Here is a 57,245-nt window from a genome sequence, read left to right as displayed (position 1 = left end):
GGTGCTGCTGATGACCGGCGGCACCTGGGATCCGCATTCGGAGTCCTTCCAGGGCCAGGTGGCCGAGCAGGTACTACGCTCTTACGACTTCGACCAGTTGTTTATCGGCGCCGATGGCATCGATCTGGTGCGCGGTACCACGACGTTCAACGAGTTGCTTGGCCTGAGCCGGGTGATGGCCGACGTGGCGCGTGAAGTCATCGTGATGGTCGAGGCCGACAAGATCGGCCGCAAGATTCCCAACCTGGAGCTGCCGTGGAGCAGCGTCCATACCCTCATTACCGATGATCGCCTGCCACAAGAGGCCCGCGATCAGATACAGGCCCGCGGTATCAGCGTGATTTGCGCGGCTGTCAGTCAGGAGAAATAAGCATGTGTGGAATTGTCGGCGCAGTTGCTGAACGTAATATCACCGCCATCCTGCTCGAAGGCCTCAAGCGCCTTGAATACCGCGGCTATGACAGCGCCGGTGTGGCAGTTTTCACCAACGATGAAAAGCTCGAGCGCATGCGCCGTCCGGGCAAGGTCAGCGAGCTGGAAGCGGCGCTGGCCGCACAGCCGCTGGTCGGCCGTCTCGGTATCGCCCACACCCGTTGGGCGACCCACGGTGCACCGTGCGAGCGTAACGCGCACCCGCATTTCTCCGGTGATATCGCGGTGGTGCACAACGGCATCATCGAGAATCACGAAGCCCTGCGTGAGCAACTGAAAGCGCTGGGTTACGTGTTCACTTCGGACACCGACACCGAAGTCATCGCGCACCTGCTGAGCCATAAACTCAAGGATCAGCCTGACCTGACCGTCGCGCTGAAAGCCACCGTCAAAGAACTGCACGGCGCCTACGGTCTGGCCGTGATCAACGCACAACAGCCGGATCGTCTGGTTGCCGCACGCAGTGGCAGCCCGTTGGTGATCGGTCTGGGCCTGGGCGAGAATTTCCTCGCGTCCGACCAATTGGCCCTGCGCCAGGTCACTGACCGCTTCATGTACCTGGAAGAGGGCGATATCGCCGAAATTCGCCGCGATAGCGTGCAGATCTGGGACGTAGATGGCAAAACCGTCGAGCGTCAGACCGTGCAGTACAGTGATGGTGCCGAAGCTGCCGACAAGGGCGAGTTCCGCCACTACATGCTCAAGGAAATCCATGAGCAACCATCCGTTGTCCAACGCACCCTCGAAGGCCGTCTGAGTCCGAATCAGGTGCTGGTGCAGGCCTTCGGTCCACAGGCTGCCGAACTGTTCGCCAAAGTGCGCAACGTGCAGATCGTCGCCTGCGGTACCAGCTACCACGCCGGTATGGTCGCGCGTTACTGGCTCGAAGAACTGGCCGGTATCCCGTGCCAGGTCGAAGTCGCCAGCGAATTCCGTTACCGCAAGGTGGTGGTGCAGCCGGACACCCTGTTCGTCACCATCTCCCAGTCCGGTGAAACCGCCGACACCCTGGCCGCGCTGCGCAACGCCAAAGAGCTGGGCTTCCTCGCCAGCCTGGCGATCTGCAACGTCGGCATCAGCTCGCTGGTGCGTGAATCCGACCTGACGCTGCTGACCCAGGCCGGTCGCGAAATCGGCGTAGCCTCGACCAAGGCGTTCACCACGCAACTGGTCGGCCTGCTGTTGCTGACCCTGTCTCTGGGTCAGGTACGCGGCACGCTCGGCAAAGGCGTTGAAGCCACGCTGGTGGAAGAGTTGCGTCGCCTGCCGACCCGTCTGGGCGAAGCGCTGGCGATGGACAGCACCGTGGAAAAAATCGCCGAACTGTTCGCCGAGAAGAATCACACCCTGTTCCTCGGCCGTGGCGCGCAGTTCCCGGTCGCAATGGAGGGCGCCTTGAAACTCAAGGAAATCTCCTACATCCACGCCGAAGCCTATCCGGCTGGGGAACTGAAGCACGGCCCTCTGGCGCTTGTGGATAACGACATGCCGGTGGTTACCGTGGCGCCAAACAACGAACTGCTGGAGAAGCTCAAGTCCAACCTGCAGGAAGTCCGTGCCCGTGGTGGTGAACTGATCGTATTCGCTGACGAGAAAGCCGGGATGACCAACGGCGAAGGCACCCATGTGGTGCAGATGCCGCACATCCACGACATTCTTTCGCCGATCCTCTACACCATCCCTCTGCAGTTGCTGTCTTACTACGTCGCCGTGCTCAAGGGCACCGACGTCGACCAGCCGCGCAACCTGGCGAAGTCGGTGACGGTGGAATAAGTTATCCACAGCTGACATTGACCCGCAAAAATCGCAGCCTCGGCTGCGATTTTTGTATCTGAATCGAGGACCTCCATGGACCGCTTCCAGGAAATGCAGATCTTCGCCACCGTGGCCCAGGAGCAGGGCTTCTCGGCGGCGGCGCGGCGTCTTGGCTTGTCCGCGGCCAGTGTCACCCGCGCCGTGGCGGCGCTGGAGCAGCGCATTGGTACACAGTTGCTGATTCGCACGACACGCACTGTGCACCTCAGCGAGGCCGGTCAGCGTTATCTGGAAGATTGTCGGAGAATTCTCGCCGAGGTGCAGGAAGCCGAGGATTCGGCGGCCGGCAGTCACGCCCAGCCCCGTGGGCAATTGACGGTGACCGCGCCGGTTCTGTTCGGTGAGTTGTTTGTCACGCCCCTGATGACCAGTTATCTGACGCAATACCCGGATGTTTCGATCAATGCGCTGTTGGTCGATCGGGTGGTGAGCATGGTTGAGGAGGGCATCGATGTCGCGGTACGCATTGGTGAGTTGCCGGACAGCAATCAGCACGCGATCCGGGTCGGCGAGGTGCGGCGGGTGATCTGTGGTTCGCCGGACTATCTGGCTCGACACGGCCGTCCCGCGCATCCGCAGGCACTGGCTGGTGCGCCGGTGGTGGCGACCTCGGCCATCGGTCAGTTGCGCAACTGGCCGTTTGTGGATCAGGGCGAAGCGCTTAGCGTGCGACCCGAGCCTCGGCTGGTGGTCACCGCCAACCAGGCGGCGATTGCTGCGGCCTGCCTGGGGTTGGGGCTGACCCGGGTGTTGTCCTATCAGGTCGCTGGCAAGGTGGCCTGCGGTGAACTGGAAATTGTCCTCGCCGATTTCGAACTGCCGCCGCTGCCGATTCATGTGGTGTATCAGGGCGGACGCAAGGCACCGGCGCGGGTGCGCAGTTTCGTCGACCATGCGGTGAAGGCCTTGCGTGAGCATCCGGCGCTGCAGAATGCGGCGTTATTTCATCCAGTGAAATAATCGATTGCGATTGCTGGTGATTCTGTTGATTTGAAGATGGGTGGAAGATGGCCTCCATCGGCGCTGCCATCCCGAACGGCGCCATCTCCAGCGGAGTCGACCATGCAAGCGATCAAACTCTACAACTTCCCGCGTTCCGGCCACGCCCATCGGGTGGAACTGATGTTGTCCCTGCTGCAATTGCCGACCGAATTGATCCTGGTCGATCTGGCCAAGGGTGAGCACAAGCAGGCGCCGTATCTGGCGATCAACAGTTTCGGCCAGGTGCCGGCGATCGACGATGACGGTGTGGTGCTGGCCGACTCCAACGCGATTCTGGTGTATCTGGCGCTCAAATACGGCAACGGCCGTTGGCTGCCAACTGATCCGGTCGGTGCGGCGCGAGTGCACCGCTGGTTGTCAGCCGCTGCCGGGCCGATTGCTTTCGGACCTGCTGCTGCACGATTGGTGACGGTGTTTGGCGCACAGTTGAATGCTGAAGAAGCGATTACCCGTGCGCACAACCTGCTCAAAGTGATGGAGGTTGAACTGGGCAAGACCCCGTATCTGGCCGGCAGCGAGCCGACCATCGCCGACGTGTCCGCCTACAGCTACATCGCCCATGCGCCGGAAGGCAACGTGTCGCTGGACGACTACGCCAATGTGCGCGCCTGGCTGGCGCGGGTTGAAGCCTTGCCCGGTTTTGTCGGCATGCCGCGCACGGTCGCCGGTTTGCAAAAGACTGCCTGAGGTTCAAGCCCGATCTGATCGAGTTATCCACAATGCGCCGGCGGCGCGGGGAGATGCGTGATGGAACGTTCACCGTGGCACGCTGGCGAGCAACAACTGCAGGCCCATGTCGGCGTTGCCGAGCGCATGGAGGCCTTCGGCCGAAAAGTGATTCGTGACTGGATGCCGGATCAGCACCGCGCCTTTTATGAGCAGTTACCGTTCATGCTGTACGGCGCGGTCGATACCGACGGGCGTCCTTGGGCCAGTGTGCTCGAAGGCGCGCCGGGATTTGCGCATTCGCCTGATCCCGAGCATCTGCATTTCGCCAGCCAACCCGCTGCCGATGATCCGGCGCAATTGCGCAATGGCGAGCCGATCGGGTTGCTCGGCATTGAATTGCATACTCGCCGCCGCAATCGCCTCAACGGTCATGTCGACAATCTGACCGTGCAGGGTTTCGAGGTGAGCGTGGATCAGGCTTTCGGCAACTGTCCGCAATACATTCAACTGCGCCAGTTCCAGCGCGTGCCGCTGAGCGATCCGCAGACGCGGCCAGCGCAGCACGACGACGGTCTTGATGACGCAGCCAGAGCCATGATCGAAGGCGCCGATACCTTCTTTGTCGCCAGTTACGTCGATGCGGACGGACAACGTGCGGTGGATGTTTCCCATCGTGGCGGGCAGACCGGGTTTGTCCGGGTTGAAGGTAATCGCCTGACCATCCCGGATTTTGCCGGCAACCTGCACTTCAACACGCTCGGCAACCTGCTGCTCAATCCCAAGGCCGGCCTGCTGTTCATCGACTTTTCCACAGGCGATGTGCTGCAACTGAGCGGGCGGACCGAAATCATCCTCGACGGGCCGCAGATCGAAGCGTTCCAGGGCGCCGAGCGCCTGTGGACATTCGAGGTAGAGAAACTGGTGCGGCGCCCGGCGGCACTGGCCCTGCGCTGGCGCTTCGACGGCATGTCACCCACCAGCCTGCTGACCGGCACCTGGGCCCAGGCCGATGCACGCTTGCAGGCCAAAGCGCTGGGTGACCGCTGGCGGCCGCTGCGGGTGACCCGCATCGAAAGGGAGAGCCAGCACATCCGCTCGATCTATCTGCAACCGGACGATGGCGCAGGGATGCCGGTGTTTCAGGCCGGCCAGCATCTGCCGCTGCGTTTCACTCTGGACGGTGAAACGCATATTCGCACTTACAGCCTGTCGAGTGCGCCATCGGATGATTTCCTGCGCATCAGTGTGAAACGCGAGGGCCTGGTTTCAGGCCATTTGCACCAGCAGATCCGGGTCGGCGATGTTCTTGAGGCACGGGCGCCACAGGGGCACTTCACGGTGGCGCCGCTGGAACACCGGCCGCTGGTGCTGCTGGCGGCGGGGGTTGGTATCACGCCGTTGCTGTCGATGCTGCGCGAGGTGGTGTATCAAGGCCTGCGCACCCGCAGGATCCGGCCGACGTGGTTGCTGCAGAGTTCTCGTAGCCTGGCCGATCAGCCATTTCGCGAGGAACTCGATCGCGTGCTGGAAAGTGCTGGCGATGCGGTACGGGTGATTCGCCTGCTCAGTCAGCCGGAAGCCGATGCGCACGAGGGCGAGGATTTTGACCGCCATGGGCGCATTGATCGGGCACTGCTGCGTGATCTGCTGGAGGTCGAGGATTACGACCAGATCGATTTTGCTGTCTGTGGGCCCGGCGCTTTTACCCAAAGTGTCTACGACAGTCTGCGCGAGCTGGACATTCGCGACGCGCGGATCCATGCCGAGACCTTCGGCCCGTCGACGCTCAAGCGCCAGCCGGACCCGGATGCGGTGGTCGTCGAGCAGCCACCGGCCGCCATCACGTCCGTACCGGTGATGTTCGAACGTTCTGCCAAAGAGGCGCGCTGGCAGCCGGACGGCGGCAGTCTGCTGGAGCTCGCGGAAAGCCGCGGCCTGCGCCCCGAGTTCAGTTGCCGGGGAGGTTCGTGCGGCACCTGCAAGACACGTCTGGTCAGTGGCGCGGTGAATTATCCACAGCCCCCGGCAGACCTGCCGGAAGCGGGGCAGGTGCTGATTTGTTGCGCGGTGCCGGCGCAGAGCGAGCAATTGCTGGTGCTGGATCTCTAACGGCTCATTTGAAATCACTACACCCCCCCTGTGGGAGCGGGCTTGCTCGCGAAGGCGTCAGATCAGTCGACATCATTGTTTACTGAAAGACCGCTTTCGCGAGCAAGCCCGCTCCCACAGGGTGATGTGTTTCAGCAAAGGGTCAGGCGTAAGACAGGTCTTTCTCCTCCAGCAGCTCCTGATACAGCTCGGTCCACTTGCGGCCCATCTCGTCGGCGGTAAACAACTGCCGGTAACGCGCCTCGGCCTTTATGCCCATGGCTGCTGCGCGCTCGGGGTTTTCCCAGAGGCTGCGCATTGCCTCGCGAAACGCCTGAGGGTTGCTCGGTGGCACCACCAGCCCGGTTTCGTTGTGGATGTTGATGTAGCTGGTGCCGGTACCGATTTCGCTGGAGATCATTGGTTTGCCGTACATCGCGCCTTCGAGCAGCGAAATGCCGAACGCTTCGGAACGCAGATGCGACGGGAACACGATGGCGTAGCTCAGTTGCAGCAGGGCGACCTTGTCTTCATCGCCCAGGCGCCCGAGGAAGTGGATGTTACGCAGCCCCAGCGCAGCAGCCTGGGCGTGCAACTCCAGTTCCAGCGGCCCGGCACCACCGACGATCACCACCGGGTAGTCCACGTCCTTCAAGGCGTCGAGCAGGATGTGCAGACCTTTGTAATAACGCATGACCCCGACGAACAGGAAAAACTTATCCCCAAGCTGCTGGCGCCAGCGATTCATCCGTTCGCTGTCGGCCTGTGGATAACCGGCCTTGTTCAAACCGTATGGAATCACCCGGGTCTTGTTCTGAAACTGCTGCAGCACGTCGCTGGTGTGCAGGTAGTTCGGCGAGGCCGCGACAATCCGGTCGGCGCTGGCGAGGAAGCGGTTCATCAGCGGTCGGTAGAGTTTGAGCAGATGCTTCTGACGAATAATGTCCGAGTGGTAGGTCACCACGCTCGGTTTGTTCATGCCGCTGGCAAAGTGCACCAGGTCCATGAACGGCCACGGAAAGTGATAGTTGACCACATCGGCTTCGGCGGCCAGCTCGCGAAACTGTTTGAACACGCTCCAGGAAAACCCGGTGGAGGCGAACTGGATGTCGAGTCTGGCGCGATGCACTTCGTGTTGACCCAGTTGCACCACCGGCGGGGTCGGGTCGGCGCTGAGTGTCAGCACCTGGCCGTCGATACCGTGATGCGCACCGCTTTCGCACAGTTGAAATATCACCTGCTCGATACCGCCGACCGAGTCAGGCAAGTAGGTTTTGAAAAAATGAAGAACTCGCATTCAACCTCCCATGGCCTGGCGGTAGGCACCGGCCGTGGCCTGTGCGCAGCGCTGCCAGGAAAAAAGCCGCGCCCGCTGCAATCCGGCTTCTCGGCATGCTTGCCAATGCACCTGATCGTCGAGCAGACGGATCAGCGCGTCGCGCAAGCCGTCTGCATTGTCAGGTTCAATATAGTTGCCCGCGTCGCCCGCGACTTCCGGCATGGCCGAAGCGCGGGTGAGTACCACCGGCGTGCCGCTGGCCATCGCCTCCAACACCGGCAGGCCAAAGCCTTCGTATAACGAAGGAAAAATCAGCGCCCGGGCACCGGCCAACAGCTGGGCCAGGTGTTCATCGGGCAAGTAGCCGAGCAGGCACACATGCCCGCTTGCCAATGCCTGACGCAGTTCGGCGCTGAACTGTTCGCGCTGCCAGCCAGCCATGCCGACGATCAGCAGCGGAAAGCGTTGGCGCACGGCCTCCGGCAGCAAGGCATGGGCGCGCAGGGCCAGCCGCAGATTCTTGCGTGGCTCCAGCGTCCCGACACAGAGGAAATACTCCCGGGCCGTAACGGCATGGGCCTTGAGTACCGGGTCGATGGTGTGTGCGTCACGCGGATGAAAGCGCTCGGCCACGCCCAAGGGAGCGACCACGAAACGTTCAGCGGGCAGGCCGAAATAGCTTTGAGCTTCGTCGGCGATCGCTTGTGAATCGGTGAGGATCACTTGTGCCTGCCGCACGCCGGCAGCCAGTCGGCGCTCGATCTCTTGCAAACGTGCCGGCGGCTGAGTTTCGGGGTAATGCAGGTGCGTCAGGTCGTGCAGGGTGATCACGGTCGGGCCGTCGAAGGCCAGTGGCCACAGACTCGGTTCGTGATACAGATCGATGCCATGCGCGCGCGCCTGATCGAAACGCTTTTGTTCCAGCCAGCGCCGCGCCTGATAAGCCCCGGGGATCTGCCGCAGCAGTGGCGTCAGGCGCGAATAACCGGGCATCGCCGCCTCCGGCAAGGCCGAACTCCAGCCCCAGCCGTGGAACAACTCAATTTCGATATCGGTATCGCTGCGCAACGCATTCACCAACTCGGCGACGTAATGGCCGATGCCGGTGCGCGGTGCCTGCAGGATCCGGGCATTAAGGGCAATGCGCATGCGGCCTCGCTGGCGCCAATGGCGCTTGCACTGCATTGCGTACGGTGCGCTCGGCCAGTTGTGCACTCGCCTCGTGCCAGTCGATCCAGCGCCAGTCCGCCACATCGCGAGCAGCGGGGAATTGGCCACTCTGCAGGAACCGCATGATCAAGTCAGCGAGGCTTTGCGGATCCTGCAAATCGAAATAGGCCATGAATTCGCCGCCGATTTCGCGGAACACCGCAATGTCGCTGCCCATCGCCGGCAAGCCACGCTGCATGGCTTCCACCAGCGGCAGGCCAAAGCCTTCGACAAACGAAGGGAATACCAGCGCACTGGCGTGGGCGTAGGCATGTTCGAGGCTGGTGTCGCTCAAGTCGTTGAACATGAACAGGCGGCGATTCAGTTCGGGATGACTGCGCACCCGGGCGAGCAGGGCGTCGCACTTCCAGCCGATGCGCCCGGCGATGCACAGACGCGCCGGGGAGCCGGCGGTCCAGGCCCGTTCGAAGGCATCGAGCAGGTATGCGTGGTTCTTGCGCGGCTCAATGGTACTGACCATCAGGAACATCGGCTCCGGTGTATTGAACAGCTGTTGCAGGCGCGGTTCGACGGTTTCCCCGGCGCTGTGCAGATCCAGTTCGGAACCGAGGTGAAAATAATCGAACCAGCGTTTTTCGGCCTGTACCGTGCCGATCCGTTGCTGCAGTTCGGCGCGCACCTGATCGCGTACCGTGGCGGAAATGGCCAGGTAGCCGTCGGCCGTGCGGGTGATCCAGTCGAACCATTCACTGAAGACCTGCACCAGCCGCGTGTCGTAGAACTGCGGGTGGGTCAGCGGTATCAAGTCGTAGATGACCGCGACAATACCGACACCCTCGCGCTTGAGCTGTTCGGCGTGGGAGAAAAAGTCCGAGTGCCAGGACGAGTCCAGCAGCACCAGTTGGTCTCCGGGCTGATGCTGCAAGGGGGCACAGCGTTTTGGCAGTTGCTGGCGGTTGATCCGCTCGATCAGCCGCAGGGGTACGCCAAATGCCGCGAAAGCGCTCAGCCGATAGCCGACGTACAACAGGCGTCGTGGGGTTTTTGCCTGCAGGCGGCTGTCGAGGCGCTGATGCCATTGCCAGAAACGGTGCGCAAGGCGTTCCAGTCGTTCGCCGAATGTCGCAATGGCGTTGAACAGCGGCGCGTCCAGCGGGGCCAGGCGCGTGACCCGATAGAGCCGGCCCCTCAGCGAAATGACCGGCAGGCACTCGACATCACCCACCCGCTCCGGCAATTGCTTGATGACGTTGCGCACCACGCGTTGAATACCGGAGTTGATCTTCGGGTGTTTGAAGACGTGGGTGCACTCGACCAACAGGCGGGTCATGGCGCACGCTCGGTCAGCGCTGCCTCGGTGTGAGGGGTGATCGTCGTCTTGGCATTGAGCCAGGAACAGCCGACGAAATCTTCCTGGCGGTTGTTGATCACGTGAAACACCAGACCGTAATCGCGCCATTCGAAGTTGCGGTCCAGATGCGAGTCCAGGCGCGACAGGCTCAACGATACCGAATAGTTGCCCTTGCCCAGCCCCATGACGAAGGCGAAGCGGTAAGTGAAGCGTTCGCCGGCGCGCAGATCGGTCAGGGCCTTGTTCAGGCGATGGGTGTTGATGCCATACATCATCTGGCCCAAACGATCCTTGAGGATGAAGCCGAGCACCAGCCGTTCAATGTCGCGGCGAACTTCGACCTGCACTTCCAGTACCACTGGCTGGCCGACCTCGGCAGCGTCGATGGCGCGATCGTGTTCGTCCAGCAGGCGCACACTCAGAATGCCTGCCTCGCCGGTGCCGGACACGGTTTGTACTTCGCCGCCGGCGAGCATTTCCTGACGCACGATCTGCCCTTCGCGTTCGGCCATCAGGGCGTTGTAATAGTCGAGCACCACTTCCGGCTTGTCGTACATGGCCATGTGGCCGTCCTTGAGCAGGATCGCCGAATCGCAGATCGACTGGATGGCCGAGCGGTCGTGGGAGACGATCAGCAGGGTCGTGCCGGCCTTGCGGAAGCTGCGAATGCGTTCAAAGCTTTTGTGCTGAAAGTAGGCGTCGCCCACCGACAGGGCCTCGTCGACGATCAGAATGTCCGGACGCCGCGCGGTGGCGACGCTGAAGGCCAGGCGCATCTGCATGCCGCTGGAGTAGGTGCGCACTGGGTGGTCGATGGCTTCGCCGATTTCTGCGAAGTGTTCGATGTCAGGCATCAGCGCTTCGATTTCGCCAACCTGCAGGCCCAGCAACTGTCCGGCCATGATCGCGTTCTGGCGCCCGGTAAAGTCCGGGTGAAAACCCATGCCCAGCTCCAGCAATGCCGCTACGCGCCCTTCAATCTCGATTTTGCCGCAGGTGGGTTGAGTGGTACCGGTGATCATCTTCAGCAAAGTGCTTTTGCCCGCACCGTTGGCGCCGACGATACCCACGGCCTCGCCGGGGGCAATCTCGAAAGCGACATCCTGCAGCACCCAATGCTCGCGGTGGCGCACCGGGGAAAACGGGATCAGCCATTCCGCCAGACGGCTCCAGCGTGTCGGATACTGTTTATAAGCCTTGCCCAGGCCCGTTACGCGTATCAGTCCCATCAGAGTTCATCCACCATTTCACCGACGCGCTGGCGGAACAACCGCAGGGCGATCAGACACATCACCACCGCGACGATGAACACCGGTAAAAGCGAGTTCCAGACCGGCCATTGCCCATACAGGAACAGGTTCTGATAGCTGCCGATCAGGCTGGTCATCGGGTTGAGTTGCAGCAGCCGCTGGACCCACTCCGGGAGGATGGTGATCGGATACACGATCGGCGTCAGCCAGAACCAGAACTGCAGGCAGATGGCGAAGAGCTGGCCGACATCGCGAAAGAATACATTCAACACGCCGAGGATCATGCCCAGACCAGCGCAGAACAGCATCTGCAGCGCAATCAGGGGAATCAGCGCCAGGAGCGCCATACCGGGCCAACGCCCGCTGATCAATAGAAATCCAAGGAACAGGCCGATGATGATGGCGAAATTGATCGCCGCATTGCACAGCACGATCACCGGCAGGCAGATGCGGGGGAAGCTGATTTTCTTCAGCAGGTTGGCGTTATCCAGAAACATGGTCTGGCTGCGCAGGGTGATTTCCGAAAACATTCCCCAGGCGAGCAGCCCGGCGCAGAGATAGACACTGTAGGCCATGCTGTCATCCACGCCCGGCAGGCGGGCGCGCATGATGTGAGAAAAGATCACGGTGTAGACGATGATCATCGACAGTGGATTGAACACGGGCCACAAGGCGCCGAGCAGCGAATTGCGATAACGCGCTTGAAACTCTCGCTGTACGCTGCCGAGGATGAATCCTCGATAGCTGTAAAGCGAGCGGTACAGGGAAAGCAGCATCAAACCGTCCTGCCGTATTGGTCTTCGAAGCGCACGATATCGTCTTCACCCAGGTATTCGCCGCTTTGCACTTCGATGATCACCAGGTCGATCACGCCGGGGTTTTCCAGGCGATGGCGATGGCCGGCGGCAATGAACGTCGATTCGTTCTTGGCCACCAGATGCGTGCCGCTGCCGTTGTTGGTGACCTTGGCCATGCCTTCGACCACCACCCAGTGTTCGTTGCGGTGATGATGCATTTGCAGCGACAGCTTGCCGCCGGGCTTGACCACGATGCGCTTGATCTTGAAGCGCGGGCCTTCCTCGAGCACGGTGTAGGTGCCCCACGGACGGCTGACCGTGCGATGCAGGCGATAGGCTTCGTGGGATTTTTCCTTGAGCTGCTTGGCGACGCGCCGCACATCCTGGGCGCGATCGGCGTGGGCCACCAGCACGGCGTCGGCGGTGTCGACGATGATCAGGTTATCCACACCCACGGCGGCCACCAGTCGGCCTTCGCTCTGCACGAAGTTGTTGTGGCTGTCGATGAACACCGCTTCGCCGCTGGCGCGATTGTTGTCGGCATCGGCCGGCACCAGCGCCGCCACAGCGCCCCATGAACCGATGTCGCTCCAGTCGAAACCGGCGGGCACCACCACGACTTTGTCGGAGCGTTCCATCAGCGCGTAATCGATGGAGATGTCGGTGATTTCAGCAAACAGTGCCGGTGACAGTTCCTGTTGCAGGCAGCCGATGGTTTCCACCGGGGCGCTGGCCTGCATGCAGGCGCGGGTCTGTTCCAGCAGCTCTGGCGCGTGCAGTTGCAGCTCGTTGATCAGTGTCGCGGTGGTGAAGCAGAACATGCCCGAGTTCCACAGGAAGTTGCCGCTTTCCAGGTAATGGGTGGCGGTTTGCAGGTCGGGCTTTTCCACGAAACGCTGTACTTTCGCCGCGCCTTTGGCATCCAGCGGTGCGCCGGTTTCGATGTAGCCGAAGCCGGTTTCCGGGGCAGTCGGCAGCACACCGAAGGTCACCAGATAACCGTCCTTCGCCAGATTGACCGCGTGTTCGACGGCGCTCTTGAGCGCTTCCTGATTAACGATCAGATGGTCGGCGGGCATCACCACCATGATTGCATCGTCGCCGTGCAGCGCCTGCAGCGACAGGGCGGCGGCGGCAATTGCCGGGGCGGTGTTGCGCCCGGTCGGCTCCAGCAGGAAGTGCCCGCGATGGCGCGACACGTGGGCGGCGCAATAGTGATCCTTGCTCTGGAAGTAGTACTCGCGGTTGGTCACCGTGACGATGTCGCCCCAGCCGTCGAGCAATGCTGCCGCCCGCTGGTATGTCTTGCCGAGCAGCGACTGCCCGTCGGGCAGGGTCATGAACGGTTTGGGATGGCCCTCGCGGGACACCGGCCACAGACGCGTACCGGCACCGCCGGACAGAATCACGGGAATGAGCATGACCTACTCCTTGGCGACGCGTTTCATGTCCGCATCCATCATCATGCGGATCAGGGTGTCGAGGTCGGTTTTCGGTTTCCAGCCCAGCACACGCTGCGCCTTGGCCGGGTTGCCGAGCAGCACTTCGACTTCGGCCGGGCGGAAGAACGCCGGGTCGATCTTCACGTAGTCGCGGTAGTTGAGGCCAACGTGATCGAAGGCGATGCGGCACATCTCGCGCACGGTGGTGGTGACACCGGTGGCGACCACGAAATCGTCAGGCTTGTCCTGTTGCAGCATCAGCCACATGGCTTCGACGTAGTCGCCGGCAAAGCCCCAGTCGCGCTTGGCGTCGATGTTGCCCAGGGCCAGTTCCTGCTGCTTGCCCTGTTTGATGCGGGCGGCGGCGTCGGTGACCTTGCGGGTAACGAATTCGATGCCGCGCAGCGGCGATTCATGGTTGAACAGGATGCCGCTGCTGGCGTGCAGGTCGAAGCTTTCACGGTAGTTGACGGTGATCCAGTGACCGTAGAGTTTGGCCACGCCGTAGGGGCTGCGCGGGTAGAACGGGGTGTTCTCGTCCTGTTGTTCGGCCTGGATCAGACCGAACATTTCGCTGGTGGAGGCCTGATAGAAACGCGTGTGCGGGCTGAACTGGCGGATCGCTTCGAGCAAGTGGGTGACGCCCAGGCCATCGACGATGCCGGTGGTCACCGGCTGATTCCAGGAAGCGGCAACGAAGCTTTGTGCAGCGAGGTTGTAGACCTCGTCAGGCGCCGACTGAATGACTGCACGTTGTACCGAGCAGGCATCGGCCATGTCACCGTCCAGGTAGACGATGTCACCTTCGACGCCCATCTCGCGCAAGCGCCAGCGCGAATCGCTGCTACGGCGTGCTACCAGGCCGTGAACCTTGTAACCCTTGTCGAGCAGCAACCTGGCCAGATATGCGCCGTCCTGGCCGGTGATCCCCGTGATCAGTGCACTTTTCATTGTTGTTTTACTCGCTGCTCCCAGTCGGACAGGATCGCCCGCAGGGATTGTTGTGTGGTGATTGCCGGTGCCCAGCCCGTGGTCTGGACCAGCTTTGCGTGACTGCCGCAAACGCGACGCTGATCGGCGCGCCGCATGCGTGCCGGATCCTGCACCAGTTGCACTTCGACCTGCGCCAGATCGCCCAACTGCTCGATCAGACTGCGGATGCTTTGTTCGCGGCCCGAGCAGATGTTGTAGACCTGCCCGGGTGTGCCTTTTTCCAGAAGGGCGAAATAAGCCGCGATCACATCGCCGACATCGAGGAAGTCGCGCGTGACGTCAATGTCGCCGACTTCCAGTCGTGCTGCCTGCAAGCCTTGCTTGATGCGGTTGATCTGGCGTGCGGCGCTGGCGATGACGAAGCTGTCTTTCTGTCCGGCGCCGATATGGTTGAACGGCCGCGCCACCAGCACCGGCCAGCCCTCACTCAGGCCCCATTGCAGGCTGAGAAACTCGGCCGAGAGCTTGCTCACCGCATAGGGGTTGCGCGGGCAGGGCGGTTGCAGTTCGGTGATGGGCAGGGCGCTCTCGTCGACTTGCCCATAGACGTCGCCGGAGCTGACATACAGGAAGGTCCCCCGAAATCCGCGGGCCTTGAGGGCCTGCAACAGATTGAGGGTACCCAGCAGATTGATCTCGAGCGTGCGGGCCGGATCACGGAAGGCTTCAGGAACGAAGGTCTGACCAGCGAGGTGAATCACCGCGTCGGGCAATTGTGGCCACAGGTCGACGAGGCTCGCCGCTGACGTGAGATCGTAGGGTGCGGTGGCAGGCAGCAGTTCCCACGTCGAGTCAGGCTGGGCCAGACGCGACTGGATATGTTGTCCCACGAACCCACTGAGGCCCGTGACGAACAGACGCTTTTTCAAACAGCGACCCCTTGGTCTTTAACATTCGCCACTTTCCCACAGGCTTTGAGGGGAAGTCTGTCAGGCCGCATGAAAAAGGCCGACAGGATGACAGGCGAAGTCGTTGTTGTAGTTGTTTGTTACCAATCTGTGCCAAATGCTTGGCAATTTCAACAGTGCAAACCGTGACTGGTCAGTTCTCGTCAGAGTAGACGGATTTATTCTCGCCGGGCGGTTCACGAATCCGCGACGGATGTGTTTAGAATGCCCCTCGTCGTGTTCAACAGGGGTTGTTCAGCCCCAGTCAAACCGACCACTAAAAACAAGAACAAAGACGGGCTGGAAGATGCAGGACGAGTGTCGGCATGCCGACCACGATTCAGCGCTTCGCCGTCATGGATTGAAGCAGCCGGGATGGCGGCTTCATCGTGGGATGCCATGAACTTCATTCTTTACTCGGACGTCAACGACCGTTCCATCAGCCAGAGTCTCGGGCGTCCCGAATACAGTTACTACTTCGTGCTCAAGGCTTATCGCCCAGTGCTGGAAAGCCTTGGGCGGGTGCATGTGGTGTCCGCCATCACCGAGGTTGGTCCGCTCTTTCGCCAATTGCGCGAGGCGGGCGAAGACAGCCTGTTTCTCTCTTTCACCCCGCCGCAAAATACGCCGACCGACCTTGAGTGTCCGACCCTGTGTGTGGTTGCCTGGGAGTTCGATTCGATCCCGGACGAGATCTGGGACAACGATCCGCGCCACGACTGGACGCAGATGCTGGCCCGACAAGGGCGGGTGATTACCCTGTCCAGCCATACTGCCCGGGCGATTCGCCGGGCGCTGGGCGAGGACTTTCCGGTACTGGTGTTGCCGACACCGTTGTGGGAGAACTTTGCGGCGATTCGTCAGCAGCAAGTTCCGGCGCCGGTCAATCCAGGCACGCCGCTGGCGATCAAGGGCTGCATTTTCGACAGCCGTACGCTGGCGCTCTCAGCCGATGACCTGCTGCCCAAACCACTGACCGCCGAGCAACTGGCCGCGATCGAGGCACAGCGACCTCCTCCGCTGACCTTCAAACGGCGCCTGGTCATCGCCCGGCACTACCTGCGCCAGTGGCGCCTGGATGCAGGCCGCGAACAGCAACAGCCGCGGGTGAAGTTTCTGCATCACTGGTATTGGGAGGGACTGCGTGATCTTTTCTCACGCAGGGCGCATGCCTGGCTGGAGCGACAGCTGCCGAGTATCGCCGGTCCACAGGCGGTGGCAGTGGCCGAACCGCCGCCGCTGGATCTGCCGGACACCACGTCGGTGGTCGACACCACGGTCGACGGTGTGGTCTACGTCACCGTATTCAACCCCAAAGATGGCCGCAAGAACTGGCATCAACTGATCACCGCGTTTTGCTGGGCGTTTCGGGAAACGGCCGATGCGACGCTGGTATTGAAAATCACCCAGAACGACCTGGCGTCTTACTACAGCGAATTAATGACCCTGTTGGCGCAGCTCTCACCTTTTGCCTGCAGGGTGGTGGTGTTGCACGGTTATCTGGATGACGCCCAGTACACCCGGCTTTACGCCGCTGCCAGTTACTACGTCAACGCCTCGCGCTGTGAGGGCCTGTGTCTGCCGTTGATGGAGTTCATGTCCAGTGGCAAACCGGTAATCGCCCCGGACCACACGGCCATGGAAGACTACATCGACGACAGCGCCGCCTTCGTGATCAAGTCCAGCGAAGAACCCGCCATCTGGCCGCAGGACTCGCGGCTGATTTACCGCACCCTGCGCCACCGCCCGGATTGGGCTTCGCTGAAACAAGCCTACGAGGACAGCTACCGCATGGCCAAAGACCAGCCGGAGCGGTACCGGCAGATGTCGGTGGCAGCGGTCGAGCGCATGCATGACTACTGCGCTTTTGCCCCCGTGCAAACGCGCATGGCGGAATTTTTCGGGCTTGCACCGCATCCCGCCAATGCTGCGTCAGTGACGGAAAACGCCTCATGCTGATCATCATTCATTCGGAAACCAACCAGCACACCATTGCACAGAATCTGGGGCGCTCGGAGTACAGCTATTACTTCGTGCTCAAGGAATATCGCCCGGTACTCGAGCGTCTCGGACGCGTGGTGGAAGTGGCCGATCCGCTGACCGAAGTCGACGCGCTTTACGAGGAATGCCGCGCCAGTGGCGAGCCGTGCGTCTTCCTGTCGTTCTCGCCGCCCCATCGCACGCCGGTACACCTGATGTGTCCGACTTTGCCGGTGTTTGCGTGGGAGTTCAGCACCATCCCCAATGAGCCGTTTGCCGGTGAGCCGCGCAACGACTGGCGCACGGTGCTGCAGGCTTGCGGAGCGGCGATCACCCATTCCAGCTACACCGTCAACGCGGTGCGCGAGGCAATGGACAGCGATTACCCGATCGTCGCGGTGCCTGCGCCGGTATGGGATCGCTTTGCCGCCCGCGGTGCGCCGTTGCAGGGCCAGCCACCGAATGGACCGGTACGGTTGAAGATCAAGGGATTGGTGGCCGACAGTCGCAAACTTGACTTGAACGCATTCGCCCCCCGGCCTTTGCGCACGGGCAAGGGACTCGATTTCCATGCGCCGGTCAGGGATCAGGAGTTGCTGCTCGACGGCGTGGTCTACACCTCAGTGTTCAATCCCGGCGATGGGCGCAAGAACTGGGAGGACATGCTCAGTGCATTCTGCGTCACGTTCCGCGAGGTCGAGGACGCAACGCTCGTGCTGAAACTGACGCACCACGATGCCGAAGAAGCGCTGAGCGACATCCTCCACCACCTGTACAAGAATCAGTCCTACCGCTGCCGGATCGTGCTGATCTACGGCTACCTCGCGGACGCCGATTATGAGCGCCTGGTGCAGGCGACCCGTTATGTGGTCAACACGTCCTACGGCGAGGGCCAGTGCCTGCCGTTGATGGAATTCATGTCCTGCGGCAAACCGGCGGTGGCGCCGCGTACGACGGCAATGATCGATTACCTGAGTGCCGACAACGCCTTTCTGATCGACTCCACCGACGAACTCACGGCCTGGCCGCATGACTCGCGCAAGGCCTTCCGCACCCTGCGTTATGTGACCAACTGGACGTCGTTGTGCACGGCCTATCGCGCCAGCTATGCGGTCGCCAAAGACGATCCGCAACGTTATGCACAGATGGCCGCTCAGGCGGTGAGCAGCCTGCAGGATTTCTGCAGTCAGGCGGTGGCCGAGCAACGGCTGCAGGTGTTTCTGGGGCAGTTGTTCGAACGCCGGGTTGCCGCAGACCCCGAGATGCGCGGGGCATGAACAGCAAACGGATCATGGACATCGAGGTACTGCGCGCGATCGCGGTGCTCGGTGTGCTGTTTCATCACCTGCAGGGCAGCCTGTTCACCGACACCGTGCCGCTGCTGCAAACAGTCCACCATTGGGCGCAGTCCTGGTGGGGCGTTGACCTGTTTTTTGCGATCTCCGGATTTGTCATCGCCCGCAGCCTGATCCCCGCTCTGCAAGGCTGCACGAGCCGTCGGCAGTGCTGGGAGCAGACACGCAATTTCTGGCTGCGCCGGGCCTTTCGTTTGTTGCCCTCGGCCTGGCTGTGGCTGGCGCTGATGTTGCTGGCCTGTGTCTTGCTCAATCGCTCAGGTGCGTTCGGCACGCTGCAGGCCAACCTGCAGGCAACGCTGGCCGGGGTGTTGCAGTACGCCAATTTCCGTTTTGCCGACAGTTTCTTTCAATACGAATACGGCAGCAGTTTCGTCTACTGGAGCCTGGCGCTGGAGGAGCAGTTCTACTTGCTGTTCCCGCTGCTGATTGTCGTGTGTCGCCGACATCTGGGCTGGGTATTGCTGGCGCTGGTCGCGGTGCAACTGTTCACGTTGCGCACCCCCTTGCTGATGGTGGTGCGCACCGATGCCCTGGCCCTCGGCGTATTGCTGGCGATGTGGAGCGCGCAGCCGGGTTATTCCCGTTGGGAACCGAGGTTCCTGCGGCGGCCGTGGGCCGGAGTTTCGGTACTGACTGTGCTGGCGTTGCTGCTGAGTTACATGGCCACCGACCGCTTCACGTTCGCCTCTTACCGCATCGGCTCGATCGCCGTGCTCAGCGCGCTGCTGGTGTGGATTGCCTCGTACAACCGCGATTACCTGCTGCCGCGCGGAAGGTTGCAACGGCTGATGGCGTGGATCGGCAGCCGTTCCTACGGCATCTACCTGATCCATATTCCGGCCTATCTGCTGGTCCGTGAATTGATCTTCCGCTTGCAGGACGCGGGGCTGCCCAGTCCGGCCGGGCACCCGATTCTCACGGTGCTGATCGCCGGCGGTCTGATCGCGCTGCTCAGCGAATTGAATTACCGATTCATCGAAATGCCGATGCGCAATCGCGGCGCCGCGCTGGTGCGCCGCCTCGGTACGTCGCGAACCGCCGTCCCATCCTCTGGAGCTACCTCATGCTGAGCCTTTTGAAGAAACTCACGGCAACGTCTCCCGCACCGGTTGCTGTGCCATCTGCCGCCGACAAGGTTGATCCGTACATGCTCGGCCTGTACGACGCAAAGCTCAGTGGCTGGTTCAATCAAGAGACCGACGAGCTGTTCACAGGCTTTCGGGTGAGCGCCGATGACACGTTGCTCGATGTCGGCTGTGGCGACGGCGGTAATGTGCATTTCTGCGGCATGCGCGGGGCGAAGATCATCATTGCCGACATCGACGCGGCCAAGGTCGAGGCCACCCGCCAGCGTCTGAGCGATACCCCGGCACGCAGCGTCGAATGCCACGTGACCGACTGCAACCCGCTGCCGATTGCCGATGCCACCGCCACCCGCGTGGTCTCCACCGAAGTCATCGAGCATGTCGACGATCCGGCGCAATTTCTCGCCGAACTGGTACGTGTCGGCAAGCCGGGAGCGCTGTACCTGCTGAGCGTGCCGCATCCCAGCTCGGAAGATTTGCAGAAAGACATTGCCTCGCCGGACTATTTCCAGAAACCCAACCACATTCGCATCATCAGTGAAGAGCAGTTCAAGGCGATGGTCAGTGACGCCGGGCTGGAGATCATCAGCCACAGTCAGTACGGCTTTTACTGGTCGATGTGGATGCTGTTGTTCTGGGAAGCCAAGGTCGAATTCAGTAACCCCGATCACCCGTTGCTCGAGCATTGGGCCAATACCTGGCAAGCGGTGCTCGATTCGCCCCGTGGTGCACAGATCAAGCAGGCGCTGGACGCGGTGGTGGCGAAGAGTCAGGTGATCATTGCCCGCAAGCCCTGAGTGCTTTTGTGTAACCTTGCAGCCTGATGTCTCAGGGATCTGCAAGGTATGCGCATTATCGTCGGGTTGTCGGCCATGCTGGCGGTGTTGTTGCTCTGTGCTTGTGAACGACAGGACGCAGCGCCACTCGATCAGCAACTCTACGTCTGGCAACGGCAATGGACGTCCGCCCATGAGCTCGCGCTGAAAGACAGCCGCAGCGACTTTTCGACCTTGCGCGTGCTGGCCTTGCAGGCATTCCCCAATGACGGCTGGCATCGGGCGCGTATCGACGCGCCATTGCTCAAGCACGATGGCCGGCCTCTGATCGCGGTGATTCGTCTCGACGGTCAGTTCAAAAGTCTGGATCAGTCGCAGGTCACGGCGCAGATTCTTCAGGTTGTCGCCGACTGGCAGGCGCAGGGGCTGACCCTGAGTGGCGTCGAGATCGATCATGACGCGGGTAATGCGCGTCTGCCGGAATACACCGAGTTCCTCACACATCTGCATTCCGCGTTGCCCGCATCGTTGCCGCTGAGCATCACCGCGCTGCCGGCGTGGCTCGGCAGTTCACAGCTGCCTGCGTTGTTGGCCACAGTCGACAGCAGCGTGCTGCAGGTGCACGCCGTCAGCGATCCGCGACGCGGCTTGTTCGACCCCAAGCAGGCTCGGCGCTGGGCCAGCGCCTGGGGCAAAATCAGCAGCAAACCGTTCTATCTGGCGTTGCCGGCCTATGGCGTGGCGCTGCTGCCGGATGCCGACGGTGCCCCGGTGGTGGAAAGCGAAGTACCGATCGAACGTGAAGGGCAACGCCGGGAACTGCTCGCCGATCCGTTGCAACTGAGCCGACTTGCAAAAGCGTTGCGCGAGGACCCGCCGGAACATCTGGCCGGGCTGATCTGGTTTCGCCTGCCGCTGGCCAATGATCGTCGGGCCTGGAGCCTGACCACGTTGCGCGCCGTGGCCCGCGGCGATGCGTTGAGCAGCCAACTCGGTCTGGCGTTCAGCGACCACGATGGCCTGCAGGACATCGCCCTGCGCAATGTCGGAAACCTCGACAGTGCCTGGCCTACGCGTATCACCGTCAAGGCCAGCGCTTGCGAAGGCGCCGATGCGCTCGCCGGTTACTCGTTGCAACAGAGCGCGGATCTGCTTACCTTCACCCGCCTGCGCGACGGTCGTTTGCCGGCGGGTGGACAACGCGCCATCGGTTGGGCGCGCTGTGCATTTATTGATCAAGGAGGTTCGCATGTTGACCCGTAACTGGCCCCGCCATCTGCTCTGCCTGAGCCTCAGCCTGCCGCTGGGTTCGGCGTTGGCCTGCGGCCCGGACTTCCCGATGCGCCTGCTCGACAATCGCGGGCAAACCCTGGCCGATTTGCCGGAGGGCAACTTCAACTTCGAGATCAGCCGCCTCGGCAAGACCATTGCCGGGCTGAAGAACGTCACCGCTGCGACGCACAATCCCGACGACCTGTACGGCGACGCAAGCGAGCCTGCTGCGCTGCGCGAAAAAGCCGAGCAGGTCGGTCTGAGCGCCGAACAACAGGCGCTGGTCAAGCAACTGCGTGGCCTGAGCGATGCGCGTCAGGTCGAGGCGCAGGGCGCCAGTCTGCCGGCGGAAATCCGTTTGTACGTGGCCGGCGCGGTGGCGTTTGCCACTGGCGATCATCCGCTGGCGATCGAATACTTCAACAAAGTGCTGGCACTGCCGGCCGATCAGCGCCCGCTGCGCAGCACCTGGGCGGCGTATTCCCTGGGCCGTGCCTGGTTTGCCACGAGTGCCGAGGCGGGCGATGTCATCGAAGTGCTGGAGGACGCACGTGCGGCCTTCCGTCAGGCTCGACAACTGAGCATCGATGGCTTCAGTGATCCGCTGGAACTCGGTGTGGCCAGCCTCGGTGAAGAGGCGCGGGTGCTGCGCAACGCTGGTGACTGGAACGGCGCCATCGAACTGTATGAAGCGCAGAACCTGCACGGTTCGGCCGTGGGTTACACCTCGCTGAAACAACTGATGAATGAGCTGGCCGAACTGCCCGAGCCGCAACTGGCCAAGTTGCTGGAGCGCAAAGCCGTGCAGCAACTGGTTACCGCTTCGTTGATCAGCCGCATGGGTTGGTCATTCGACGAACAACCGCCGAACGAGAAGAAACTGATCAAGCTGCTGCAGGACAGCACCCGTGGCAGCCTGGAAAACGCCGATCGACTGGCGGCGATGAATTATCAACAGGGTGATTACGCCAGCGCCAAGGCCTTCCTTGAAAACGCCGGTGACGGCGGACTGGCGTGGTGGCTGCGGGCCAAACTGGCGGTGCGTGACGGCGATAAAAATGCCGCAGCTGCCGCCTATGCCAAAGCCGCGCAGGCGTTCCCGCAGAGCGAAGATTGGGGCTACCGGCGCACCCCTGACTGGGACTTCGAAACCGTCCAGCCGAAATGCCGGGTCGAGGGCGAAAGTGCGATTCTGGCGCTGCAACGTGGCGAATACCTGCAAGCGTTCGTGCAGTTGTATCGCAGCAACAGCATCTACTGGTTCGACGCGGCGACGGTGGCCGAGCGCGTGCTGACGGTCGATGAGCTCAAGCGCTATGTCGATGACAACGTACCGGCGCCGCCGGCATTGACCCAGCAGCAGCGCGACAACTACGTGCCGCTGCCGGTCGCCGCCAGCCTGCGCAATCTGCTGGGACGGCGCTTGCTGCGTGAAGGGCATTACGAGGAAGCGGTCGGCTATTTCGACAATCCCGATCTGCAGCACAAGGCCCGTCTGTACGGCGAGCAACGGATGAAGGCTGACGCTGCGTGGTGGCCGACCAAACGCGCCAGCGCCTTGTACAACGCGGCGTGGACCGCGCGTGAATGGGGCATGGACATTCTCGGTTACGAGATGGCGCCGGACTACGCCACGTTTGGCGGCAACTACAGCCTGGAAAACACCGAGCTGAAAGTCGGGCCGCTGGTGGCCGAGGCTGAAGTCCAGCGCCAGAAGGCCAGTGAAGCGCAGCCGGATGAGCGTTATCACTACCGTTTTGTCGCCACCGCGCTGGCCAGCCGGGCCGCGGATAATTTGCCGCACACCAGTCAGGCGTTTGCGGCGGTGTTGTGTAACGCTGCGGGTTTCAACAGCAGCCTGGAAGAGCAGAGCGCGCTGTATCGGCGTTATGTCAATGAAGGCGCGTACGTGCCGTGGGCGGTGGACTTCGGTAATCAGTGCCCCTATCCGGATTTCGAAAACGCCGACAAGCGTTACGTCACCCAGGTGACCGATGCCGCGCGCATGGCTCTGCGGCCTTACAAATGGCCGGTACAGATCGGCGCGATCGTACTGGCGGTCGGCGTTGCATTGGCGCTGATCAGCCGGCGCCAACGCAAGGTCCGCAAACCCTAGGCCTGCTGGATAAACGTCAGGCGTACGGCGAAGCCGATCAGCAGGCTGCCGAACAGCCATTGCTGAACGCGTTGGGCGGTTGGACTGTGTTGCAGCCAACGGCCCAGCGCCGCGCCGGTCAGGGCATAGGCACTGTCGAACAGCAGCCCGATGCCCACCAGCAACCCGCCGAGGGTGGCAAACTGGGTCAGCACTGCTGCGCCGTCATTGACGATGAATTGTGGCAACAGCACCGAGCAGAACAGCAAGGCCTTGGGGTTGAGCAGATTGGTCAGCAGGCCACGACGAATCGCCTCGCGCCATTGTCCTTGGGTGGCAGTCACGGCAGCCGTATTCAGGTTCGGCAGCAAGCTGCTGCGCAAGCATTGAATGCCGATCCACAGCAAGTACGCCGCACCAGCCAGGCGCACCAGATCAAACGTCCACGGCGCCGCCTTGAACAGCGCCGCCAGACCCAATGCCGCCAATGCCACGTGACAGCCCCGGGCGATCGCCAGGCCAACGGCGGTTGCCAGCGCCGCACCGCGACCCTGGCGGGCACCGGTTTGCAGCAACAGAATCATGTCCGGGCCGGGCAACAGGAAGACCACCGCCAATGCCAGAAAAAACAGCCAGAAACTCGTCATGTCGCAGCCCTTTCGTTATCGATTCGGTGAGCAAAGTCTATGGCGCAAGGGCGGGGCAGGTGCTTGCGAAGTCAGCTTCAAAAACCCTTGGGATTGGCATAACCTGCTGTCTTTTTGTGCCTTGACCCGCAGGATCTGCCAAACATGAAACTCGACGCTTTTGATCGCAAGATTCTCGCTGCCTTGCAGCGCAACGGACGGCTGAGCAATGTCGAGCTGGCGGACGAGATCGGCCTGTCGGCGTCACCTTGCTTGCGCCGGGTGCGGATGCTGGAGGAGGCCGGGGTGATTCGTGGCTACCAGGCCAACCTCGATCGCGATGAAGTGGGACTGGGGCTGACGGTGTTTGTCGGGGTCAAGGTCGAGCGCCACAACGATGAGCAGGCCGAAGCCTTTTACGCGGCAGTCACCGCCCTGCCGGAGGTGATCTCGGCGTTTCTGGTGTCGGGCGAATCGGACTTTCTGTTGCAGGTGGTGGTGCCGGACCTGCGCGCATACGACCGCTTTCTCAGCGGCTGCCTGCTGAAGCTGCCGGGGGTGAGTGACATTCGCAGCAACTTTGCGATTCACACGGTGAAGACCCCGGGGGCGTTGCCGTTGGGGCATCTTCCGCTGTAGAGCGGGTTGTTCCCACATTCGACCGCAATCCTCCAGCAGGAACACGGTCAACTGTGGGAGCTGTCTTGCCAGCGATAGCGGTGTGTCAGCGACCGCAACGGTTAAAGGACTGACGCCATCGCTGGCAAGCCAGCTCCCACAGGGTTTGGGTGACCACCTACATCTGCGTCGCCATCCCCTCGACATTCATCGCCGCCTGACGCAGCGCCTCGGAGCGGGTCGGGTGCGGATGGCAAGTCAGCGCGATATCTTCGGCAGACGCACTGAACTCCATGGCCACGCAGTACTCACCGATCATTTCACTGACGCTCGGGCCGACCAGGTGCACGCCGAGGATCTCGTCCGTGCGTTCGTCGGCGAGGACTTTGGCGAAGCCTTCGGTCTCATGGTTGATCTTGGCCCGGCTGTTGGCGGTGAACGGGAATTTACCGACTTTATAGGTGCGCCCTTCAGCCTTGAGCTGCTCCTCGGTCTTGCCGACGCTGGCCAGCTCGGGCCGGGTGTAGATGACGTTGGGAATCAAGTCGTAATTGACCTCGCCGGCCTTGCCGACGATCTGTTCCACGCAGGCCATCGCTTCGTCTTCGGCCTTGTGCGCAAGCATCGGGCCTGATGTCACGTCACCGATCACCCATACGCCGGTTGCCTCGGTACGGTGCTGGCGGTTGGCGAGCATGCCGCGTTTGTCGGTGCTCAGGCCGACGTTCTCCAGGCCCAGGCCTTTGGTGTACGGGCGCCGGCCGATCGCGACCAGTACGTAGTCGGCTTCCAGTAACTCGGCGCTGCCACCGGCGGCGGGTTCGACGCTGAGCTGCACACCGTTGACCGAGGGGGTGGCGCTGGTGACCTTCGAGCTCAATTTGAAGCTGATGCCTTGCTTGCTCAGCGCACGCTGCAGGGTTTTGCCGGCCTCGCCATCAACACCCGGGCAGATGCGGTCGAGGTATTCGACCACGGTCACCTGGGCGCCGAGACGCCGCCAGACCGAGCCCAGTTCCAGGCCGATCACCCCCGCGCCGATCACCACCAGATGCTTGGGCACTTCACTCAGCGACAGCGCGCCGGTGGAGTCGAGGATGCGTTGATTGTCGATCTCGACGCCGGGCAGGGGCGTGGGTTCGGAGCCGGTAGCGATGATGATGTCCTTGGCGCTCAGCTCGGTTTTGTTGCCTTGATCGTCGGTCACCGTGACTTTGCCCGGGCCGTCGATGTGACCCCAGCCTTTGATCCAGTCGACCTTGTTTTTGCGAAACAGAAACTCGATGCCTTTGGTCAGGCCGGTCACGCTTTCGTCTTTCTGTTTCATCATTTGCGCGAGGTTGAGCGTGGGTTTGACCTCGATGCCGAGGTTGGCGAATTCCGCACCCATGGCCGCGTCGTACAGCTCCGAAGCATGCAGCAAGGCCTTCGACGGCATGCAACCGACGTTCAGGCAGGTGCCGCCGAGGGTGGCGCGGCCTTCCACGCAGGCTGCTTTCAGGCCCAGCTGGCCGGCGCGGATCGCCGCGTTATAACCACCGGGGCCGCCGCCCAGAATGACCACGTCGTAGTTGCTCATGCTGTTGCTCCTCGTTGGGATGCGGATCGCTAAAAGTAGTCGGTCGATAAAATTACGAACGTAATATGTGCGTTTCCGGACATTTCGGTCAAGGCTTCAGGCAAGCGACAGGTTGCGCATCTTTAGATAAGCGAATTTGTGTACGAATATTTTCACGCTTTTCGTTATATCGTAACGATAAGACCGGTGAATCAATGGCTTTGGGGTGATATGCAAGTCGATCTGGATGTCGATGGCACGCAAGTGACCGGGTTGCCGCGCTTTCAACAAGCGTCCACGCAGGGGCGACGTTTGCGTCGTCTGGCCATCGGTCTCGGCGGATTGGCCGGGGCAGGGTGGCTGCTGGCGCTGTTTGTCGAACTGTTTGCCGCGCAATCGATATGGCCGGCCTTGTTGGTGAATTTGGGCGCGGCTTTGCTGGTGTTGGTCGCCGGCTTGCAGTCGGCGTGGTGGGTGACGCAATGGCGTGCAGGGGTGATTGACCCGCCGGTATCGGTGGCGCTGACCGAGGAGCTGGAGCCAGTAGCGCCGGATGGCTGGTACGAACGGCTGCTGGAGCGGTTGAGTCAGTGCGGCCTGCACCTGCTCGGTCAGATTGGCGCGGCCACGTTGTGGCTGGGCGGCTGGTCAGTACTGGTGGTGCTCGCCGTCGGGCAGGTGTGGAATCTGGCATTGCCTGCCGCTGCGGTCGGGTTGTCGGCCACGGTGGGCGCGGCGCTGATGTTGCTGTTGGGTTTCGGCTTGCTGGTGCTGGAGCGGCAACTGGCTCAGGAGAGTCCAGCGCAATGGCCGGAAGCCGGGTCCCTCGCGCAACTGGTGCGGGTGGCGATCATCAGCCTGGTGCTGGGCGCGTTGTGCCTGCTGTTCGCCAGCGAGGCGTCGGTGTGGCCAGTACGGCTTGCGGTGTTGATCGGGATCTTGCCGGGATTCGTCGCGATCGAGTTGCTATTGCGCGCAGTCCTGTCGATATTCAGTCCTCGTCGTGAACAGCTCGAACCGACCCTGCTGGCACGCAGTTTTGTCGCTGACATGCTGCGCTGGCCGCCGCAGCCGCTTCTGGCCTTGCAGCACGAATTGCACAATCGTTTCGGCATCGATCTGCGCCAGATCTGGGCGTTCAGTTACATGCGCCGCGCCTTTCTGCCGGTGCTGGCGCTGGTCGCTGCGGTCGGCTGGTTACTGACCGGTATCCACGAAATCCCGCTGCAAGGGCGCGGTATCTACGAGCGCTTCGGCAAACCGGTGCAAGTGTTCGGTCCGGGATTGCACGCCGGTCTGCCGTGGCCATTGGGCCGTGTATTGAACGTCGAGAATGGCGTGGTGCATGAGTTGGCGACCAGCGTCGGCGATGCTCCCGCGCCAACCCAGGCTGAGCCTGCCGAAGGCCCGGCACCGATGGTCGCCAACCGCTTGTGGGATGCCAGCCACGTCAACGACAAATCCCAGGTGATCGCCAGCAGCCGTGGCGATCAGCAGAGCTTTCAGATCGTCAACATGGACGTGCGCTTCGTCTATCGCATCGGCCTGGGTGATCAGGATGCCTTGGCCGCCACTTACAACAACGCTGATGTGCCGACGCTGATTCGCAGCACCGCGAGCCGGATTCTGGTTCACGATTTTGCCTCGCGCACCCTCGACGGTTTGCTCGGTGCTGACCGGGTAGGGCTGGGCGAAGAAATCGGCCATGCGGTGCAAGGCGATCTTCAGAAACTCGACAGCGGTGTGGAGATTCTCGCCACCGTGGTCGAAGCAATTCATCCCCCTGCCGGCGCCGCCAATGCTTATCACGGCGTGCAAGCCGCGCAGATCGGCGCGCAGGCGTTGATCTCCCGTGAGCGCGGTGCTGCGGCAGAGGCGAGTAACCAGGCGCAGTTGCAGGCCAGTCTCGCCCGCGATCAGGCGAGTGCCAGCGCCCGTGAAATCAACGCCACCGCGCAGGCGGCGGATCTGAAATTCAAGGCTGAGCAGAAAGCCTATGCCAGCGCTGGCCAGGCGTTCGTGCTCGAGCAATATCTGAGTCAGCTCAGCCTGGGTCTGAACAAGGCCAAATTGTTGGTACTCGACCACCGTTTAGGCGGCAGCAGCAATGCGCCGACCATCGATCTGCGTACGTTTACGCTGCCGGCTGATCCGACGCCTGCGCGCACCACCGCTCGACCAGGAGTTGCCCCTTGAGCCAGTCGCACACTCACGATTCGCATGACCACAGCGGCCACGATCATGGCCACGCCGGGCATCACCATCATCATGGGCATCATCACCATCACCACGGTGCGCCGGAAGAGGCGGGGCCATTCCCGTGGCGGCGCATGGGCTGGGCGTTGTTGCTGGTGGGGTTTGCCATCGCGGCGGCAAGCCTGGTCCAGGTGCGCTCGGGCGAGGCCACCGTCATCACCCGTTTCGGTAATCCGTCGCGGGTGCTGCTTGAGCCGGGTTTGAGCTGGCGCTGGCCGGCGCCGTTCGAAGCGGCGATCCCGGTGGATCTGCGCCTGCGTACCACCTCGAGTGGTTTGCAGGATGTCGGCACCCGCGACGGTTTGCGCATCATCGTTCAGGCCTACGTGGCGTGGCAGGTGCAGGGCGACCCGGACAATGTGCAGCGTTTCATGCGCGCGGTGCAGAACCAGCCGGACGAAGCGGCGCGGCAGATTCGCACCTTTGTCGGTTCGGCGCTGGAAACCACCGCCAGCAGTTTCGACCTGGCGGATCTGGTGAATACCGATGCCAGCAAAGTGCGTATCGCCGATTTCGAAGCGCAACTGCGTCAGCAGATCGACCAGCAGTTGCTGGCCACCTACGGCGTGCGTGTGGTTCAGGTGGGCATCGAACGCCTGACCTTGCCTTCGGTCACGCTCACGGCCACGGTCGATCGGATGCGCGCCGAGCGTGAAACAATTGCCACCGAACGCACCGCCATCGGCAAGCGAGAAGCCGCGCAGATCCGTTCTGCGGCCGAGCGCGATGCGCGAATTGTCCAGGCCGATGCCACGGTGAAGGCCGCAGAAATCGAAGCACAGTCGCGGGTCGAAGCCGCGCAAATCTACGGCCGTGCCTATGCTGGCTCGCCGCAGCTGTACAACCTGCTGCGTTCGCTGGACACCCTGGGCACTATCGTCACGCCGGACACCAAGCTGATCCTGCGTACCGACGCCGCGCCATTCCGCGTGCTGGTGGACGGCCCGCCGAATGTTGAAAATAAATTCGGATCGCAGCCATGAGTGATGAAGTTCCACGTGGAACACATTCGTTGAGCAGTCCGTGGATTCAGGCCGGACGCCTGGCGTTTTTCGCCTTATATGCGGTGACGGTATTGGCAGCGTTGGCCTGGGCGTTTTCCAATGTGCGGCAGATTGATCCGCAAAATCGCGCGGTTGTCTTGCACTTTGGCGCACTGCAACGCGTCCAGAATGCCGGGCTGTTGCTGGCCTGGCCGCAGCCGTTCGAGCAGGTGGTTTTGCTGCCGGCAGCGGATCGGGTCATCGAGCGCCGAGTGGAAAACCTGCTGCGCAGCAGTGAGGCGATCAAGGCTGATCGTGTAGCAACCTTCGCCACGCCACTGAGCGATGCACTGGCCGGTTCCGGCTATCTGCTGACCGGCGACGCCGGCGTGGTGCAACTGGATGTGCGGGTGTTTTACAAAGTCAGCGATCCCTATGACTTCGTGCTGCAGGGTGATCATGTGCTGCCAGCACTGGATCGGCTGGTCACCCGCAGCGCTGTGGCCCTGACCGCTGCACGGGATCTGGATACGATTCTGGTCGCTCGACCGGAAATGATCGGTGCCGACAATCAAGCGGCTGAACGTCGTGAGCGTCTGCGCGGTGATCTGGTGCAAGGCATCAACAAGCGTCTGGCTGAATTGAAGGCGAGCGGGCAGGGCATCGGCATCGAAGTGGCGCGGGTCGACGTTCAGTCGAGTCTGCCGGATCCGGCGGTCAGTGCTTTTAATGCGGTACTGACCGCCAGTCAGCAGGCCGACAAAGCCGTCGCCAATGCACGCACCGAGGCGGAAAAACTCACCCAAACCGCCAACGAACAAGCCGACCGTACTCTGCAAGTGGCCCATGCTCAGGCCGGCGAACGGCTGGCAAAAGCCTCTGCCGACACTGCCACGGTAATGAGCCTGGCCAAGGCGCAACAACAGGGCACCGACCCGCAGATGCTCCTGCGTCTGTACCGCGAACGCATGCCGAAAATTCTTGGTCAGGCCGGTTCGGTGACCACGGTCGATCCGAAAGACGATTCCCGCCTGATCATTCAGGGAGCCAGTAAATGACTGCGACCACCGCTGCACCGAGCCTGTTGTCCTCGGCCGAACAGCGCCGCGCTGCGCGCCAATTGACTTTGGCAATGCTCGCCTTGGGCTTGCTCGGCCTCGGTTTGATCTGGCGCTGGATGGTGCCGGAGCAAACTGGTGTCAGTCAGTTGCTGCTGGGTTTCGCCTCCTTATTAGTAGCGGTGCCGGTGATGCGCTCTGCTTGGTACAGCTTGCGTTATCCGAGCCTGCACGGCATCACCGATCAACTGATTGCTTTGGCGATGCTCGGTGCGTGGGCGACTGGCGATCTGCTGACCGCCGCGTTGCTGCCGATCATCATGATCTTCGGCCACGTGCTGGAAGAGCGCAGCGTGATCGGCTCGCAGGAAGCGATTCACGCTCTCGGCCAATTGACCCGCAGCCACGCACGCAAGATTCAGGCAGATGGCTCGATCATCGAAGTCGATAACGGCACGCTGGAACCCGGTGACACTGTAGAGGTACGCGCGGGCGATCGGGTGCCGGCGGATGGCCGGGTGTTGTTGGGCCAGGCCAGCCTCGACACGGCGTCAATTACCGGCGAGTCGGTGCCAGTGGAAACGGCAGTGGGCATGACGGTGTTCGGCGGCGCAATCAACCTCGACGGTTTGCTGCGCATTGAAGTGACCCGCACCGGTGATCAATCGACGCTGGGCAAAGTCATCGCGCTGATGCAGAACGCCGAGCGTTCGAAGCCGCCGATCACCCGTCTGCTTGAACGCTATGCCGGCAGCTACATGGTGCTGGTGTTGCTGTTGGCGGCGGTGACCTGGTTTGTCACCCATGACGCGCAAGCGATGCTCGCGGTGCTGGTAGCCGCATGTCCTTGCGCCTTGGTGCTGTCGGCACCGGCCACGGCAATTGCCGGAGTGGCGGTGGCGGCGCGCCACGGTATTCTGATCCGCAGCTCGGCGTTCCTTGAGGAGTTGGCAGACCTCACATCACTGGTGGTCGACAAGACCGGCACGCTGACTTACGGCACCTTGCGTTTGCAATCGATCAGCAGTCCGCGTCTGGATCAGGCCTCGGTGATGGCGCTGGCTGCCAGTCTCGGTGCGGCCAGCAGTCATCCTGTCAGCCGGGCGTTGGCGGGGCTGGTGAGTCAAGAGCAGAGCCTGTCGCTAACAGATATTCACGAGCGTCAGGGTCTTGGGGTGGTCGCCATGACCACACAGGGCGAGGCGGCGCTGGGGCGTCCCGAACTGTTCGCGCAACTGGGCATCGTCACTACCATCGTTCCCGAGCACGACGGGCCGATTGCCGGATTGGCACTGAACGGCGAATTTGTCGCCTGGCTGTTGCTGGCCGACAGCGTCAAACCGGAAGCGCGCTTTGCCCTCGCTGAATTGCGCGAACTGGGGCTGGGTCGCCAGTTGCTGCTGACCGGCGACCGCCAGAGTGTTGCGCAGACCCTGGCCCGCGAGGTCGGCCTGCAAGAGCTGGAAGCGCAGGCGCTGCCTGAGGACAAGCTCAACCGCGTGCTCAAGGAAATCGACAACGGTTTCCGGCCGATGGTGGTGGGTGACGGCATCAATGATTCGCTGGCGCTCAAGGCCGGGGTGGTGGGTGTGGCGATGGGCGCCGGCGGTGCCGACATCGCGCTGGCCTCGGCAGATATCGTATTGATCGGCAGTGACCTGCGCCGCCTCGGCACCTGTGTGCGGCTCAGTCGCCAGTGCCGGCGGACCTTGCAGGTCAATGTGATCATCGGTCTGGGCTGGACCCTGGCGATCGTGGTGTTCGCGGCATTCGGCTGGCTCGGCGCGGCGGGGGCAATGATTGCCGCGCTGCTGCACAACCTCAGTACGCTGCTGGTGTTGGGCAATGCCGGACGGCTGCTGCGGTTTCAGGAGCCATTGCTCAAGCTCAAGGATGATCACTGAAGTGAATTTCAGCGAACTGTGCGCCGAATAGGCAGTCATCTATGGAGAGGGCGCACACTTCACGCCGTTACCTGGGCTAAAGCAGTAGTGGGTGCATGACGGCATGCAGGAGCGCCTGGAACGATAGTCTCGGCTAATTAAATCGATAGCCTGCTATTTTTCAAGGATGGTCTACCCTCAGATCTGACGTCTGAAACAAGGGGGATTTTCCATGCTCGCGCAACTTCCACCGGCCTTACAGAATCTGCAGCTTCCGCTTCGCTTGCGACTCTGGGATGGCCATGAGTTCAACCTGGGGCCGACGCCCAGCGTCACCATTGTGGTCAAGGACCCGACGATGGTCACCCAGTTCACCCATCCGAGTCTCGACGCGCTGGGGGCGGCGTTTGTCGAAGGCAGGCTGGAACTGGAGGGCTCGATCAGCGAGGTCATCCGGGTCTGCGACGAATTGAGCAGCGCCTTGCTCGATGAAGGCGAAAGCGCGCAGCCAGTGCGTGCGGTGCACGACAAGGAAACCGACGCCAAAGCCATTTCCTATCACTATGACCTGTCCAACGCGTTCTATCAGCTGTGGCTGGACAGCGACATGGCGTATTCCTGCGCGTATTTCGAAACCGGCAGTGAAACTCTGGAACAGGCACAGCAGGCCAAGTTCCGCCATCTGTGTCGCAAGCTGCGTTTGCAGCCGGGCGATTACCTGCTGGATGTCGGTTGCGGCTGGGGTGGTCTGGCGCGTTACGCGGCACGTGAATTCGGCGCCAAAGTGTTCGGCATCACCTTGAGCAAGGAACAGCTGGAACTGGCCCGGGAGCGGGTCAAGGCCGAGGGCCTGGAAGATCAGGTTGAGCTGCAATTGCTCGACTACCGCGATCTGCCGCAGGACGGGCGTTTCGACAAGGTAGTCAGCGTCGGCATGTTCGAACACGTCGGCCACGCCAACCTCGCCGAGTACTGCAAGGTCCTGTTCGGCGCGGTGAAGGAGGGCGGTCTGGTGATGAACCACGGCATCACCGCCAAACACACCGATGGCCGTCCGGTAGGACGCGGCGCTGGCGACTTCATCGAGAAATACGTGTTCCCCAACGGTGAGCTGCCGCACTTGGCGATGATCTCGGCCGAGATCAGCGAAGCCGGGCTGGAGATTGTCGACGTCGAAAGCCTGCGTCTGCATTACGCGCGCACGCTGGATCACTGGAGCGAGCGGCTGGAGGACAACCTCGAAGCGGCCGGGAAACTGGTGCCGGATCAGGCATTGCGCATCTGGCGGCTGTATCTGGCCGGGTGTGCCTATGCGTTCGCGCGTGGCTGGATCAACCTGCACCAGATCCTGGCGGTGAAGGCGCATCCGGATGGCAGCCATGAACTGCCCTGGACCCGCGACGACATTTATCACCCCTGAGGCCTGACGACCGTTCGCTCGTTCGAGCGAGCGGTCAGTCAAAGAATCGGTGAAATAAGCCGGGCGATCCGCATGCCGAGCTGTTGCAGGCGGTGGATCTCCCGGCTTTCTTCTTTGGCGACTTCATAAGCCTGCTCGAAGTCTTCGTTGAGCATCTGTTCCACGTGGGCGGCGAATTCGCTGTCGACGGTCAGCAGCATCACTTCGAAATTCAGCCGGAACGAACGGTTGTCCAGATTGGCGCTGCCGATGGCGCTGATTTCGCTGTCGATCAACACCACTTTCTGATGCAGGAACCCCGGCTCGTAGCGGAATACCCGCACGCCGGCGCGTACTGCTTCGAACGCGTAGAGGCTGGACGCGGCGTAGACGATGCGGTGATCCGGACGCGATGGCAGCAGCAGGCGCACGTCGACGCCGCGCAGCACCGCCAGGCGCAACGCGGCGAATACTGCCTCATCGGGAATGAAATACGGGCTGGTGATCCACACTCGTTCCGTCGCCGCGTGGATGGCTTCGACGAAGAACAGTGAACAGGTTTCGTAGGCATCCGCCGGGCCGCTCGCCAGCAATTGGCAGAGCACGCCATCTTCCGGGTAGACATCCGGCAGGATCAGCGGTGGCAACGTCCGTGCTGCCCAGAACCAGTCCTCGGCAAACGACTCCTGCATGCAGGCCACCACCGGCCCGCGCACCTGAACATGGGTATCGCGCCACGGCGCCAGGGGCGGTTTCTCGCCCATGTATTCATCGCCGACGTTATGCCCGCCGACGAAGCCGAGTACGCCATCGACCACGACGATTTTGCGGTGGTTGCGGAAATTCACCTGGAAGCGATTGAGCCAGCCGCTGCGTGTGGCGAAGGCTTTGACCTCGACACCGCCATCGCGCAGCGCCTGCACATAACTGTGGGGCAGGGCGTGGCTGCCGATGCGGTCGTAGAGCAGATGAATCGCCACGCCCTCAGCCGCTTTCTTCAGCAACAGATCGCGCAGGCGCTGCCCGAGGCGGTCGTCATGGATGATGAAAAACTGGATCAGCACGGCTTCGCGCGCTTGATCGATTGCCTGGAAAATCGCCTCGAAGGTGGCGTGTCCATTCACCAGCAGCTGCACTTCGTTGTTTGCCAGGCACGGCATGCGCCCCAGCTTGGGCATGGCACGTAGGGAGGCATAGGCTTTCGACGCGCGGGCGGTGAGCGCTTCTTCCACCCACGGGCGCCAGTTCAGCTCGGATATCGCCTGGCGCATCTGTTCGTTGGCCTGACGGCGCGCCTTGATGTATCCGTCGAAAGTGCTGCGGCCGAACACCAGGTAGGGGATAAGGGTCAGATAAGGAATGAAAATAAGCGACAATGCCCAGGCGATCGAGCCTTGGGCGGTGCGTACCGTCAGCACCGCGTGGATCGCGGCGATCAAGCCGAGGCTATGTATAAGAGCGATCAGATATCCGAAAATGTGCGGTCCAAAATAATCCATGGGGCAACCTTGCTCCTGAAGATTCAATGCGTAACAGACCATGTTCCGAGGCGATTGTCGCTATTTAATTGGCGCATGAACCGAAGCAATCGGCCGGCGTCTAACGGCCACTACTGATCAGGAGTTTTTCGATGAACGTTCGTCTGCTGGGTTTGGCGCTGGGCCTGGGTTTGGCAATGCCGGTGGTAGCGCAGGCGCAAATGCTGCAACCGGGGCTGTGGGAAATGACCTCGAGCAACGTCAAGGTCGATGACCAGCCCATGGATGTGCAATCGATCCTTGGCCAGTTGCAAGGCCAGATGACCCCGCAGCAGCGTGCGACGCTGGAAAAGAACGGAATCAACATCGGCGGCAAGGGCATTCGTGCCTGCCTGACGCCGCAGCAAGTGGCGACCAACGATATTCCGCTGGCCGATCCGCAATCGGGCTGCAAACAGCAGATCACCGAACGCACCGGTAACCAGTGGAAATTCCGCTTCAGCTGCCCTAAAGCGCAAGGCACGGGTGTCGCGACGTTCCTCAGTGATCGTGAGTTCACCACGGTGGCCAACGGCACGTTCAATGCGATCGGGATCAACCAGAAGGGCAGCCTGGAAACCCGCGCGGTGTGGTTGGGTCAGGATTGCGGCACCGTGAAGCCAAGAGCTTAAAAGCTTCGCGAGCAAGCCCGCTCCCACAGGGGACAGCACAATCCTTGTGGGAGCGGGCTTGCTCGCGAAGGCGTCTTGGTTGTCACCGCATGAATCGCAGCGCCAGCCCCTGACATCCTTCGTTGATACGCTGCTCCCGCCAGGCGATCTGCCCCGACACCAACGTGGTATTCACCCGATAGCGAAAAGTCTTGTCAGCAAACGGCGTCCACCCGCATTGCGACAGAATCGGTTGCCGCGACACCTCAAGAGCCAAGGGCTCAACCAGCACCAGATCCGCCCAATACCCCTCGCGTAAATAACCCCGATCCGGAATCGCAAACAGATCCGCCACCCGATGGCTGGTCTTCGCCACCAACGTGGTGATCGGCAGCACGCCATCGGCCACCAGCTCCAGTAGCGCCGGCAGGGCGTGTTGCACCAACGGTAAACCGGACGGTGCCTCGGTATACGGGCGCTGTTTTTCCGCCCAGGTATGCGGTGCGTGATCGCTGCCGATCACGTCCAGTCGATTGCTTAGTAACGCTGCGCGCAAGGCGTCACGGTCGGTTTGGGTCTTGATCGCCGGATTGCACTTGATCAGGTTGCCGAGGGCTGGATAGTCGCGGTCATCAAACAGCAGATGATGCAGGCAGACTTCAGCGCTGATGTGTTTCTGGGCGAGCGGCTTGTCCTCGAACAACTCGAGTTCGCGAGCGGTGGTCAGATGCAAAACGTGCAGGCGGGTGCCGTGACGTCTGGCCAGTTCCACCGCCAGCGAAGAGGAGCGGTAGCAAGCCTCGGCATCGCGAATCAGTGCATGGATATTCGCTGGCAGGTGTTCGCCGAGGCGTTCGCGCAGACGTGCTGCATTGGCCTCAATGCTCGGCGTGTGTTCGCAATGCGCCAGCAGTATTGTCGGGACTTCGGCGAATAAACGCTCGAGAGTCCTCGGATCGTCCACCAACATGTTGCCGGTGGACGCGCCCATGAACACTTTGACCCCGGCCACTTCGCAGGGGTTGAGTGCGGCGACGGTGTCGAGGTTGTCCCGGCTCACACCGAAATGAAAGCCGTAGTTGGCCACAGAGTTGATTGCCGCCCGACGCTTTTTATCCGCCAGCGCTTCAAGGGTGAGGGTTGCCGGTCGGGTGTTGGGCATGTCCATGAAACTGGTGATGCCGCCCGCCACCGCCGCTCGAGACTCGGTGTGAATGCAGCCCTTGTCTGGCGCCCCCGGTTCGCGAAAATGCACCTGGTCATCGATCATCCCCGGCAACAGCCATTGGCCGTTGGCGTCGATTTCCACCCGCGCAGTTTCACCGTCGATGCTGCGCGCGATCTTGACGATGCGGCCATGGCTGACCAACAGATCGCCGTCGAACTCGCGTCCTTCATTGACCAGCCTGGCGTTGCGAATCAGCACGCTGCTCATGGTTCAGAACTCGTTCTGCAAGGCTTTGTAGCCGCGCACCAGATCGACATTGGTGCGTGCCACGTCTTCGGAAAACTCCGAGGCGCTGACACTCACCGGCGGGAACTGCGAGAGGTCGGTATTGGGGCCGATGCGGGTGGTGGAGGGCACGTAGAACGCATCCGGCAAATCGCGGCCATCGACCACCGAGTTGTGCCGCACCACACAGCCGTCACCGATCACGCAATTGAACAGCACGCTGTTGAAGCCGATGAACACCCGGTCGCCGACTACGCACGGACCATGCACGATCGAGCGGTGAGCGATCGAGGTGAATTCGCCGATGGTCACGGCAGCGCCGGATTTGGAATGAATCACCACGCCGTCCTGGATGTTCGAATTGGCGCCGATGGTGATCGGCTCCATCGCGCCTGAAGCGTCTACTTCATCGGCGCGAATCACGGCGTAGGGACCGACGAACACGTTCTCGCCAATGACCACCTTGCCGCAGATGATCGCGGTTTTATCGACGTAGGCCGACTCGGCAATTTGCGGCAGATCGCCGGAAGGATTTTTGCGGATCATGGCTGGCTCAGTGCGTCATAAAGGGTGTTGAGGTTGTATTCGAACAGTCCGATAAAGGTGCTGGCCGGGCCACTGGCGGCGAGGGCATCGGAGTACAACGTGCCGCCGATGTGCGCGCCGCTTTCCTCGGCGATCTGCTTGAGCAGGCGCGCGTCCTTGATGTTTTCCATGAACACCGCTTTGACCTTGGCCTGACGGATTTGGGTAATCAGTGCGGCGACTTCGGCGGCTGACGGTTCACGCTCGGTGGACAGACCTTGCGGCGCCATGAAGTCGATGCCGTAGGCCTGCCCGAGATAACCGAAGGCATCGTGGCTAGTGACGATCTTGCGATTGCCCGGTGGCAGCGAGCCGAGCTTGGCCTTGGCTTCAGCGAGCAGGGTGTAGATCTGTTTCAGGTAGGTCTGGCTGTTGCGTTGGTAGTCGGCCATGTTCGCCGGATCAGCGGCGATCAGCGCCTTGGTGATGTTGGCGATGTACAGCTCGGTGTTGGCCAGGTTGTGCCAGGCGTGCGGGTCGGGAATGGTCTCGCCGTCTTCCTCCAGCGAGCGTGGAATCACGCCATGACTGGCACTGATGATGGGGGCTCTGGTGTCGGTGCTGGTCACCAGACGATCAAGCCAAGGCTCGAAACCCAAGCCGTTCTTGATGATCAGTTTGGCCTTTAGCAACGCTTTGGCGTCATCGGGTGTCGGTTCATACGTGTGGGCATCGGCGTCCGGGCCGACCATATTGGTGATCTGAATATGCTCGCCCCCCACCTGATGAACCATGTCGGCAAGGATGCTGAAGCTGGTGACCACCGGCAATTTTTCCGCCGCCGACAACGACATCGACAGCAGCAGGCCGAACAACACGAGTAGAGCGCGCATCGGGAAACACCTCATTGGGATGTGAGCAAAGGCGGGCGGTGCAGCAAACCGTGCACCGGTCCGAACACCACGGACAGCAGATAACCCATGCCGGCGACCAGCACGATCGCCGGACCGCTCGGCAGCGAGTAGTAGAACGAGATCAGCAATCCGCACCACACCGAGACGCAGCCGATAAGCACCGAGATGGCAATCAGGCTCGGCAGGCGACGACTCCAGAACCGTGACGCGGCGGCGGGCAGCATCATCAGGCCGACCACCATCAAGGCGCCGATGGCCTGGAAACCGATCACCAGATTGAGCACCACCAAGGTCAGGAACACACCGTGGGCGAGAGGGCCGAGGCGGCTGACGGTTTGCAGGAATAATGGGTCGAGGGTATCGAGCAGCAGCGGTTTGTAGATCAAGGCCATGGCGACCAGACTCAGTCCCGACACCCACAACATTCCATTGAGGGTCGGACCGTCGACGGCGAGCGCTGAGCCGAACAGCAAGTGCAGCAGGTCCAGGCGCTTGCCGGCAATGCCAAGAATCAGCACGCCGCTGGCGAGTGAGATCGGATAGATCGCCGCGAGGCTAGCGTCTTCGCGCAGACCGGTGCGACGGGTGATCCAGGCGGCGAGACCGGCCATGCCCAGGCCGGCGCCCAGACCACCGAAGGTCAACGCGGGCAGACTCAGACCGGCGAACCAGAAGCCCAATGCTGCGCCGGGAAGGATGCCGTGGGCGACGGCGTCACCGATCAGGCTCATGCGCCGCAGGATCAGAAAAACGCCGAGCGGCGCTGTGCTACAGGCCAATACCAGTCCGCCGAGCAGCGCTCGGCGCATGAACACGAACTCGCTGAACGGTTGCCAGAGGTGGGCGACGGTGAGCATCAGGCCACCTGCATATCGGGTGTTTGCTGGATCAGTTCGGCACTGGGTCCGAATACGCATTCGCGGTTTTTGATCAGCAGTGTCTGCGGGATGTGTTGGCGGACGGCGGCGAGGTCATGGCAGACCATCAGCAGTGTTCGTCCTTCGGAGTGCCAGGCATGGATGTGTTGCCAGAGTAACTGCTGGCCCAGTTCATCGAGAGCTGCGTGGGGTTCGTCGAGCAGCAGCAATTGGGCGTCGGTCAGACTCAAGCGGGCGAGCAGGGCGCGCTGCAACTCGCCACCGGAAAGGGCCATCAGCGGACGTTTTTCCAATCCGCTCAAGTGCCAATTTTCCAGGGCGTTAACGAGTCGTTGTGCGCGCAGTTGCGTCGACAATCGACGCCCCCAGAAACCCGCGGCTACCAGTTCTTCGAGGCTGATGGGGAACTGCCGATCGAGGTGTTGCTGTTGCGGCAGGAACGCCAGGCCGCCCTGGCGTGGAACACCCAGTGCGACTTTTCCCGATAACGGCTTCTGCAATCCGGCGATGACTTTCAGCAGGCTGCTTTTACCGCAGCCGTTGGCGCCGATGATGGCGCTGAGGCTGCCGTGTTCCAGCGAGAGGGTCAGTGGCGAAGTCAGTGGTTGGCCGGGTGCGCCCCAACTCAGGGTGTGGCAACGGATCATTGGAGTTCTCGATGCCAGTGGCTTTCGGCGACCGCGTCGTGAGCGTGCAGGCTTTCGGCGTGGATCACCCGCAGGTGGAAGCCACAGACCCCGGGGGAGCGACGCAGAGCCAGATTGAGTCGTCGCGCGGCGTCTTCGCAGAACATCAGGTTCTGCCCATTGGCCAACGCGAAGGCCTGCTCGTCGGCGCGTTTCACGGCGGTTTGCACGGCGGTGCCGAGCGCCGCTTCGGCGTCATTGATGATCACACTCAGGGGAAGCTCGTCGATGAACTCGTCGAGGTGCATATGCAATTGCGCGATGCTGCGTTGGCTGTGCGGGGTGGCGACAATGCCTTGGCTTGATCCTAGCCAGGCCAACACTTCGGCATGTTGCAGTGGCTTGTTGGCGAAATCATCGATGAATTGCTGCTGAATCAACTGTCGCGCCAGCGCTGCTGAGCAGGGGCAAGTTGAGGAGTAGGGCACCTCGATTTTAAGTTCCACGTGGAACATTTGGTTTTTCAGACTCGCTGAAATGCTCACTGGGTAGCTCTTCCAACCCGCTAGAGGGCTGACTAACGCAGGCCTTTTCAGCAGCACTTCGCAGTGGATTTTCAGGTAGGCGCTGTTGGATAAACCGTCATGGCTGACCAGAAATTCCTTGAGAACCTGGCGCAATAGGGAGGGAGAGAGGTCCTGCCGCTCAAGTGCCGCCAGTGCGAGATATAGCCGCGACATGTGAATGCCGCGCGCCTCGCCATCATCGAGACTTACGCCTGCATCAGCTTTTGCGCTCAGACGTTGGCCTCCTAATAAAACAGGCAGAGCAATGCCGCACATTCCCACCCAATCAAGCGGTAACGCCTGCCGAGCGGCTTGAGTCGCAATATCCGGAAGTGTCAGCGAATTCATGTTCGGAACCATCGTGTTGATTGAATTAGATGTTACATTATAACAATTCAAATCACGATGCCTTTTTCATGAACAGGCTTTCATATGCACCGACGTCATCTGCTCAACCTGCTTGTGGCCAGCACGGCTTTGGCTTTTCCCTTCACCGTTTCGGCTACACAAATTCGCAATGCACGCCTCTGGCGTTCGGATGACAAGCTCAGATTGGTGTTCGATCTGAGCGGTCCGGTGCGCTACAAAACCTTCTCCCTGAGCGCTCCAGAACGCTTGATCATCGACCTTTCCGGGGCGAGTTTGAGTGGCGATTTCAGTCAATTGACGCTTGTCGATACAGCTATTCATTCGATTCGATCAGGGCGCTTTGGTCAGGGTGATACACGGATCGTTCTCGATCTGAACCATCCGGTGCTATTGAGCAGCTTCCTTTTGGCGCCTCAAGATGGCCAAGGGCACCGCTTGGTGCTTGATCTGGTAAACGCCAAACAGGCATCAAGTCCGGCAATGGTTCCACGTGAAACACCCTCGAATCAGGCTCACCCCAAGCGCGACATCATCGTTGTCGTTGATCCCGGGCACGGCGGGAAAGACCCAGGTGCGGTTGGCGCCAAGGGTGAGCGGGAAAAAGATGTGGTTCTTGCCATCGCTCAGTTGCTCGCCAAACGCCTGAAAAGGGAGAAAGGCTTCGACGTAAAACTGGTGCGCAATGACGACTTCTTCGTGCCGCTGCGCAAGCGTGTGGACATCGCACGTCAGCACAAGGCCGACATGTTTATTTCGGTGCACGCCGATGCGGCGCCGCGTCTTACCGCGTCGGGAGCATCTGTATATTGCTTGTCTGAAGGTGGTGCGACGTCAGCAACTGCACGCTTCATGGCACAGCGAGAGAACGGCGCGGATCTGCTGGGCGCGACCAGTCTGCTCAACCTTAAGGACAAGGATCCGATGCTCGCCGGCGTGATTCTCGACATGTCGATGAACGCCACCATTGCCGCCAGTTTGCAACTCGGCAGCACCGTTCTCGGCAGTCTGGCGGGCATTACCACGCTGCATCAGAAGCGCGTGGAGCAGGCAGGGTTTGCCGTGCTGAAGTCGCCGGACGTGCCGTCGATTCTGGTGGAAACCGGCTTCATTTCCAACGCCCGTGACAGCCAGCGCCTGGTCACGCCTCGACATCAGCAGGCCGTGGCGGATGGTTTATTCGAAGGGCTGCAGCGTTACTTCCAGAAGAATCCGCCAGTAGATAGCTACATCGCCTGGCAGCAGGAGCAGTAAGAAGCGCAGGTTTAGCAGCCGGTGATCCGACTGCAGGTGAACTTGGCGCTGCTGCCGCCAGAGCTGGAAAAGCGATTGATTGTCGTCCAGCCAACGCGACGGGTGTAGCCAGCCCAGGCTTCGCCGTCAGAGGCGAGCCCGGTGAAGAACGTCAGCTGGCCGAAACGACTGTTGGTCTGTGCCCAGTAGCGATTGCCGTCCTTTTCAAAGCCACGCAGGTAAATCGTGCTGCCCACCGTGTTTACGCTGTAGGTATTGCCCTGCGCATCGATGCAGGCCAGCAGATTGGCGCTGCGTGTGCAGTTGGCGAGTGCAGGAATTTGTCCCCATGCGTTGGCCCACGATAGCAACGCGAGACTCAGCAGCGAGCATTTCAGGGCAATTTTCATCTCGGTATCCGATGGGCAGTTTGCGTGCAGCTTCCAGCGCTTTATCGGTTTGGGCAAGAGCGGGGCTGGCTTATTTACATTGTTATACTATAACATAAATTTGAATTGAGCCTGAGCTCGCCGATTGCAAGCGTCTGCTTCTGCCAAAGCGCTGTTTTGAAGCTCAAGTACGCGGTGAGCTACGCCAAAACAGGCCAAAACAGGCCAAAACGCACATCGGCCACAACCTGATGAGGATTATCCAATGTCATCTCCACTTCCCGTGACCGTTCTATCGGGCTTTCTCGGCGCCGGAAAAAGTACACTTTTGAATTACGTACTACGTAATCGAGAAGGTTTGCGCGTTGCGGTCATCGTTAACGATATGAGCGAAATCAACATTGATGGCAGCGAAGTCCAGCGCGATGTCAGCCTTAACCGTGCGGAAGAAAAACTCGTGGAGATGAGCAACGGTTGTATCTGCTGTACGTTACGCGAGGACCTGCTCGAAGAAGTCAGCAAACTCGCCCGCGAAGGAAGATTCGATTACTTGCTCATCGAATCTACCGGTATTTCCGAGCCGCTACCGGTCGCCGAAACGTTCACCTTTCGTGACGAGCAGGGCCAGAGCCTCGCCGATGTCGCGCGGCTCGACACCATGGTCACGGTAGTCGACGGTGTGAATTTCCTCCTCGACTATCAGGCTGCCGAGAGCCTCGCGTCCCGCGGCGAGACACTGGGCGATGAAGATGAACGCTCGATCACCGATCTGCTGATCGAACAAATCGAGTTCGCCGATGTACTGCTGATCAGCAAGATCGACCTCATCAGCCGCCAGGAGCGCGAAGAGCTGATGGCCATCCTCAAACGCCTCAACGCCCAGGCGGAAATCATCCCGATGGTGATGGGCGAGGTGCCGCTAGAGAAGATCCTCAACACCGGGCGTTTCGATTTCGAGAAAGCCGCTCAGGCCCCGGGCTGGTTGCAGGAATTGCGTGGTGAGCACGTGCCGGAAACCACGGAATACGGCATCGCCTCGACGGCCTACCGCGCACGTCGCCCGTTCCATCCGCAGCGCTTTTTCGACTTCATCGATCGTCCATGGCCGAACGGCAAACTGCTGCGCTCCAAAGGCTTCTTCTGGCTCGCCAGCAAACCCTCCGACGCAGGCAGTTGGTCGCAGGCCGGTGGTTTGATGCGCCATGGTTTCGCCGGTCGCTGGTGGCGTTTCGTGCCGAAAAACCAGTGGCCGCAGGATCATGAAAGTACCGCAGCAATCATGGAAAACTGGACGCCGAGCGTCGGAGATTGTCGTCAGGAGCTGGTATTCATCGGCCAGAACATCGACTTCGTACAGCTCAAGTCGGAGCTCGACGCCTGCCTGCTGACTGATGAAGAAATGGCCATTGGCGCAGATGGTTGGCGCAGGCTGCCGGACCCGTTCGGCCCTTGGCACGAAGAGGCCGCCTGATGCTTGCGCTCAAACTGCAGCAAAACCGGGCGCGCCATCAGCATCAGGGGGTGACGCCGAAAACGCTGACGCGAATCCTCGAAGACGACGTCAATCTCGCGGTCTGGCAGCGCCAACTGCCGCTGCACATCGCCGATTTCGCAGAGTTGCTGCTGTCGCTCAACGAGCCTTTGGCGGAATCACTGTGCATCGAATTGCCGAATGAAGACGCCGACCCTGATCTGCAAGGACTGGCCGCCGGGTTCCGTGATCTGCAAGGCTACGAGGGCTTCATCGCGGACCTGCAATGGCTGGTGAGTGCCTTCGCCTGTCTGCTGGGCGCTCGCCGCATCGGTTTGCGCCTGCGGGTGTTGGACAAAGCCATGTGCCCACGCTTCCATGTCGATCATGTGCCAGTGCGCTTGATAACCACCTATGCCGGAATTGGCAGCCAGTGGCTCAAGGAGGGCGTGATGGATCGCGAGCAACTGGGTCAGGCCAACGCCGAGCCACAAGGCATAAGCCATATCCAGCAACTCAAGCGTGGTGACGTGGCGTTATTGAAAGGTGAGAAGTGGCACGGCAACGAAAGCTTCGGCCTGATTCATCGTTCTCCGCAACCGGCGCCGGGCGAACGACGGCTGCTGCTGACTCTCGACTGGCTCGGCTGACGGCTCAAGGCTTGAGCCATTTGCCCTGGCTCTGGCCTTCGCAGTACGGCTGTAAATACGCCGCGTCGGAGGCGACGCCGTAATAGTGGATATCCTGGCGATAGGGCATATTGGCGACTTGCGCGTTGCTGCACACGCCGAACGCGCCGCTCGGGCATTGATCGACGTACTGCACCTCGACTTTCTGCCCGGCCAGCGTCGGTTGGCAGAAGCCGTCGCTGAACAGTTTCTCGGGAATACTGCGGTTTTGCTGGCAGACTTTAACGTCAAGTCGCTCACCCTGGCTGTGCACCACGCAAGCCTGGGCCCATGCTTCGCTCGACAGCAGCATCAACAGCAACGACCATCCCATCCAACGCATGTCCAATCCCCTCAGAAAACGCCCAGTCATGTTGCAGAACATTCCTACCCACGTCATCGCCGGCCCTTTGGGCGCCGGCAAGACCAGCCTGATTCGCCAGCTCATGGCCCAACGGCCGGACGGCGAGCGCTGGGCGGTGCTGATCAACGAGTTCGGTCAGATCGGCCTTGATGCCGCGTTGCTGACACGCGACGCGGATGGTATCGCACTGGGCGAAGTCGCCGGAGGGTGTCTGTGTTGCGTGAATGGTGCGCCGTTTCAAATCGGCCTCGGCCGTTTGCTGCGCAAGGCCAGGCCGGATCGGCTGCTCATCGAGCCGTCCGGACTGGGCCATCCGGCGCAATTGCTCAAGCAGTTAGGCGAGGCGCCGTGGTTGGGTGTGCTGGCGCTGCAGCCCTGCGTGTTAGTGCTGGATGCCCAGGCGCTGGCCGCCGGGAAAGCCTTGCCGACCGCTCAGCAGGAGGCTTTGGTCAGCGCCGGCCTGCTGTTGCTGAACAAGGCAGAAAGTCTTGATGAGGCTGCACGGCAGACCATCGTCGAGCGTTTGCCGGCAGTCAAACTGATCTGGACGCAGCAGGCGCAACTGCCTTTACGCGAGTTGCCGGGTGTCACGGCGCAAGCAATGGCGGGTGTGGATAACCTCGTCGTGCCTCAGGGGGCGGGACCGATTCCGGCGCTCTGGAGCGATCCGGCCGTGCCGATCTGCCTGAGTCAGGCACAGGAGGGCGGTTGGAGCATCGGCTGGCGTTGGCACCCTGGACAGACGTTCGATACGCAACGTCTGAGCCAATGGCTGCAGAGCCTGGACTGGCGGCGGGCTAAACTGGTTATCCACAGCGCCGAGGGCTGGGTGTCGGCCAATGCGGTGGATAACGCCGAACTGGATTGGCAACCGAGTGAGTGGCGACGGGATTCACGTATAGAGCTGATCTTTGCCGATGCACAACGTATCGATGCTTTGCAGTCAGGCCTGGCGCAATGCCGGGTGCAGGCGGGTTAGCTCAAGGCTTCCACTTGTTGTGTTCCTGCCGCCACTGGCTCAGTTCGATCACTTCGGCCCGTGGGCGGGTAACTTCGACCACCGGCGGCGTATCGTCGAACGGCGCCGGGTAGGGCGCCAGTTCGATCTGTGCGCTGTGCGCGCCAAACTGGGTAATGGTGCCGTTGTGCCGGGTTTCGCCGGTCACGGTGAACTCGAAGTTATAGACCCGGGCCAGGCGCCGCCGCCCGCTGGCATCCTTGATCAAACCGATTTTTTTCAACGCGACGTTACCGTCCAGCAGTTCGACGCCGACGTTGATGCAATGCTGCTTGACCCGCTCCAGCGCCCGCTCGCGCAAGCCGTGGTTGTGCCATAACCATGCGCCGGCAGCGGCGAACAGCATCAGCACGAAGATGTTTTCGAGGGTCAGCATCAACAGGAAACTCCAAAAGATAAGCTCAGCTTAACTGCGTCGCCGGTCTGTCGTACAGGCTGTGTTTCGTCGCATACTGCGCGGCTTGAATTTCAATCGTTTTACGGAATAACCCGAATGAAACGTACGCCTCATCTGCTCGCCATTCAGTCCCATGTGGTCTTCGGCCACGCCGGCAACAGCGCCGCCGTGTTTCCGATGCAGCGGGTCGGGGTGAATGTCTGGCCGCTCAACACCGTGCAGTTTTCCAATCACACCCAGTACGGGCAGTGGGCCGGTGAAGTGCTGGCGCCGCACCAGATCCCCGAACTGGTCGAAGGCATTGCCGCCATTGGCGAGCTGGGCAACTGCGACGCTGTGCTTTCCGGTTATCTGGGCAGCGCGGCGCAGGGCCGGGCGATTCTCAGTGGCGTCGAGCGCATCAAATCGGTCAATCCGAAGGCGTTGTACCTGTGCGACCCGGTGATGGGCCATCCGGAGAAGGGCTGCAGTGTGCCGGCCGAAGTCAGCGATTTCCTGCTGGAGGAAGCCGCTGCGGTGGCGGACATCATGTGCCCGAACCAACTGGAGCTGGACAGCTTCTCCGGGCGCAAGCCGCAGTCGCTGTTCGACTGCCTGGCGATGGCTCGGGCGTTGCTGGCACGTGGGCCGAAAGCGGTGCTGGTCAAGCATCTGGATTATCCGGGCAAGCCGGCGGACGGATTCGAGATGTTGTTGGTGACCGCAGACGAAAGCTGGCACCTGCGCCGTCCGCTGCTGGCGTTTCCGCGTCAGCCAGTGGGTGTCGGCGATCTGACGTCCGGGCTGTTCCTCGCGCGGGTACTGCTCGGCGACAGTCTGGTGGCGGCGTTTGAGTTCACCGCAGCGGCGGTGCATGAGGTGCTGCTGGAAACCCAGGCGTGTGCCAGTTACGAGCTGCAACTGGTGCGAGCGCAGGACCGGATCGCGCATCCGCGGGTGAAGTTTGAGGCGACGGCGATCAGTCTGTAAGACCGCGTTACACCCATTCGCGAGCAAGCCCGCTCCCACCTTCGACCGCGTTCTCATGGGAGGACTGCGATTCAATGTGGGAGCGGGCTTGCTCGCGAAGGCGATCTGTAAAGCGACATCATGCCAAAGGGCTGTTCAGGCGTCGCCCTTGATCTCCTGATAACGCTTTTCCAGCTCCTGGCGAATCTGCCGGCGCTGCTGCGCCTGCATGTAGCGGCGCTTGTCTTCGCTGTTCTGCGGTTGCAGCGGCGGCACGGGGGCCGGTTTACGCTGGTCATCCACCGCAACCATGGTGAAGAAGCAGCTGTTGGTGTGGCGTACCGAGCGCTCGCGGATGTTTTCGGTCACCACTTTGATGCCGACTTCCATCGAGGTGTTGCCGGTGTAGTTGACCGACGCGAGGAAGGTCACCAGTTCGCCGACATGGATCGGCTCGCGAAAAATCACCTGATCCACCGACAGCGTTACCACGTAGCGGCCGGCATAGCGGCTCGCACAGGCGTAGGCCACTTCGTCGAGGTATTTGAGCAGGGTACCGCCGTGGACATTGCCAGAGAAGTTGGCCATGTCGGGGGTCATCAATACCGTCATCGACAGTTGGGCGTTTCCGGGTTCCATAACGTTCTCACGGATCAAGGCTGGATGGCTGGACGCACCTCTGCGGGTGCCTGGTGGTTTTTTCAAAAGCACCGTTATCGGGACGCCAGACGACTGGCTGCCGTCACGCCGCGACCGATCTGTTTCCTTATATTGCACCGCCTTCCAGCCGGAAGTCGCGGTGTTAACCTGCAAAAGGCCCTGCCCAAGGGCAATTCCTACACGAAAAGCGGATTTTTACCCAACTCGCTCAGACCTTTCTGAAGTCTGACGGCGGGTCACGTCATACAAGGAGCCCACACCATGCATGCCATCAGCTTTATTCAGGATCTGGCAGTGATCATGTTGGTCGCAGGTGTGGTCACCGTGCTGTTTCACCGCTTCAAGCAGCCGGTGGTGCTCGGTTACATCGTCGCCGGTTTCATCATCGGCCCGCACACACCGCCGTTCGGCCTGATCCACGACGAAGAAACCATCAAGACCCTCGCCGAGCTGGGGGTGATCTTCCTGATGTTCTGCCTCGGGCTGGAATTCAGTCTGCGCAAGTTGTTCAAGGTCGGGGCCACGGCGTTTATCGCAGCGTTCCTTGAAATCGTCCTGATGATCTGGATTGGCTACGAGATCGGTCGCTGGTTCGACTGGAACACCATGGACTCGCTGTTCCTCGGCGCAATCCTCGCCATCTCCTCAACCACCATCATCGTCAAGGCGCTCAACGACCTGAAGATGAAAAACGAGCGCTTTGCGCAGCTGATCTTCGGCGTACTGATCGTCGAGGACATCCTCGGCATTGGCATCATCGCCTTGCTGTCGAGCATCGCGGTCAGCGGCACGGTCAGCTCCGGCGAAGTGTTCTCCACGGTCGGCAAACTGTCGCTGTTCATGATCGTCGCGCTGGTGGTCGGCATTTTGCTGGTACCGCGTCTGCTGGCGTATGTCGCCAAATTCGAAAGCAACGAGATGCTGCTGATCACCGTGCTGGGCTTGTGTTTCGGCTTCTGCCTGCTGGTGGTCAAGCTTGAATACAGCATGGTGCTCGGCGCCTTCCTGATCGGCGCGATCATGGCCGAGTCGCGGCAGCTGCTGAAGATCGAACGGCTGATCGAGCCGGTTCGCGACCTGTTCAGTGCAATCTTCTTCGTCGCCATCGGCCTGATGCTCGATCCTATGATCCTGCTGCAATACGCCTGGCCGATTGCAGTCATTACCGTGGCGGTGGTGCTCGGCAAGATGTTGTCCTGCGGCCTCGGGGCGTTTATCGCCGGCAATGACGGACGCACCTCACTGCGTGTGGGGATGGGGCTGTCACAGATTGGCGAATTTTCCTTCATCATCGCCGCGCTCGGGATGACGCTGCAGGTCACCAGCAACTTCCTTTATCCCGTTGCGGTGGCGGTGTCGGTGATCACCACGCTGCTGACGCCGTATCTGATCCGTGCGGCCGATCCGCTGTCGATCAAGCTCTCGGCGGCAGTGCCCAAGCGTCTGGGCCGGGTGTTCGGCATGTATGGCGAATGGCTGCGCAGCATTCAGCCGCAAGGCGAGGGCGCGATGCTGGCGGCGATGATCCGGCGGATCCTGTTGCAGGTCGGGGTCAATCTGGCGCTGGTGATCGCGATCTTCTTCAGCGGCGCGTTCTTCGCCGGACGGTTGTCGGTGTGGATGCAGGACTGGATCACTGATCCGAGCTGGCAGAAGGCGTTGATCTGGGGCGGGGCGCTGCTGCTGTCGCTGCCGTTCCTGATTGCGGCGTATCGCAAGCTCAAGGCGTTGTCGATGCTGTTGGCGGAGATGGGTGTGAAGCCGGAGATGGCCGGGCGTCACACGCAGCGAGTGCGTCGGGTGATCTCCGAAGTGATCCCGATCCTCTCGCTGCTGGTGATCTTCCTGCTGTTGGCAGCCTTGTCGGCCAGTATCCTGCCGACCAACAAGTTGCTGGTGCTGGTCGCCGTGGTCGCGGCCGCCGTGGCGGCGCTGCTCTGGCGCTGGTTCATCCGCGTGCACACGCGGATGCAGGTGGCCCTGCTGGAGACCCTCGACAACCACAAGGAGTCGTCGGGGCACTGACCGACCCGGGCGTCTGGCGAATCAGCTCTCCAGCCAGACATCCCGCGCCCAATGCCACACCGATTCCCAGGACTCTTCGGTGATCAGCTCTTCTTCGCCGGACCACAGCACCACGGTGCCGTCTTCTTCGACGCAGTAGTAGTTGTCGCCGTCCTGGCAGATCGGGATCAGGTCGCGCGGTACGCCAGCATCCCAGGCGTTGGCCGCGACATCCGGCAGGTAAGTGTGTGATTGCGGGTCGGTGACGGTCACCGGCTCGAGGCTGCCGTACACCACGTCGCTGACGGTCAGCAGAAACTCTTTGAAGACGAACGGGATGTTGATGAAGAGTTCTTCTTCGATCTCCACCAATTGGTCTTCGTCGGGCAACTCCAGGGGAACCGGTACGGGTTCGTTGGCTTCGCGCAGTTGTTCGATGATTTCTTCCACGTCCGGGATCCTCTTGCTTGAATGGCGCGGTTTATATGGGCCGGTTTATACAGTAGCTCGCTATAGATGCAACTGCGAAATAGAAAACCCCGGCCGAGGCCGGGGTTTTCATTACCACATGCGTAACGCGATGGGGATCAGCCGTTCTGGCGGATACCGGCCACCAGCCAAGGCTGGTTTTCGCCCTGTGGACGTTCCATGTTCCAGCTTTCGCTGAACACTTCGCCCTGGTCGAAACGCGAGGTCTTCGACACGCCGCTGAAGGTCAGGGTGGCGATGGTCTTGTCGGCACGATCATCCACGCCGTCCAGCTGTACCTGCAAGTTGTCGATGTAGGTCGACTGGAAGCCGTCGCCCAGGTCCGCACGCTCACGCTTGAGGAAGTCGAGCATTTGCGGGGTCACGAACTCAGCAATCTTGTCCATTTCGTTGGCGTCCCAGTGCTGCTGCAGCGACTGGAAGTGGCTGCGCGCGGCGGCAAGGAAGTTCTGCTCGTTGAACCAGGCCGGTGCGTTGATCACCGGACGAGCGGCAACCGGCGCGGCCGAACCACCGAAGATCGAACCCATGGCGGCAGGCTTCTGCTCGAACACTTCACGCTGCATCGGCGCGCCGGCCGGAGCCAGGTGCTCCTGCTGCTTGCGTCGACGCGCAGCGATGAAGCGGAAGATCACGAACGCGATCACGGCCATGATCAGGATGTCGAAGATCTGCATGCCCTGGAAGCCGCCGCCCATGAACATGGACGCGAGCAGGCCACCGGCGGCGATACCGGCCAGAGGGCCGAGCCATTTAGAAGCGCCGCCAGCCTTGGCCGCGGCACCGGCAGCGCCGGCTGCACCAGCGGTCGCTGCTGCGCCGCCCATGCCTGGGGAAGAAGGAGCCATCTGGTGCTGGTCTGGTGCGTCGGCGCAGCGCCGGCGCTTTTGCCACCACCAAAGCGCTTGGCGTTGGCGTCGAGGCTCATCGTCAGGCCGATGCACAACGCCATGGCGATGCTAAGAAAACGTTTCATAAAGGGAATTCCCGTTTGTGGAGACACGCGCGCCATGTTGCACAGCTGAAGTGTTACTGGCTAGCGAGAGAGTGTTTCGGGCTTTTGCCTGACAGCTTAGGTTCAGCTCCATCGAAGCAATAAGGCCATGTACTTTTGTCTGTAGGAAAATGGGATAGGTTCAGCGGGAAACCTGCTTATCGACGCAACGCCAGCATTACCACACCGGCGGTGATCAGGCCGATGCCGCCCCATTGGCGCAGGTCGAGTTTCTCGCCCAGCAGGATCACGCCGAGCACCGCCACCAGTACCACGCTGAGCTTGTCCACTGGCGCGACCAGCGAAGCCGGGCCGACTTTCAGCGCGCGGAAGTAACACAGCCACGATGCGCCGGTACCCAGGCCAGATAACAGCAGGAACAAGTAGCTCTTGGCGGAAATTGATCCCAATGACTGATATTGGCCCGTCGCGTACAAAATCAAGGCCAGGCTGACCAGGACCACGATGGTGCGCAGCAGGGTAGCGAAGTCGGAATTGACGTTTTCGATGCCGATCTTGGCGAAGATCGCCGTCAGCGCGGCGAAAGTCGCCGAGAGCAGGGCCCAGAATGTCCAGGAAGAAAAGAAGCCTGAGCCCATGGAAATATCCTTAAAGATGAGCCGACACAAAGCCTTGTAGGAGTGAGCCTGCTCGCGATGAGGGCGTGTCAGACAATAAATATATTGAATGATAAATCGCTATCGCGAGCAGGCTCACTCCTATAGAAGCAATCGAGCAAGGCGTTAAATGGCTTCCAGCTTCGCGTATCCCAGCATCAGCCACTTGCTGCCTTCGCTGAAGTTCACCTGCACCCGCGCCTGCGCGCCGGAACCTTCGAAGTTGAGGATCACGCCGTCGCCGAAGATCGAATGTCGTACCGCCTGACCGAGGCTGAAGCCGGTTTCCGGGATCTCGCTACCGCTGAACAGATTGCTGCCGCTCATCGACTGGTTGCCGCCGAACGGTCGGCTGACACTGTTCGACAGGCGCACTTCCTGAATCAGCCCCTTCGGCACTTCACGGACGAAACGCGAGACCTTGTTGTAGGTTTCGCTGCCGTACAGGCGCCGGGTTTCAGCATAGGTCATCACCAGATTCTGCATGGCACGGGTGATGCCCACATAGGCCAGGCGGCGCTCCTCTTCCAGACGACCCGGTTCCTCCAGGCTCATCTTGTGCGGGAACAGGCCTTCTTCCATGCCCACCAGGAACACGTAAGGGAATTCCAGGCCCTTGGCGCTGTGCAGGGTCATCAGCTGAATGCTGTCTTCGTGCTCGTCGGCTTGAGTGTCGCCGGCCTCCAGCGAAGCGTGGCCGAGGAACGCCGCCAGCGGCGTCAGCTCTTCGTCTTCTTCGGTGTTCTCGAAGTTGCGCGCGGCGCTGACCAGCTCCTCAAGGTTTTCCACCCGGGCCTGGCCTTTCTCGCCTTTTTCCGCTTCGTGATAGGCGATCAGCCCCGATTGCTCGATGACGGTCTGGGTCATCAGATGCAGTGGCATCTCCATGCACTTGGCGGCAAGGTTCTCGATCAGTTCTATAAACGCACCCAAGGCGCCGGCAGCACGACCGGTCAGGCCTTTGTTGGCGACCAGTTGGCGCATCGCTTCCCACATCGACACATCGCTGTGGCGTGCATGGTCGCGGATCGCTTCGACGGTTTTCTCGCCAATACCACGGGCCGGGACGTTGATCACCCGCTCCAGTGCGGCGTCGTTGCCACGGCCTTCGAGCAGGCGCAGGTAGGCCATGGCGTTCTTGATTTCCGCGCGCTCGAAGAAGCGCTGGCCGCCATAGATGCGGTACGGAATGCGCTCGCGCAGCAAGGCTTCTTCCAAAACGCGCGATTGGGCGTTTGAGCGGTAGAGAATCGCGATGTCGCTGCGGGCCAGGCCGGTTTTCAGCGCGCTTTCGATGGTTTCGACAACGTAGCGCGCTTCGTCGTGTTCGTTGAACGCGGCGTACAGGTTGATCGCTTCGCCGTCGCCGCCGTCGGTCCACAGCTCTTTGCCGAGACGCCCGGTGTTATTGGCGATCAAGGCGTTGGCGGCCTTGAGGATGCCGGCAGTGGAGCGATAGTTCTGCTCCAGACGAATGGTCACCGAATCCGGGAAGTCTGAGGAGTACTGATGGATGTTCTCGATTTTCGCCCCACGCCAGCCGTAGATCGACTGGTCGTCGTCGCCGACCACCATCAGGCTGTCGCCGCCCTTGCCGAGCAGACGCAACCAGGCGTACTGCACGGCGTTGGTGTCCTGGAATTCGTCGACGAGGATATGGCGGAAGCGCTTCTGATAGTGCGCCAGCAGACCCGGATGGTCGCGCCACAGGTCGAGCGCGCGCAGCAGCAGCTCGGAGAAGTCGATGACGCCGGCGCGCTGGCAGGCCGCCTCGTAGGCCTCATAGATGCCGCGCATGGTGGCCAGGTACAAGTCACCGCTGGCCTGAATGTGTTGCGGACGCAGACCTTCGTCTTTCTGCCCGTTGATGAACCACTGGGCCTGACGGGCCGGCCAGCGCTGTTCGTCCAGCCCCAGCTCGCGGATCACCCGCTTGACCAGTCGCTGCTGGTCGTCGCTGTCGAGAATCTGGAAGGTCTGGCTCAACCCGGCTTCCTGCCAGTGCGCCCGCAGCAAGCGGTGCGCCAGGCCGTGGAAGGTGCCGACCCACATGCCGGCCGGGTTGATACCCAGCAACTGCTCGATGCGATGACGCATCTCGGCAGCGGCCTTGTTGGTGAAGGTCACCGACAGAATGGAGTGGGGCGAGGCGTTTTCGACCTGGATCAACCAGGCGATACGGTGCACCAGCACTCGGGTTTTACCGGAGCCGGCACCGGCCAGGACCAACTGACGGCCAACGGGGGCTGCTACGGCCTGGCGTTGGGCATCGTTGAGGGAGTTCAGCAGAAGGGAGAGATCATCGCGCATCGGGGCATTCTAGGGTGCGCCGCAGGCCCGGGCAAACCGAGCTTTGCATTAGCCGATGAAAGTGCCGCCGATGACGACCGGTCGGTCACTGGCTACAGGCTTCGGCCCGCCTCACTCTGCGGGTTTTGCCAGTGATCGGACGGCGGAAAGTTTCCGGCAAATTATGATCTGGAGCAGTTTGGCAACGGGGTTGGCTTGTGTATGCTCCGTCCACGTTTCGGGCCCATGCTCACTCTTATAAGAACAACAACATTGCACAAGACCCTCAGCTCAGACCTGTCGGGCCCCTCTGTGGAACCCCGGGTCATCCGCAAGCATTACGCCACCGAAATGGCGGTCGAACGCACGCGCCTGCTGTATCAGGGCTCGCTGCTGCCGACGATGTTCATGTTACTCAATGGTCTGGTCTGCGCCGCTTTGCTCTGGAGCCCGCAGCGCTATTTCGTGGTCAGCATCTGGCTGGTCTGGTTGTTGTCGCTGGTGGCACTGCGGGTGATTCAGGTCGCGGCGTTCGATTCGGCGATCCCGGATCGCCAGGCCCAGCCGATCTGGTTTCGCATGTTCCTGCTCGGCTCGACCATGACCGGTCTGACCCTGGCCGGCGCCGGCATCGCGCTGGTGCCTGCCGACAACTTCATGCAGCAAGCCTGGGTGTTCGGCCTGATCGGTGCCGCGACGTTATCGGCCAGCGTTGCCTACGCCGTCAGTCTGCCGGCGTTTCTGTCCTTTACCTTGCCGTGCCTGCTGCCGGCGATCGGCTACCTGTTCTGGGGCGGTGATGAGCAGGCGCGCGGTTGGGGCTGGCTCGGGCTGATTCTGCTCGGTTCGCTAAGCGTGGTGGCGTGGCAGGTCAATCGGCTGATTGATCGCGGCTTGCTGCGACGGTTTCAGAATCAGCACTTGATCGAGCACCTGCAGCAAGCACAGAACCGCAGCGAGCAGCTTAATCAGGCGCTGGCCAAGGAGATCGAACAGCGGCGCTGTGCCGAAGGCCAATTGCGTGAGGCGCAGATCGAGCTGGAAGATCGCGTGGCCCAGCGCAGTCGCGAACTGGACGTGGCCAATCAGGCGTTGAGCAAAAGCGAAGCCCGTCTGGCCTTGGCGTTGAAGGCCAGTGAACTGGGGCTGTGGGACTGGAACCTGCAAACCGACGAAGTCCACCACACGCAGATTCAGGAACTGTTCGGCCTCGCGCCGGAGTACGTCACGGCGATCTTGCGCGACCTCAAGCCACGCCTGCACCCGGAGGATGTGCCAGGGCTCAAGCAGGCGCTGATCGAACACCTGAAAGGGCGCACCGAGGACTATCAGATCGAATACCGCGTACGTCACGGCGACGGTCATTGGGTGTGGATCGAAGATCGCGGTCGCGCCGTGGAGCGCAGCGACGCTGGCCGGGTGATCCGCATGGTCGGCACCCGGCGCGACATCAGCGCGAGCAAAAGCCTCGAAGAACAGCAGCGACTGGCGGCCACGGTGTTCGAAGCAGCCAGTGAAGGCATCGTCATTCTCGACCCGAACTACGCGCTGATCGCGATCAATCAGGCGTTCAGCCGCGTCACCGGTTATGACATTGAAGACATGCTCGGGCGCAACGTCGTCGAACTGCCATGCAGTCGTGATGCGCGGCGGCACTACGTCGCGATCCGCCACGCGCTGGAGCAGCACGGCAGTTGGCAGGGCGAACTGGTGGAAACCCGCAAGAACGGCGAGCTGTATCCGCAGTGGCTGCAGCTCAACGCGGTGCGCGACAGTCGGGGAAACGTCAGTCATATCGTCGGCTTCTTCGCCGATCTGTCCGCACGGCGCGAATCCGAAGAGCGCATGCGCTTCTTGACGCATTACGATGAGCTGACCGGGCTGGCCAATCGCTCGCTGTTCCGCGAACGCCTGCACGAAGCCCATCAGCGCGTGCGTCAGGGCGGGCGCCGCAGTCTGGCGCTGCTGCACATCAATCTCGATCGCTTCAAGTTGCTCAACGACAGCCTCGGCCACGAGGTGGCGGATCAGCTGTTGCAAAAAATGGCCCGACGTCTGGTCAACGCCTTGCCGGAGGCCGACACCATCGCCCGACTGTCCGGTGATGAATTTGCCGTGTTGTTCGA

At 61.3% G+C, this 57,245-nt stretch carries 49 protein-coding genes and 1 pseudogene (2 of these 50 running past the window's edge); 25 read left to right on the top strand and 25 right to left on the bottom strand.

Translation table 11 applies throughout. The features are described from left to right. The 5 genes from E3Z29_RS02430 to E3Z29_RS02410 form a co-directional block, all read left to right on the top strand. Positions 1–370, top strand: partial view of a DeoR/GlpR family DNA-binding transcription regulator gene (locus E3Z29_RS02430; protein ID WP_098966413.1) — the end only. Its footprint begins 407 nt before the window's first position; 370 of the gene's 777 nt are visible here — the last part of the coding sequence; the start codon falls outside the window, past its left edge; it ends in the stop codon at positions 368–370. 2 nt (positions 371–372) lie between these two features. Then, on the top strand, positions 373–2,205 hold the full coding sequence (gene glmS, locus E3Z29_RS02425) for a glutamine--fructose-6-phosphate transaminase (isomerizing) (RefSeq protein WP_098966411.1): 1,833 nt from the start codon (positions 373–375) through the stop codon (positions 2,203–2,205). A gap of 75 nt (positions 2,206–2,280) precedes the next feature. Continuing rightward, positions 2,281–3,207, top strand: coding sequence for a LysR family transcriptional regulator (locus E3Z29_RS02420; protein WP_096795459.1), 927 nt, complete (start codon positions 2,281–2,283; stop codon positions 3,205–3,207). Positions 3,208–3,309: 102 nt separating this feature from the next. Next, positions 3,310–3,936 (top strand): glutathione S-transferase family protein, encoded by a 627-nt coding sequence (locus E3Z29_RS02415; RefSeq protein WP_134785063.1) that lies wholly within the window; start codon positions 3,310–3,312, stop codon positions 3,934–3,936. A gap of 60 nt (positions 3,937–3,996) precedes the next feature. Next, positions 3,997–6,027, top strand: coding sequence for a pyridoxamine 5'-phosphate oxidase family protein (locus tag E3Z29_RS02410; protein ID WP_134785062.1), 2,031 nt, complete (start codon positions 3,997–3,999; stop codon positions 6,025–6,027). A 142-nt stretch (positions 6,028–6,169) separates the two neighbouring features. On the opposite strand, the gene E3Z29_RS02400 is transcribed toward E3Z29_RS02410, so the two are convergent. Genes E3Z29_RS02400 through E3Z29_RS02365 form a run of 8 tightly spaced genes read right to left on the bottom strand, consistent with a single transcriptional unit; the run spans position 6,170 to position 15,157 of the window. Beyond that, positions 6,170–7,303 (bottom strand): glycosyltransferase family 4 protein, encoded by a 1,134-nt coding sequence (locus E3Z29_RS02400; protein ID WP_134785060.1) that lies wholly within the window; start codon positions 7,301–7,303, stop codon positions 6,170–6,172. Next, entirely contained in the window at positions 7,304–8,434 is a 1,131-nt protein-coding gene (locus tag E3Z29_RS02395; protein WP_134785059.1) for a glycosyltransferase family 1 protein, read from the bottom strand. Continuing rightward, positions 8,418–9,785 (bottom strand): glycosyltransferase family 1 protein, encoded by a 1,368-nt coding sequence (locus tag E3Z29_RS02390; RefSeq protein ID WP_098966405.1) that lies wholly within the window; start codon positions 9,783–9,785, stop codon positions 8,418–8,420. Before E3Z29_RS02390 ends, E3Z29_RS02395 begins: the two co-directional genes overlap by 17 nt. Further along, complete coding sequence (locus E3Z29_RS02385) at positions 9,782–11,035, bottom strand: ABC transporter ATP-binding protein (protein ID WP_134785058.1); 1,254 nt, start codon at positions 11,033–11,035, stop codon at positions 9,782–9,784. The genes E3Z29_RS02390 and E3Z29_RS02385 overlap by 4 nt, the downstream gene beginning before the upstream one ends. After that, positions 11,035–11,832, bottom strand: coding sequence for an ABC transporter permease (locus E3Z29_RS02380; protein WP_027610305.1), 798 nt, complete (start codon positions 11,830–11,832; stop codon positions 11,035–11,037). The genes E3Z29_RS02385 and E3Z29_RS02380 overlap by 1 nt, the downstream gene beginning before the upstream one ends. Beyond that, on the bottom strand, positions 11,832–13,274 hold the full coding sequence (locus tag E3Z29_RS02375) for a mannose-1-phosphate guanylyltransferase/mannose-6-phosphate isomerase (RefSeq protein ID WP_134785057.1): 1,443 nt from the start codon (positions 13,272–13,274) through the stop codon (positions 11,832–11,834). The genes E3Z29_RS02380 and E3Z29_RS02375 overlap by 1 nt, the downstream gene beginning before the upstream one ends. Before the next feature lie 3 nt (positions 13,275–13,277). Continuing rightward, positions 13,278–14,246 carry a GDP-mannose 4,6-dehydratase gene (gene gmd / locus E3Z29_RS02370; protein ID WP_027610307.1) on the bottom strand — a complete coding sequence of 323 codons (969 nt, stop codon included), beginning with the start codon at positions 14,244–14,246 and terminating at the stop codon, positions 13,278–13,280. Continuing rightward, positions 14,243–15,157 (bottom strand): GDP-mannose 4,6-dehydratase, encoded by a 915-nt coding sequence (locus E3Z29_RS02365; protein ID WP_027610308.1) that lies wholly within the window; start codon positions 15,155–15,157, stop codon positions 14,243–14,245. Before E3Z29_RS02365 ends, gmd begins: the two co-directional genes overlap by 4 nt. Before the next feature lie 417 nt (positions 15,158–15,574). Here E3Z29_RS02365 and E3Z29_RS02360 point away from each other — a divergent pair, with 417 nt between their 5' ends. The 6 genes from E3Z29_RS02360 to E3Z29_RS02335 are packed head-to-tail and all read left to right on the top strand — an operon-like array spanning position 15,575 to position 23,762. Next, positions 15,575–17,134, top strand: a complete 1,560-nt coding sequence (locus E3Z29_RS02360) for a glycosyltransferase (RefSeq protein ID WP_256662067.1) — start codon at positions 15,575–15,577, stop codon at positions 17,132–17,134. Beyond that, positions 17,128–18,432, top strand: a complete 1,305-nt coding sequence (locus E3Z29_RS02355) for a glycosyltransferase (protein WP_134785055.1) — start codon at positions 17,128–17,130, stop codon at positions 18,430–18,432. The genes E3Z29_RS02360 and E3Z29_RS02355 overlap by 7 nt, the downstream gene beginning before the upstream one ends. After that, on the top strand, positions 18,429–19,583 hold the full coding sequence (locus tag E3Z29_RS02350) for an acyltransferase (RefSeq protein ID WP_134785054.1): 1,155 nt from the start codon (positions 18,429–18,431) through the stop codon (positions 19,581–19,583). The genes E3Z29_RS02355 and E3Z29_RS02350 overlap by 4 nt, the downstream gene beginning before the upstream one ends. Beyond that, entirely contained in the window at positions 19,577–20,395 is an 819-nt protein-coding gene (locus E3Z29_RS02345) for a class I SAM-dependent methyltransferase (protein ID WP_027610312.1), read from the top strand. Before E3Z29_RS02350 ends, E3Z29_RS02345 begins: the two co-directional genes overlap by 7 nt. A gap of 48 nt (positions 20,396–20,443) precedes the next feature. Continuing rightward, a complete protein-coding gene (locus tag E3Z29_RS02340; RefSeq protein ID WP_134785053.1) occupies positions 20,444–21,637 on the top strand; it encodes a DUF3142 domain-containing protein in 1,194 nt (397 codons plus the stop codon). Then, on the top strand, positions 21,624–23,762 hold the full coding sequence (locus E3Z29_RS02335; RefSeq protein WP_134785052.1) for a hypothetical protein: 2,139 nt from the start codon (positions 21,624–21,626) through the stop codon (positions 23,760–23,762). Before E3Z29_RS02340 ends, E3Z29_RS02335 begins: the two co-directional genes overlap by 14 nt. Here E3Z29_RS02335 and E3Z29_RS02330 read toward each other — a convergent pair. Further along, positions 23,759–24,388, bottom strand: a complete 630-nt coding sequence (locus E3Z29_RS02330; RefSeq protein WP_134785051.1) for a LysE family translocator — start codon at positions 24,386–24,388, stop codon at positions 23,759–23,761. The two genes, E3Z29_RS02335 and E3Z29_RS02330, sit on opposite strands and share 4 nt — an antisense overlap. 144 nt (positions 24,389–24,532) lie before the next feature. Here E3Z29_RS02330 and E3Z29_RS02325 point away from each other — a divergent pair, with 144 nt between their 5' ends. Then, a complete protein-coding gene (locus E3Z29_RS02325; RefSeq protein ID WP_007960832.1) occupies positions 24,533–25,006 on the top strand; it encodes an Lrp/AsnC family transcriptional regulator in 474 nt (157 codons plus the stop codon). A 157-nt stretch (positions 25,007–25,163) separates the two neighbouring features. On the opposite strand, the gene lpdA is transcribed toward E3Z29_RS02325, so the two are convergent. After that, entirely contained in the window at positions 25,164–26,564 is a 1,401-nt protein-coding gene (lpdA, locus tag E3Z29_RS02320; protein WP_134785050.1) for a dihydrolipoyl dehydrogenase, read from the bottom strand. A gap of 210 nt (positions 26,565–26,774) precedes the next feature. On the opposite strand from lpdA, the gene hflK (E3Z29_RS02315) reads away from it, so the two are divergent. From hflK (E3Z29_RS02315) to cfaB, 5 genes are all read left to right on the top strand, one after another. Next, complete coding sequence (gene hflK, locus E3Z29_RS02315; RefSeq protein ID WP_134787539.1) at positions 26,775–28,739, top strand: protease modulator HflK; 1,965 nt, start codon at positions 26,775–26,777, stop codon at positions 28,737–28,739. Beyond that, the gene (hflC, locus tag E3Z29_RS02310) at positions 28,736–29,782 is read left to right on the top strand and encodes a protease modulator HflC (protein ID WP_134785049.1); all 1,047 of its coding nucleotides are present in this window, start codon (positions 28,736–28,738) and stop codon (positions 29,780–29,782) included. The genes hflK (E3Z29_RS02315) and hflC overlap by 4 nt, the downstream gene beginning before the upstream one ends. Beyond that, on the top strand, positions 29,779–30,840 hold the full coding sequence (gene hflK, locus E3Z29_RS02305; protein ID WP_134785048.1) for a protease modulator HflK: 1,062 nt from the start codon (positions 29,779–29,781) through the stop codon (positions 30,838–30,840). The genes hflC and hflK (E3Z29_RS02305) overlap by 4 nt, the downstream gene beginning before the upstream one ends. After that, positions 30,837–32,744, top strand: coding sequence for a heavy metal translocating P-type ATPase (locus E3Z29_RS02300; RefSeq protein WP_134785047.1), 1,908 nt, complete (start codon positions 30,837–30,839; stop codon positions 32,742–32,744). The genes hflK (E3Z29_RS02305) and E3Z29_RS02300 overlap by 4 nt, the downstream gene beginning before the upstream one ends. Positions 32,745–32,955: 211 nt before the next feature. After that, a complete protein-coding gene (gene cfaB / locus E3Z29_RS02295; RefSeq protein WP_098966378.1) occupies positions 32,956–34,143 on the top strand; it encodes a C17 cyclopropane fatty acid synthase CfaB in 1,188 nt (395 codons plus the stop codon). A 38-nt stretch (positions 34,144–34,181) separates the two neighbouring features. Here cfaB and cls read toward each other — a convergent pair whose 3' ends face one another. After that, positions 34,182–35,621 (bottom strand): cardiolipin synthase, encoded by a 1,440-nt coding sequence (gene cls, locus E3Z29_RS02290; protein ID WP_134785046.1) that lies wholly within the window; start codon positions 35,619–35,621, stop codon positions 34,182–34,184. 131 nt (positions 35,622–35,752) lie between these two features. On the opposite strand from cls, the gene E3Z29_RS02285 reads away from it, so the two are divergent. After that, positions 35,753–36,271, top strand: coding sequence for a DUF3617 domain-containing protein (locus E3Z29_RS02285; RefSeq protein WP_134785045.1), 519 nt, complete (start codon positions 35,753–35,755; stop codon positions 36,269–36,271). A gap of 82 nt (positions 36,272–36,353) precedes the next feature. On the opposite strand, the gene E3Z29_RS02280 is transcribed toward E3Z29_RS02285, so the two are convergent. The 6 genes from E3Z29_RS02280 to folE2 are packed head-to-tail and all read right to left on the bottom strand — an operon-like array spanning position 36,354 to position 41,560. Beyond that, entirely contained in the window at positions 36,354–37,685 is a 1,332-nt protein-coding gene (locus E3Z29_RS02280) for a dihydroorotase (protein WP_134785044.1), read from the bottom strand. A 3-nt stretch (positions 37,686–37,688) separates the two neighbouring features. Further along, the gene (locus E3Z29_RS02275) at positions 37,689–38,249 is read right to left on the bottom strand and encodes a DapH/DapD/GlmU-related protein (protein ID WP_134785043.1); all 561 of its coding nucleotides are present in this window, start codon (positions 38,247–38,249) and stop codon (positions 37,689–37,691) included. After that, a complete protein-coding gene (locus tag E3Z29_RS02270; protein ID WP_134785042.1) occupies positions 38,246–39,121 on the bottom strand; it encodes a metal ABC transporter substrate-binding protein in 876 nt (291 codons plus the stop codon). The genes E3Z29_RS02275 and E3Z29_RS02270 overlap by 4 nt, the downstream gene beginning before the upstream one ends. An 11-nt stretch (positions 39,122–39,132) precedes the next feature. Further along, positions 39,133–39,999 (bottom strand): metal ABC transporter permease, encoded by an 867-nt coding sequence (locus E3Z29_RS02265; RefSeq protein ID WP_134785041.1) that lies wholly within the window; start codon positions 39,997–39,999, stop codon positions 39,133–39,135. Further along, positions 39,999–40,667 carry a metal ABC transporter ATP-binding protein gene (locus tag E3Z29_RS02260; RefSeq protein ID WP_134785040.1) on the bottom strand — a complete coding sequence of 223 codons (669 nt, stop codon included), beginning with the start codon at positions 40,665–40,667 and terminating at the stop codon, positions 39,999–40,001. Before E3Z29_RS02260 ends, E3Z29_RS02265 begins: the two co-directional genes overlap by 1 nt. Next, on the bottom strand, positions 40,664–41,560 hold the full coding sequence (folE2, locus tag E3Z29_RS02255) for a GTP cyclohydrolase FolE2 (RefSeq protein ID WP_134785039.1): 897 nt from the start codon (positions 41,558–41,560) through the stop codon (positions 40,664–40,666). Before folE2 ends, E3Z29_RS02260 begins: the two co-directional genes overlap by 4 nt. Before the next feature lie 84 nt (positions 41,561–41,644). Between folE2 and E3Z29_RS02250 the strand changes: the two genes are divergently transcribed. Next, positions 41,645–42,832 (top strand): N-acetylmuramoyl-L-alanine amidase, encoded by a 1,188-nt coding sequence (locus E3Z29_RS02250; RefSeq protein ID WP_134785038.1) that lies wholly within the window; start codon positions 41,645–41,647, stop codon positions 42,830–42,832. Positions 42,833–42,843: 11 nt separating this feature from the next. Here E3Z29_RS02250 and E3Z29_RS02245 read toward each other — a convergent pair whose 3' ends face one another. After that, positions 42,844–43,221 (bottom strand): glutamine synthetase, encoded by a 378-nt coding sequence (locus tag E3Z29_RS02245; protein WP_134785037.1) that lies wholly within the window; start codon positions 43,219–43,221, stop codon positions 42,844–42,846. 244 nt (positions 43,222–43,465) lie between these two features. On the opposite strand from E3Z29_RS02245, the gene zigA reads away from it, so the two are divergent. Continuing rightward, positions 43,466–44,671: a zinc metallochaperone GTPase ZigA gene (zigA, locus tag E3Z29_RS02240; protein WP_134785036.1), complete on the top strand. Its 1,206-nt coding sequence runs from the start codon at positions 43,466–43,468 to the stop codon at positions 44,669–44,671. Continuing rightward, positions 44,671–45,321: a DUF1826 domain-containing protein gene (locus tag E3Z29_RS02235; RefSeq protein WP_134785035.1), complete on the top strand. Its 651-nt coding sequence runs from the start codon at positions 44,671–44,673 to the stop codon at positions 45,319–45,321. The genes zigA and E3Z29_RS02235 overlap by 1 nt, the downstream gene beginning before the upstream one ends. Before the next feature lie 4 nt (positions 45,322–45,325). Here the strand turns inward: E3Z29_RS02235 and E3Z29_RS02230 are convergent, their stop codons facing one another. Then, positions 45,326–45,682: an NADH:ubiquinone oxidoreductase gene (locus tag E3Z29_RS02230; RefSeq protein ID WP_134785034.1), complete on the bottom strand. Its 357-nt coding sequence runs from the start codon at positions 45,680–45,682 to the stop codon at positions 45,326–45,328. A 28-nt stretch (positions 45,683–45,710) separates the two neighbouring features. Between E3Z29_RS02230 and E3Z29_RS02225 the strand changes: the two genes are divergently transcribed. Next, positions 45,711–46,682 (top strand): GTP-binding protein, encoded by a 972-nt coding sequence (locus tag E3Z29_RS02225; RefSeq protein ID WP_134785033.1) that lies wholly within the window; start codon positions 45,711–45,713, stop codon positions 46,680–46,682. 1 nt (position 46,683) lies between these two features. On the opposite strand, the gene E3Z29_RS02220 is transcribed toward E3Z29_RS02225, so the two are convergent. Beyond that, entirely contained in the window at positions 46,684–47,097 is a 414-nt protein-coding gene (locus E3Z29_RS02220; RefSeq protein ID WP_025112628.1) for a DUF3301 domain-containing protein, read from the bottom strand. Positions 47,098–47,214: 117 nt separating this feature from the next. On the opposite strand from E3Z29_RS02220, the gene pdxY reads away from it, so the two are divergent. Then, complete coding sequence (gene pdxY / locus E3Z29_RS02215; RefSeq protein WP_027610337.1) at positions 47,215–48,087, top strand: pyridoxal kinase PdxY; 873 nt, start codon at positions 47,215–47,217, stop codon at positions 48,085–48,087. Positions 48,088–48,222: 135 nt separating this feature from the next. Here pdxY and E3Z29_RS02210 read toward each other — a convergent pair whose 3' ends face one another. Further along, on the bottom strand, positions 48,223–48,705 hold the full coding sequence (locus tag E3Z29_RS02210) for an acyl-CoA thioesterase (protein ID WP_041073853.1): 483 nt from the start codon (positions 48,703–48,705) through the stop codon (positions 48,223–48,225). 282 nt (positions 48,706–48,987) lie between these two features. On the opposite strand from E3Z29_RS02210, the gene E3Z29_RS02205 reads away from it, so the two are divergent. Next, positions 48,988–50,751, top strand: coding sequence for a cation:proton antiporter (locus E3Z29_RS02205; RefSeq protein WP_097089419.1), 1,764 nt, complete (start codon positions 48,988–48,990; stop codon positions 50,749–50,751). 21 nt (positions 50,752–50,772) lie between these two features. Here the strand turns inward: E3Z29_RS02205 and E3Z29_RS02200 are convergent, their stop codons facing one another. The 4 genes and pseudogenes from E3Z29_RS02200 to uvrD all read right to left on the bottom strand — a co-directional run bounded on the left by E3Z29_RS02200 (position 50,773) and on the right by uvrD (position 55,140). Beyond that, complete coding sequence (locus tag E3Z29_RS02200) at positions 50,773–51,180, bottom strand: SMI1/KNR4 family protein (RefSeq protein ID WP_024164487.1); 408 nt, start codon at positions 51,178–51,180, stop codon at positions 50,773–50,775. 137 nt (positions 51,181–51,317) lie between these two features. Beyond that, positions 51,318–52,195, bottom strand: a pseudogene (locus E3Z29_RS02195) (Tim44 domain-containing protein). A 176-nt stretch (positions 52,196–52,371) separates the two neighbouring features. Next, complete coding sequence (locus tag E3Z29_RS02190) at positions 52,372–52,812, bottom strand: EamA family transporter (RefSeq protein ID WP_027610340.1); 441 nt, start codon at positions 52,810–52,812, stop codon at positions 52,372–52,374. 144 nt (positions 52,813–52,956) lie between these two features. Beyond that, on the bottom strand, positions 52,957–55,140 hold the full coding sequence (gene uvrD / locus E3Z29_RS02185; protein WP_041073860.1) for a DNA helicase II: 2,184 nt from the start codon (positions 55,138–55,140) through the stop codon (positions 52,957–52,959). A gap of 201 nt (positions 55,141–55,341) precedes the next feature. Here uvrD and E3Z29_RS02180 point away from each other — a divergent pair, with 201 nt between their 5' ends. Then, positions 55,342–57,245, top strand: the 5' portion of a protein-coding gene (locus E3Z29_RS02180) for a GGDEF domain-containing phosphodiesterase (RefSeq protein WP_177416182.1). It continues 1,027 nt past the right edge of the window; only the first 1,904 of its 2,931 coding nucleotides appear in the window; the start codon lies at positions 55,342–55,344; the stop codon falls past the right edge of the window.

This window comes from Pseudomonas sp. S150, assembly GCF_004526365.1.
Taxonomy (GTDB): Bacteria; Pseudomonadota; Gammaproteobacteria; order Pseudomonadales; family Pseudomonadaceae; genus Aquipseudomonas; species Aquipseudomonas putida_A.
This window is presented reverse-complemented; position numbering and strand designations above follow the sequence as displayed.

Excerpts from the sequence above, each read along its gene's own strand:
- glmS (WP_098966411.1), top strand. The coding sequence starts at position 373 with ATGTGTGGAATTGTCGGCGCAGTTGCTGAACGTAATATCACCGCCATC.
- E3Z29_RS02420 (WP_096795459.1), top strand. The coding sequence starts at position 2,281 with ATGGACCGCTTCCAGGAAATGCAGATCTTCGCCACCGTGGCCCAGGAG.
- E3Z29_RS02415 (WP_134785063.1), top strand. The coding sequence starts at position 3,310 with ATGCAAGCGATCAAACTCTACAACTTCCCGCGTTCCGGCCACGCCCAT.
- E3Z29_RS02410 (WP_134785062.1), top strand. The coding sequence starts at position 3,997 with ATGGAACGTTCACCGTGGCACGCTGGCGAGCAACAACTGCAGGCCCAT.
- E3Z29_RS02400 (WP_134785060.1), bottom strand. The coding sequence starts at position 7,303 with ATGCGAGTTCTTCATTTTTTCAAAACCTACTTGCCTGACTCGGTCGGC.
- E3Z29_RS02395 (WP_134785059.1), bottom strand. The coding sequence starts at position 8,434 with ATGCGCATTGCCCTTAATGCCCGGATCCTGCAGGCACCGCGCACCGGC.
- E3Z29_RS02390 (WP_098966405.1), bottom strand. The coding sequence starts at position 9,785 with ATGACCCGCCTGTTGGTCGAGTGCACCCACGTCTTCAAACACCCGAAG.
- E3Z29_RS02385 (WP_134785058.1), bottom strand. The coding sequence starts at position 11,035 with ATGGGACTGATACGCGTAACGGGCCTGGGCAAGGCTTATAAACAGTAT.
- E3Z29_RS02380 (WP_027610305.1), bottom strand. The coding sequence starts at position 11,832 with ATGCTGCTTTCCCTGTACCGCTCGCTTTACAGCTATCGAGGATTCATC.
- E3Z29_RS02375 (WP_134785057.1), bottom strand. The coding sequence starts at position 13,274 with ATGCTCATTCCCGTGATTCTGTCCGGCGGTGCCGGTACGCGTCTGTGG.
- gmd (WP_027610307.1), bottom strand. The coding sequence starts at position 14,246 with ATGAAAAGTGCACTGATCACGGGGATCACCGGCCAGGACGGCGCATAT.
- E3Z29_RS02360 (WP_256662067.1), top strand. The coding sequence starts at position 15,575 with ATGAACTTCATTCTTTACTCGGACGTCAACGACCGTTCCATCAGCCAG.
- E3Z29_RS02355 (WP_134785055.1), top strand. The coding sequence starts at position 17,128 with ATGCTGATCATCATTCATTCGGAAACCAACCAGCACACCATTGCACAG.
- E3Z29_RS02350 (WP_134785054.1), top strand. The coding sequence starts at position 18,429 with ATGAACAGCAAACGGATCATGGACATCGAGGTACTGCGCGCGATCGCG.
- E3Z29_RS02345 (WP_027610312.1), top strand. The coding sequence starts at position 19,577 with ATGCTGAGCCTTTTGAAGAAACTCACGGCAACGTCTCCCGCACCGGTT.
- E3Z29_RS02340 (WP_134785053.1), top strand. The coding sequence starts at position 20,444 with ATGCGCATTATCGTCGGGTTGTCGGCCATGCTGGCGGTGTTGTTGCTC.
- E3Z29_RS02335 (WP_134785052.1), top strand. The coding sequence starts at position 21,624 with ATGTTGACCCGTAACTGGCCCCGCCATCTGCTCTGCCTGAGCCTCAGC.
- E3Z29_RS02330 (WP_134785051.1), bottom strand. The coding sequence starts at position 24,388 with ATGACGAGTTTCTGGCTGTTTTTTCTGGCATTGGCGGTGGTCTTCCTG.
- E3Z29_RS02325 (WP_007960832.1), top strand. The coding sequence starts at position 24,533 with ATGAAACTCGACGCTTTTGATCGCAAGATTCTCGCTGCCTTGCAGCGC.
- lpdA (WP_134785050.1), bottom strand. The coding sequence starts at position 26,564 with ATGAGCAACTACGACGTGGTCATTCTGGGCGGCGGCCCCGGTGGTTAT.
- hflK (WP_134787539.1), top strand. The coding sequence starts at position 26,775 with ATGCAAGTCGATCTGGATGTCGATGGCACGCAAGTGACCGGGTTGCCG.
- hflK (WP_134785048.1), top strand. The coding sequence starts at position 29,779 with ATGAGTGATGAAGTTCCACGTGGAACACATTCGTTGAGCAGTCCGTGG.
- E3Z29_RS02300 (WP_134785047.1), top strand. The coding sequence starts at position 30,837 with ATGACTGCGACCACCGCTGCACCGAGCCTGTTGTCCTCGGCCGAACAG.
- cfaB (WP_098966378.1), top strand. The coding sequence starts at position 32,956 with ATGCTCGCGCAACTTCCACCGGCCTTACAGAATCTGCAGCTTCCGCTT.
- cls (WP_134785046.1), bottom strand. The coding sequence starts at position 35,621 with ATGGATTATTTTGGACCGCACATTTTCGGATATCTGATCGCTCTTATA.
- E3Z29_RS02285 (WP_134785045.1), top strand. The coding sequence starts at position 35,753 with ATGAACGTTCGTCTGCTGGGTTTGGCGCTGGGCCTGGGTTTGGCAATG.
- E3Z29_RS02280 (WP_134785044.1), bottom strand. The coding sequence starts at position 37,685 with ATGAGCAGCGTGCTGATTCGCAACGCCAGGCTGGTCAATGAAGGACGC.
- E3Z29_RS02275 (WP_134785043.1), bottom strand. The coding sequence starts at position 38,249 with ATGATCCGCAAAAATCCTTCCGGCGATCTGCCGCAAATTGCCGAGTCG.
- E3Z29_RS02270 (WP_134785042.1), bottom strand. The coding sequence starts at position 39,121 with ATGCGCGCTCTACTCGTGTTGTTCGGCCTGCTGCTGTCGATGTCGTTG.
- E3Z29_RS02265 (WP_134785041.1), bottom strand. The coding sequence starts at position 39,999 with ATGCTCACCGTCGCCCACCTCTGGCAACCGTTCAGCGAGTTCGTGTTC.
- E3Z29_RS02260 (WP_134785040.1), bottom strand. The coding sequence starts at position 40,667 with ATGATCCGTTGCCACACCCTGAGTTGGGGCGCACCCGGCCAACCACTG.
- folE2 (WP_134785039.1), bottom strand. The coding sequence starts at position 41,560 with ATGAATTCGCTGACACTTCCGGATATTGCGACTCAAGCCGCTCGGCAG.
- E3Z29_RS02250 (WP_134785038.1), top strand. The coding sequence starts at position 41,645 with ATGCACCGACGTCATCTGCTCAACCTGCTTGTGGCCAGCACGGCTTTG.
- E3Z29_RS02245 (WP_134785037.1), bottom strand. The coding sequence starts at position 43,221 with ATGAAAATTGCCCTGAAATGCTCGCTGCTGAGTCTCGCGTTGCTATCG.
- zigA (WP_134785036.1), top strand. The coding sequence starts at position 43,466 with ATGTCATCTCCACTTCCCGTGACCGTTCTATCGGGCTTTCTCGGCGCC.
- E3Z29_RS02235 (WP_134785035.1), top strand. The coding sequence starts at position 44,671 with ATGCTTGCGCTCAAACTGCAGCAAAACCGGGCGCGCCATCAGCATCAG.
- E3Z29_RS02230 (WP_134785034.1), bottom strand. The coding sequence starts at position 45,682 with ATGCGTTGGATGGGATGGTCGTTGCTGTTGATGCTGCTGTCGAGCGAA.
- E3Z29_RS02225 (WP_134785033.1), top strand. The coding sequence starts at position 45,711 with ATGTTGCAGAACATTCCTACCCACGTCATCGCCGGCCCTTTGGGCGCC.
- E3Z29_RS02220 (WP_025112628.1), bottom strand. The coding sequence starts at position 47,097 with ATGCTGACCCTCGAAAACATCTTCGTGCTGATGCTGTTCGCCGCTGCC.
- pdxY (WP_027610337.1), top strand. The coding sequence starts at position 47,215 with ATGAAACGTACGCCTCATCTGCTCGCCATTCAGTCCCATGTGGTCTTC.
- E3Z29_RS02210 (WP_041073853.1), bottom strand. The coding sequence starts at position 48,705 with ATGGAACCCGGAAACGCCCAACTGTCGATGACGGTATTGATGACCCCC.
- E3Z29_RS02205 (WP_097089419.1), top strand. The coding sequence starts at position 48,988 with ATGCATGCCATCAGCTTTATTCAGGATCTGGCAGTGATCATGTTGGTC.
- E3Z29_RS02190 (WP_027610340.1), bottom strand. The coding sequence starts at position 52,812 with ATGGGCTCAGGCTTCTTTTCTTCCTGGACATTCTGGGCCCTGCTCTCG.
- uvrD (WP_041073860.1), bottom strand. The coding sequence starts at position 55,140 with ATGCGCGATGATCTCTCCCTTCTGCTGAACTCCCTCAACGATGCCCAA.